Here is a 57671-nt window from a genome sequence, read left to right as displayed (position 1 = left end):
AAACTACCTCTAAATACCGAATACAGTAGACACAATATTGGACTAGATAATACTTCTTCGTATTTATACTGGTGGTGTTTTTAGCTTTTAAAAATAGATTATTGTATAGTTCTCTTTACTTATTAACAAACCAATATAATTTTTTTAAAAAAAATATATTAGCATATAAAGGCTAATTTTAGAGAAAAAATGTATCTAAAAGGTTATTGAATAGTAATATAGGTAGTTTTTAAATGATTTTATTAATAATTATAAAAACAAATACCTTATTTTTGCCGCCTATTAATAAAATAGAGTTATTCTAAATATTTATAGATCCCCCAAAAACATAAAAAAAATAAACACATGAAAAAACTTTTTTTTCAAGTATCTGAATTTGGGGAAATTCAATACTTATCAAAAAATAACGTAACTAAAACAACAACATTTTTTTTAATGCTATTGTTTTCACTCCTTCTTAATTTTCAATCCTTTTCTCAAACTATTTCTAGCACAGGTTCTAGCAGTGCAATTTGTGGGAATTGTACACCAACAGGATGGCAAGACACAGGTGGTACACCAGATATTTCTAATAGAAATAATGCTGGGGGACAAAGCACCGTTGGTGGTGGTGCTTCTTGGATTAATAGCCCTTTACCTTTACCTCCTACTGGAGATCTAACTTGGATTTCGATGAGAGATGTTGGTGATTTGAATACACAACTAGAAGAATCTGTTACTACAACTATGGGGAATCTTATAGATGGAAAATTATACAAGCTTTCTATTTACTTTATGTCTTCTAGGAGTAATTATAATGGTGAAGGAAACAACCCATATTCTCCTAAATATATTGATGCTTTCGATTATAGATTAAATAATACCGCAAGGCAAAAAATTCCTGTTATATCTTCTGCTCATGACAAATGGGTTCAAGGAGATTATATTTTTAGAGCTGCTCCAAATGCAAGCGGACAAATGACATTAACTTTTTATCCTTTAGATAATGTGGTTAACCCAACTGATGGAAATGGAAATAAAACTCTAGATAATGTAGAGTCAATACATTTTGCTGTAGAACTAAATGCTATAGAGGAAGTTGATACAGATAAAGATGGTGTACCAGATACTATTGATATAGATGATGATAATGATGGTATTTTAGATGTAGTAGAAAATACAACTGGAGGTATAGTATATAATCCTCTAGGAGATGAAGATGGAGATTTACTACCTAATTATTTAGATACTAGAGATGATGGATCTGGTGATGGAAGTACAACAAATTACAATGATATTAATGGAGATGGAATACCTAACGTATATGATTTTGATAACGATGGAATACCAAATCATTTAGACTTAGATGCAGATGGTGATGGTATTCCAGATATTATTGAAGGCCAACCAACTGCAACTTATATAACGCCAACAGGAAATGTTGGAGCAAATGGTTTAGATAGTGCTTTTGAAAATAATGATTCATCTAACGCAACTAGTTTCACTGTTGTAAATACAGAAAACACTGGTAATCCAGACTATTTAGATCTAGATTCTGATGGTGACGGAGTTTCAGACACAGAAGAAGCGAATATAACTCTTACAAATGAAGTTGGTAAGAATGGTTTAGACAATGCCTACGATAATGGAGATGATTATACAGACACGAATGGTAATTTTGATAATACACAAACAGATAACTTTCCAGACACAAAAGCTGGTGGTGATGTAAACTGGAGAGATGCTACAACTTCTATAGATACTGATGGAGATGGTGTTGCAGACTCAATAGATATAGATGATGATAATGATGGTATTATAGATACTGTTGAATGCCCAAGTATCCCTGGTAATAATGCGTCAGGAGTACAAAGTAGCAATAGTGTCGGTAATGCAAATAATGCCATTACTTCTGATAATAACAGAGCTAGATTAAATTCAATTAATGACATATTAATTATAGATTTAGGGCAAATTGTAGCTAAAAATGCAATTATAGAAATAGAATCTCGTGTTACAAGTAACATTAATCATTTTATGGGTGTAGATCAATCTACCACCACTTCTAATTTCACAAATGCAAAATCTTATTCTTGGACTTCAACTAACTCAGAAGAAAATAAACAATATAAATTAACAACAGCTGCTAGATATCTTAGAATAAAATTAGCTGTAGATGGTGGATTTGGCCAACTGGAAATAGACAATGTTAGTTATCAGATTTTTCAACCAATATGTGACAATGATGGAGACGGCATTCCTAATGTCATAGACTTAGATTCAGATAACGATGGAATTCCAGACAATATAGAAGCACAAGCAACGACTAATTATGTAGCTCCGGACACCGCTGGTAATACAGATTCAAATGGTGATGGTTTAAATGACGCTTATGATACAGACTGTACAGGAGGATTCTTCTCTTGTGGAGGAGTAACTGGTAAAAGTCTATCTACACCAAATAATCACGACGGGACTGATAATCCAGATTATTTAGACACAGACTCAGATAATGACGGTGCTTCAGATAGAATTGAAGCTGGCCTATCTTTAAGTGGAAATGTAGGGGTTAATGGTTTAGACTCCAATTATGACAATGGAGATAATTATACAGATGTAAATGGTAGTTTCGACAACACTCCTTACGGTGAGCTTCCTAATACAAGTACATCAGATTCTCCTAATAATGTAGATTTTAGAGATACAACCACCATCTTTGTTGATACGGATAATGATGGTATACCAGACACTTTGGATATAGATGATGATAATGATGGTATTTTAGATACCAACGAAGGATATTCTTGCAACTCTCTTATAAACGTAGCTCCTGCAAATTTGTCTTATAAAAGTCAAACTGGGGTAATTGAATACTCTAGAGCTATTGATGGGAGTAATAGTAATTATGCTTATTTTGATTCAACGACCGATGAACTTATTCTAGACTTATTAAATATAGCTCCAACAGGTACAATTATTAATCTGCGTGCTTATGGTAATTATGCCGATACTATGGTTTCAGAATCTAGTGCTGCTACATCTGGTTTTTCTTCCCCAGTTAGATTAGATTTCGGAACTATATATGGTTGGTATGTACGTCAGTATATTTTAACAAAAAATTCTAGATATATAAAAATACAAAAAAGTGTAAATTCTGTTTTGTATCTTGATAATGTTTATCATGATGGTTTTACACCGCCGCAGATATGTAATAATTTAGATACAGATAATGACGGAATACCAGATCATTTAGATTTAGATTCAGATAATGACGGTATTCCAGACAATATAGAAGCACAAAGTACAGCAGGATATATAAAACCGATTGGTACAGATTCCGATAACGATGGTTTAGATAATGCATATGATACTACACCAAATGGTGCTTCTTCTGGTGCAGGCTCTTTAGGGTTAACTCCAAAAAACACAGACGGAACTGATACTGCAGATTATATAGATTTAGATGCAGACAATGATGGCATTTTTGATGTAAATGAGTCTGGTAGCGAATTACCAAACAACGGAAATGGTGAGGTTACAGGAGCTGTTGGTATAAATGGATTAGTTAACGCTATTGATAATGGTGATAATTATACAGATGTAAATGGTAATTTTGATGATACCCAAACTGACAACTTTACAGATGCAGATGGTGATGTAAATTATGGTGGAGATGTAGATTATAGAGATACTACTTTCGATTTAGATACAGATAAAGATGGCGTTCCAGACGCTACAGATATCGATGATGATAACGATGGTATATTAGATACCGTAGAAAACTCAGGATGTAAAGGAAGTTTAAGTTATGAATTTTATGATTCAGTTCCTAAAGATTTTACAGTAGATAATATTCCAACAACAGGTGCTGACGGTATAGGAAATGTATCAAATTTCGAAGTGACATTTTTGCAAAATATTGTTACACCACTAGATGGTGAAACCTATAGCATTAGGTATTTTGGATATATAGATATCGTTGTAACTGATACATACACTTTTTACTTAAATTCAGACGATGGATCAAAACTATTCATCGATGGAAGTGAAGTGGTAGATTATGATGGGCTGCATGGCGCAGGTGGTTTTGTTTCTGGCACTCCTACGATGTTAAATTCTGGCTTACATGAAATTGTAGTTTTATTTTTTGAGAGAACAGGCGGCCATTCATTAGAGGTAGAATATTCGAGCCCTTCTATTGCACAACAAAGCCTTCCTTTTTCTATTCTATCTCCTAAAACGTGTGATACTGATAACGATGGTATTCCAAATCATCATGATTTAGACTCAGACAATGATGGTATTCCAGATAGTATAGAAGCACAAACCACTATAGAGTATATAGAACCTTCTGGAACAGATTCTGACATGGATGGTTTAGACAATGCCTATGACACTACTCCAAATGGAAATGTAAACGGTGTTGGCTCTATTGGAATAGTTCCTATAAATACAGATGCTACTGCAGTTGTAAATTCAGATACAACTCCAGATTATTTAGACTTAGATTCTGATGGTGATGGTTTATTTGATGTAATAGAATCTAATGGTGGTTTACCAAATGATGGTAATGGAAAATCTACAGGAAATTTTGGTGTTAATGGTTTAAATGACCTTGCAGAAACTGGTGATACAGATTTAGGATACACAGATATTAATGGTCAATATGATGCTACACAAGCAGATAATTTTCCAGATGTAGATGGTGACGTATTAACAATAGGTGATGTAGACTATAGAGATGTTTCAGACGATGGTGTTCCTATGATTACTCAAATTTATCAGTTTAATAATGAGAAATGGATAGAGATAACGAACATACACAGCACTAAGTCTATTGCTGCAAATCTTATTAACATTCAATTATACAAAAATAAAACAGGTATTCAAACCATTGCTCCAGATGTAACTTTTACGGTTACCTCAGCTTTGGCACCTGGTAAATCTGTATTAATTAAAAATTCTGCCAACGTTATTGTTAATTTAGAGAGTGTTGCAATCGTTTTAACAAATAACGCACTTACAGATATAGGAGGTGCTAATGACATTATTACATTATCTTCAAAAAATAATGCTTCCTCTTATAAATATAGATATGACCTTATTGAAGCTTTTACAGATAAAACTTCGTATGTTAGAATAGATGAAGCTTTAGTACCAAATAAAACCTACACAGCTAATGAGTGGGTAGTCTTTATAGATGATTTACTAAATCCATATGAAGTATTAGCTGATGGTGGCCCAGAAAGACATCCTCACGATCCTTTAATCTCTGAAATAATAAATTCTAACAGCGAAGCAAATACATTATTAGGCTTACACAAAATTAATATTACAACTAGAATAGGTAGTGTTTGGTCTAATGGTTTTCCAGATAGATCTAGATATACCGTTATAGCTGAAGATTACAATCATTCTGGGAGTAAGCTAAGCGCTAGAAAATTAGTGGTAGATAGTAATAGTAAATTTGCAATTACAGATCAATTATTAGTAGTTACAAACAATGTAACTCTAACTAATACCAATGACGAAATTCGTTTAGTAGGTACCTCTCAACTTATACAAACACATACAGAAACAGCAAAAGTAACTGGTAACGGTAAGCTATTGGTAGATCAAAACTCTACAGTACCTAGTTTCTATAGGTATAACTATATGAGTTCGCCTGTAAGTACAATTGGTACTAACACTTACTCAATACAAAGCGTTTTAAAGGACGGTACAATAGCATTAGATGCTACAACCAATATAGGAAGTATTGCTAAAGATATTGCATTCGTTCAAGGTTATAACGGGGCAACTACAGATCCTATTTCTATAGCAGAATATTGGATATATACCTATTCTCCTGCTAGCAATGGTATATCTAACTATCTTCATAAATATAAAGGTGGTGCTATAGCTAAAGGAGATGGTTACATTTTTAAAGGATCTGGAAGAACTCAAAACTATACGTTTTCAGGAACACCTAATGATGGTACTTTTAACACTATTGCTTCTATAGGGGCTAACGAATCTTATTTAATTGGAAACCCTTTCCCTTCTGCAATGAGCGTTAAGAAATTTATAGAAGACAATATAAACTCAACAAATGCAACCTTGTACTTCTGGCAACACGTTAGTGAAAAGCATGTTGATAGTGGTTCAAGTGGACATAATTATGCTGGGTATATTGGCGGTTATGCTACAAGAAATATAGCAATGGGAGTTACTGCTAACGACCCAACACTAAACACACCAGTAGACTATACTCTTGAATCTGAAGATGCTAACGAAATTAATGGGACTATAGTAGAAGATGGTGTATATAGAGTAGTTTCTATGAACAGTGCTAATAACTTTATCAAATATGATAAGATTTCTAGAGGTGTAGATTTTATAAGAGTAATTTATAAATCTGCATTTGATAAAAATATAAAAATTAAAGTCAATAACACAGAAAGAGGTGAATTTGTATTGCCTGCTACTGCTGGAGTATATGATGAAGCTATTTTCAAATTATGTATTGAAACAGGTAGTAATATTTCATTTATTTCTAATGATTTAAATGTTGTTTACATAGACAATGTAAGGTTTGAAGATCTAGATGGTCAAGTAGAATGTGCTCCAAGTATAGGTGGAAATGAACATGCATCATCTTATATTGCACCAGAACCATATATTGCTATAGGTCAAGGATTTTTTATAGTAGGTGATGAAACAGATGGTGGTCCAATTGTTTTTAATAATAGCCAAAGAGAATACCAAACAGAAGGTACTGGTTCTTCGGTGTTCTTAAAAAGTGGAAAATCTAAGTCTAAATCTAAGAAATCATCACAATTTGAACTTCCTATAATTAAACTAGGAATGAATTATACAGATAATACAGGAACTGCTTTACACCGTCAAATTGGTGCATCTTTCCATTCTTCTAATTCGTTTGGTTTTGATAAAGGCTATGATTCTGAAATGTATGATGTTAATGCTACAGACTTATACTGGGAATTTCCTAATAATCAAATTAAATATGTAATTACTGGTGTACAAGAAATATCTAGTGATTTAGAAGTACCCCTAGTAATTACTATGGCATATAATGGTTCTGTTACTCTTGGTATTGATGAGATTAAGTATATTAATCAAAATGTATTTATAAAAGATAAACTTACAGGTAAAACACAAAAAATAAATAAAGAAAGTGCTTCTTTTCAATTAAATATAGGAACATATTCAGATCGATTTTCTTTAGTTTTTTCTGCTGGTGCAACTTTATCTAATGAAAATATAGATGCAGAATTAAACAATAGTTTATCTCTTTTTATGGATAACAAGGCTAAAGAAATTGTTATTCAAAATGATCTTAACTTAAAAATTAATAAAGTTGAGCTATTTAACATTCTTGGTCAAAAAGTAAATGAATGGAATGGTATAGATTCAAAATTAGAGAATAGGTTAAAACTTAAAGACATACCAACTGCAGTTTATATTGTAAACATAAAAACAGCCAAAGGTGTAATTACTAAAAAAGTATTTTACGAAAAATAGATAGAATATTTAGATTTAAATAAAAAAAGGAAAGTCAAACTTAAATAAGTTTGACTTTCCTTTTTTTATTAGTGACCACGAAGGGATTCGAACCCCCAACCCTCAGAGCCGAAATCTGATATTCTATCCAGTTGAACTACGTAGCCATTTATAATTTATTTCATTAAATGTTTTCTAACAAAAGTAGAAATAACTTTACCATCTGCTTGTCCTGCTAACTCCTCTTGAACTGCAGCCATAACTTTACCCATGTCTTGCATTCCAGATGCATTCAAATTACCTATGTTGGCTATTACAACTTCTTCAATTTTTCCTTCACTTAAAGCTTCTGGTAAAAATTGTTCCAAAACAGCCAATTCTGCTAATTCTGGTGCTGCTAAATCTTCTCTATCTTGTTTTATAAAAATAGCTGCACTATCTTTTCTTTGTTTTACTTGTTTCTGAATAATTTTAACTTCTTGTTCTTCTGTTAATTCTTCTTGAACACCAGTTTCTGTTTTAGCTAATAAAAAAGCCGACTTAACAGCCCTTAAAGCTTGTAAAGCAATTGTATCTTTTGCTTTCATTGCTTCTTTCATTTTATCCATTACTTGTTTTTGCAAACTCATATTTTTTATTTTTAGTTGATTATTTTTTTGATTTTCTTAAATATAAAACATTCTTATTGTAATCTATAAATGCTTTTCCTTTTTGTAAAATATCTGCACCGATAATACCATCTACTTCCTTTGCTTTGTGCTGTGTTAAAGCAGTGTTTACATGCGATAAATCAAAAAGCACTAAATGTAATTTATTGGTTACCCAATTACCTATTTCTAGGTTATTATTCTCCGAGAGCTGAGTTTCCATATCTGTAGCCCCTGCTCCTGCTGCCTTTGTTTCACTCTCTTTAGCTATCAAATTAAAATGCGTTATTGCATTTAAGCCTACACAAGAATTAGAAGCACCAGTATCTAAAATAAAGCGTCCTTTAACTCCATTAATTTTTGCTTTTAACTCTAAATGATTGGTCGCTATTTTTTTAAGCGAAATCTTAACGTATTTCTTCTTCTTTAAAATTTTTTCTAAACGTTTCATCTAAACTTATTAGTTTTCAAAAATACAATTTATAAAATTCAGAAAATACTACCGCCTTAAAATTTCTTGCACTTTTTGTTCATCGGTTTATTTTAATAAAATTATAGCATTTATAAATAAAGTAATTTTAGTTAAAATTACAGAAAACCACGAATTAATAAAATTGATTTTATAATATATAAATCGTTTATAAAATTAAAGATTAAAGACAAGAATATAAGCTAGTTGCTAAACATTAAAAACTAAACTCCGAATAACTGTTAAATTTACCTACCTTTATAACAGTTGATTCTCTATCAAGCTCCCTTTTCCTTTCATTTCTATTATTCATAATTATAAAAGAAGCATGTAACGAATCGCTTGTCAACTAAAATAACTTGTTTCGAATCAAAAAGAAACTATAAGCATACGTTTTAATCATAAAATTAAATATTCTCTAGCAAAAAGCAATAGAGATAATAATTAAATAGAATACATAAGGCGAGCTATGATCAAATCTAAATCTAACAATTTAATTGACGAATTAAAAGCACGTAATAGTAAGCTTACAAAACAGAATAAAAAGCTAAAATTAGCCCTAGACAAAAAACAAAGTGCCGAAACACGTTCTCATCAAATTTTTGAATCATCTAAAGAAGGAATTTTAATTCTTGATGCAATTACCGGCCAGATTACAGATGCAAACCCTTTTTTAATTGAATTGATTGGATTTAATTACGACGAGCTGGTAGGAAAAGAGCTTTGGGAAATTGGTGTTTTCAAAAACATTGCAGCTTCTAAAGAAACTTTTATAGAGTTACAAAACAAAGAATATATTCGATTTGAAGATATGCCTCTAGAAACAAAGGCAGGAAACTCAATCGATGTAGAATTTGTAAGTAATGTATACGTGGTAGATAAAAACAAAATAATTTTATGCCATATTCGAGATATTTCCGATCGAAAAATAGCAGAAAAAGCATTGCAAGAAAGTGGTCAATTATATTATGCTATGTTCGAAAAAAACCAGACTCCTCAGCTACTAATAGACCCAATAAACGGTAGTATTATTGATATTAATTCTGCTGCAATGGGTTTTTATGGTTATTCTCTGGAAGAATTTAAATTGATGAACCTATCAGACATCAGTACTTTTCCTTCAGAAAAGATATTCGAAGAAATGAAAAAATTTACGCTCACAGGACCTTCTTATTTCGAATTTATTCATAAAAAAGCCTCTGGAGAGACTTGTGATATTGAAATATACACTAGTCCGTTGTCTATTAACGGACAAGCTTTATTAATTTCAACTATTAACGATATATCAAAACGTAAATTAGAGGAAGAAAAGTTAGTTCTATTAAATAACCAATTAAATGAAGTAAACCTATTAAAATCACAGTTTATATCTACCGTTTCTCATGAATTTAGAACTCCTTTAGCAGGAATTCTTTCTAGTGTTCAATTATTACAAATATACAATGACACCTGGAACAAGAAAAAAAAGGAAAAACTATTTAAACAAATATTCGACGCTGTACAACAAACAAAATCATTATTAGATGATGTTTCTCTTATAGATGAAGAACAAACTAGTAAATCTTTTTTTAGGCCAACAAACATTCAGCTACTTCCACTTATAAATGAAATTATTGAAGAAAACATAAGTGTATCTGAAACCAAACAAAAAGTAATTCTCACATCTAAAGTAGCTATAGAAAGCTATTATATGGATGCAATTATGATTCGCCATATTTTAAATAACATTATCTCTAATGCCTTAAAGTATAGTACTAAAAACATTACCATTAGTTTAAACAAAACAAAGAACCAAGAGATAAAATTTACAATTAAAGATCAAGGAATTGGAATACCTACTGACGAAATAAAATATTTACTAGAACCTTATTACCGTGCATCTAATAAAGGAGCTGCACAAGGAACTGGGTTTGGTTTGTCTGTTGTAAAAAGATTTGTAGACCTTCATAAAGGTCAACTTTTAATTGAATCTATTGTAGGAGAAGGTACTGTAGTAATTATTATACTACCTTATTTACAGTAATAAAGTACTTAGTTTAACCTAACAGTTAGAACATCAAATAGCCTTATCAATTTCTATTAAGAACAAAACACGTGCTATTCTAATCTTTTTAAAATGAAAAAAATTTTAATTATAGAAGACGACACTGTCTTACGAGAAAATACTGCTGAATTTATTAAAGGCCAGAACTTTGAAGTTTTTATTGCCGAAGATGGTCTTGTGGGGGTTCAACAAACATTAAAACATCTACCAGATCTTATTCTTTGCGACATATCTATGCCCAATATGAATGGGTATGATTTTTATAAAACAATTAAACAAATTAAGGCTACCTCTACCATTCCCTTAGTATTTTTTTCAGCAAGAACAGAAAATGAAGATATTAGAGCAGGAATGCAATTAGGGGCTGATGATTATATTACAAAACCTTTTAGTCTCTATGAATTATTAAAAGTTATAAATACACGTCTGGCTAAATATGATACTCTTAAACAAATTAATAACGAGAAATTTCAGGCGCTTATAGATCACCCAACATTAGGAATTTATATTTATCATAAAGAAAAATTACTATTTTACAACACTCCATTGGCAAATATTTTCGGATATAATTACAATGACTTTTCTTCTATAAAAATTGAAGATCTTCTAGATGAAAAATACTGTGATAAAGCGAAAATTTTAAATGATTTTAGGCAATGTTTTAGAGGTGCAAAAAGTTCTATATCTATAAAATTTGAAGCAATCCATAAAACTTCAAAAACTGTTTTTATTGAATTATTTGGATCTGTAATTACTTACAAAGGTCACAGAAGTATTGCTGGTAATATTATTAAATTAGAAACAAAAAACCCCAACCCATTTATATCTAAAAATACATTAGATGCTCAAAAAAAACTAAGCAATCGAGAGCTTGAAGTATTAGAATTAATTTGTAAAGGAAAATCTACTTTAGAAACTTCTAAAATCCTTTTTCTAGGACAGCGAACTATTGAAACTTACAGAGCAAATCTTTTAGATAAAACAGACAGCAAAAACATTGCTGAACTTATGATGTATGCTATTCGTAATGGATTAATAGTAATATAGTAACGAATTAGCACGAAACTATATTTACCTAACTATCAATATCTTGCCTACTATATTTACTTATTTAGTATTTAATTTGTCTTTAAAAAACAAGACAAATTAAAACTTATGTTCTCTTCTTCCTTCTAAAAAAAATTAATACCGTAGTCCAAAGCTAATCATTATATATAAAAATAACTCCGTATTTTTACTGACTATCTTTTATATTTCTTTAGAAATAAGGGTATATCTACTGACTTTTTTAGCTTTTTTAAAACAGAACTTTGCTAAATAATACTTTCCCTAATAACTAAGTCAATACAACATAATTTCTCATTAATTATAACCTGTTGGTTACATATTTTTTGTTATGATGTTTATTTAATCTAATAGAATAAAAATCGACTCTGTTTCTTTCAATAAAAAATAAAATACAGATAGTTCTAATTTTTTGAAATGAAGAAAATTCTTATCATAGAAGACGACACTGTCTTAAGAGAAAATACAGCTGAATTTGTTAAAGGACAAAACTTTGAAGTTTTCATTGCTGAAGATGGTCTTGTGGGCGTACAACAAACTTTAAAACATTTACCAGACCTTATTCTTTGCGACATATCGATGCCTAATATGAATGGATATGATTTTTATAAAACAATTAAACAAATTAAAGCCACCTCTGTCATTCCTTTAGTTTTTTTTTCTGCGAAAACAGAAAGTGAAGATATTAGAGCAGGAATGCAATTAGGAGCAGATGATTATATTACAAAGCCCTTCAATCTTTTTGAGTTACTAAAAGTCATTAATACCCGCCTTGCTAAATATGAGGCTCTTGAGCAAATTAACAATGAAAAATTTCAAGCTCTAATAGATCATCCAACCTTAGGTATCTATATTTATCAGAATAACAAATTTTTGTTTTACAATAATTCATTAGCAAAAATTTTCGGGTATGAGTACGATGACTTTTCCTCAATAAATCTTGAAAAACTTCTCGATAATAAACATTGTAATAAGACAGAAATTTTAAATGATTTTGACCGTTGTTTAAAAGCCTCAAAAGGTTCAATTTCTTTAAAATTTGAAGCCATTCATAAAACTTCAAACACTGTTTTTATTGAATTATTTGGATCTATAATTACATATAAAGGGCATACAAGTATTGCTGGTAACGTTGTTAAACTAAACACAAAAACTGCTAGTCCTTTTAAATTTAAAAAGACAGAAGAGACTGCATCAAAACTAAGTAATCGTGAACTTCAAGTATTAGAGTTAATTTGCAAAGGAAAATCTACTTTAGAAACTTCTAAAATCCTTTTTCTAGGGCAACGCACTATTGAAACTTACAGAGCAAATCTTTTAGAAAAAACAAACAGTAAGAACATTGCTGAACTTATAATGCATTCTATTCGTAATGGATTGATAGTAATAGAATAATAACGAGAGATTGCGTACTAATTATTTAATAAAAATATTAAATAAAACTGAACTCAAGTAAATTATTTTGGATACTACTCTACTGTATACTTATTAAGTGTTATTTAAGAAAACAACATATATCCGTATTTTTACTGATTATTTTATTTGAAAAAAGAGTATATCTACTGACAGATTCTTCTTATATAAAACAGAACTTTGCAATTCACTACTTTCCACAATAACTAGATCTGTACAGCATAATTTTAAATTAAATACAACCCGTTGGTTGCAATTCTCTTTTGTTATGATGTTTGTTAAATTAAATTTAATCATTTATTTATTATGAAAAAACATTTACAACTCTGTATTCTTACCATTATACTTGTCCTTTTCTCAACTATAAGTAATAGCCAAACACTTGAATTAGGAATACTATCTTCTTTTGAAGGTTACAGTGGTGACGGAGGAATTACAAATGGAGCTGGAGCTACCTGGACAGGAGATGTTGGTTCAAATCTAGGAATAATAAGCGGAGATTATACTGGTAATACATACAATGCAGATGCAATAACAGAACAAGCCAGATTCGATTTAATGAGAATGTATATTCATCTTAACGATCTTTTTGTCGATTTCCCAGGCACACATGCTCCTGCTTTTGGCGGTGAAACTATTACACCTGGAGTTTATTACACAGGTGCTGCTGGTTCTGTAGGAGGTAATCTTATTCTTGATGGAGAGGGAGATCCAGATGCTTTTTTTATTATTAAATTTTTAGGTGCATTTACAGTTGGCGCAGGCGCAGAGGTTACTTTAATTAACGGAACAAAGTCTTGCAATGTTTTTTTTATGGCTGATGGGGCTATTTCTGTTGCAGCAAATGCAAATATAAAAGGAACTTTATTCTCTAAAGTAGGAGCCGTTGGTCTTGGTGCAGGCGCTACTCTTGAGGGTAGAATGCTTACCATGTCTGGAGCAATAACGACTGGAGTTGGAGCAAGTGTTTCTCCTCCTACCTGTAAAAGCACTATTCCTGTGTTTTGTGAATCGGGCTGTACCACTGCTCCTTCTCTAGATATTCTAGGTGTTGTTTCAGAATTTGCTCTTTATACTAGTTTGGGCGCTGTAGGAAATACGGGGATATCAGGAATTAATGGTAAAATTGGTACAGACTCAGGAAGCATAACTGGTTATACAACTGGAATTCATATTGGAACTGAACATATTTCAAATACTCTTACAGCGCAAGCTAAAATAGATTTAGACAATGCTTATTTGGCGCTTATGGCTTTACCTGTTACAGGAGTTCATGCTGCAGCAGCTTTTGGAGCAGGAGAAACACTTTTTCCTGGAGTTTATCAGATAGCAGGAGCAGGATCTTTGGGAGGAACCATTACTCTTGATGCGGCTGGAGATTCCGATGCAATATTTGTTATGAGGTTTGCTGGTGCACTTAGTATAGCCGCACAATCAAAAATTATTTTAGCGAACGGAGCGAAGCGTTGCAATATTTTTTGGCTTGGAGGAGCCGGAGTTACCACTGGTGCAGTTAATATAGGTGCTGGATCTATTTTAAAAGGAAATTTTATTTCTCATGGAGGAGCCTGTAATTCAGGTGCAGGTGTCTTTTTAGCAGGTAGACAACTTTCTACAGCAGGTGCCGTGAACACCAATACAGGTATACTTTATACAAATCCAGAATGTGTTGCCTCTACTTCTTTGTCAACCGACACAGACGGAGATAGTATTCCTGATACTTCAGACATAGATGATGACAATGATGGTATTTTAGATGCTATTGAAGGTGTTAACGATAACGATGGAGATACTATTCCGAATCATTTAGACCTAGATTCAGATAACGACGGTATTCCAGACAATATTGAAGCACAATCTACAAGAGATTATATTCATCCTTCAGGAAATGATGATGATATGGATGGTTTAGATAATGCGTATGATTTCACTCCAAATGGTCTTACAGACGGCACAGGTTCTTTGGGTCTATCTCCTAAAAATACAGATCCTAGTTCTGATATATTTCCAGATTATTTAGATTTAGATTCTGATGGAGATGGTATTTTTGATATTGTAGAATCTGGCTCAGGTATTACTGATATTTTTGGTGGTTCTAATGGAAGAACAGATAACACTGTAGGAACAAATGGTTTAGATAATAGTGTAGAAAATTCGGATGATTATACTGATGTTAATGGTTCTTTTGATAATTCTCAAACAGATAACTTTAGCGATGAAGACGGTGATGTTTTAACAATTGGTGATGTAGATTATAGAGACACTACAAGTGATGGAACTCCAATGATTACCCAAATATATCAGTTTAATAATGAAAGATGGATAGAAATAACGAATATAAATGATACTAAAACTATTGCAGCAAATCTAATTAGTATACAACTATATAAAAACAAAATAGGTGATCAAACTGGCGCTTTATCAGATGCAACCTATACAGTTACAACAGCTTTAGCTCCTGGGAAATCTGTTTTATTAAAAAATTCTTTAAGTAAAATTACTAATTTTAATAATGCTGTTCCTTCAAATATTATCACTAACAATGCACTTACTGATATTGCAGGCGTTAATGATATTATTACATTATCACCAAAGAATGACGAGACCTCTTACAAAAATAGATATGACGTTATTGAAGCATTTGCAGATAAAACATCTTATGTAAGAATGGATGAAATATTAATACCTAATAAGACCTTTACAGCAAAAGAATGGATTCTATTTATTAATCCTGCATTAAACGCTTACAGACTTTTAGGTGCTGGCGGTCCAGAAAGACATCCTCATGCTCCTTTAACTTCTGAAGTTATAAATTCTAATTCAACTTCAAATACATTATTAGGTTTACACAACATAAATACTACTGTAAGAATAGGCAACACTTGGTCTAATGGTTTTCCTGATAGGTCTAGACATACAATTATAAACGAAAATTATAATCATTCTGGTAGTAAACTAAGTGCTAGTAAACTTGTAGTAAACAACAACAGTATACTTGCAATTACAAATAATTTATTAGTAGTTACTAATGAAATAATGCTAACAAATACCGATGATCAAATTCGTTTATTAGGTACTTCTCAATTGATTCAAACACATACAGAAACTGCACAAGTATCTGGTAATGGAAAACTTTTGATAGATCAGAATTCTACAGTACCTAGTTTATATCGATTTAATTATATGAGTTCTCCTGTAAATATTACAGGTACTAACACCTATACGCTAGAAAGTGTTTTAAAAGATGGTACAGCTGCTTTAGATGCAACAAGTAATATTGGCACTATTGCTAAAGATATTACATTTTTAGGTGGTTTTGATGGTGCTACAACAGCCCCTATTTCTTTAGCTGATTATTGGGTATACACATATTCACCAAGTAATACTGGAGGATCTAATTGGGAACAAAAACAGAAAAGTGGCACAATAAACAAAGGAGATGGATTTATATTTAAAGGTCCAGGTAGACCTCAAAATTACACATTTGTTGGTACACCTAATGACGGGAAATTCAATACAACTACAGCTGTAGTTGCAAATGAATCTTATTTAATTGGTAATCCTTTCCCTTCTGCAATGAGTGTTAAAAAATTTATAGAAGATAATATAAACACTACAAATGCAACTTTATATTTTTGGCAACATGTAAGTGAAGAAGATACAACTGGTGCCTCTAGTGGTCATAATTTTGCAGGATATATTGGCGGATATGCTACAAGAAATATAGCAATGGGAGTTACAGCCAATGATCCAACTCTAAACACACCTGTAGATTTCACTCTTCAATCTGAAGATGCTACTGAAATGAATGGAACAATAATTCAAGATGGAGCAGATACTGTCGTTTCTATGAGCAGTCCAGATAACTTTATCAGATTTACTAATATCGCTAGAGGTGTAGATACATTAAGAATAAGATATAAATCTTCTTTAAATAAAAGCATAAAAATTAAAATAGATAATAATGATATAGGTACGTATACATTACCTGCTACTTCTGGTAATTACTACCAAAGTGATATTACTATTTGTGTAAAAATTGGTAGTAATATTACATTTACTTCCAATGATGTGAACGTAATTTATATAGATTATGTAAGATTTAAAGATAATGACGGTCAAATAGCATGTACCCCTAGTACAGGGGGAAGTGAACATGCAGCATCTTATATTGCCCCAGAGCCATATATAGCAATAGGACAAGGATTCTTTATTCAGGGGGATGAAACTAATGGTGGACCTATTATTTTTAACAACAGTCAAAGAGAATATAAGACAGAAGAAAACGGATCTGTATTCTTAAAAAGTAAAAAATCAAGTTTTAAAAATGCTCCACAATTTAAATTACCTATTTTAAAACTTGGAATGAATTTTACAAATAATGAAGGAACTTCCTTACATCGTCAAATAGGTGCTTCTTTTTATCAAGGAAATTCTTATGCCTTTAATAAAGGATATGATTCTCAAATGTATGATTTAAATACGACAGACATCTACTGGAAATTTCCTAATGACGAACTACCTTACGTTATTACTGGTGTACAAGAAATAACAAACAACTTAGAAGTACCTTTAGAAATTGTTATGGGGTACAATGGTAACATTTCTATAATGATAGATGAAATAAAATATATTAGTCAAGACATATTTATTAAAGACAAACTAACAGGTCTAACTCAAAAAATAAATACGACTTCTGCAAGCTACCAATTAAAAGAAGGTATTTATAAAGATCGATTTGTGTTATCATTTCTTGAAAATAAAGTTTTATCAAATGATGAGTTTAACTCATTAGAAAGTGTGATAAAAATTTATGCAAATAACAACAGTATTGTAATTTCAAAAAATGGAGAATTAAATATTAAAAATATTGAGTTCTACAACATTCTTGGTAAAAAAATAAGTCTTTGGAGTATTAAAGAACAAAAAAATACTTATCAATTAAAAATAAAAACACACATTTCTTCTGGTGTTTATATCGTAAAACTTAATACTAATAGAGGAAAAATTATTAAGAAATTAATATTTGAATAATTAAAAAATAATACTCTAAAATTAGAGAATACATTCATCATTGCTTACATAAATAATTTTCATCAAATAGTTCCACCATCACCCCAAAACTTCCAATAGATAATGGAATAATCATGTTACTAGTTATAGCTGTTATTTTATGGAGTTGTAAAGATGAGAATTAAAACTTACAATCGTAAAAACTGAAACTAGAGATACAATTGAAAAAAATAGAGGATTGCTGAAGTTATTTATATCCTACCTAGATGATACTTCTAATAAGAGTTTATCTATAATAACAATTCCTTTTAAATAAGAGTTAGAAAACACTAGCGTTCTAAAATTTCTTGTAACTTTAGTTCATACAATTTATTTTCTCTTATGTTATGATGTGTTCCTCCATCAATTTGAATGAAAATATTTTCTTTTAAGGTGTTTAGTTCTAAAAGAGTTTTTGCATCTTTAAAAGAGGTTATTTGGTCTTTGTTACCATGAAAAATAGTAATTGGTGAAGTTACTTTTACAATATCTAAATCTGTTCTAAATTTGTATTTCAACAAGAAAATTGGAGCAAATTTCGAATAATACTGAACCGCTTTTTTAAAGTTAAAAAAAGGTGCCTCTAAAATTAACTCTTTGGGGTTATTTATGGAAGCTATTCTTGTAGCAAAAGTACTGCCAAGTGAAAAACCGTAAACAACAATTGTATCTTCTTTATAACTTTTTTTTATGTGATTATACATTAGTAAAGCATCATTATACATTTTAGCTTCATTAAAATTTCCTGTACTTTTTCCATAGTTCCTGTAATCAAAAACAAATACCTCATAATTATAATCTAAAAAATAAGAAACACGATTTCCCCATTTTTGTAAATTACCGCTATTTCCATGGCAAAATAAAATAATTCCTTTTGGTTTTTTTAATTTAAAATGAAGTGCATTAATTATACTGTTGCCATCTATTTTTATAAAAATTTCTTCAAAACTATTTAAAAAATTGTATAAATAGTTGCCATGTATTCTTTCTCCATTCTTAAAAATAAATCTTTCTTGAAAAAAATAAATAATAAGAAACACTAAAACAATAATACTCATTAAAATAAGAGGAAATAAAGTTAAATGCATTGTTATCAATTAGTTTTGACAAAACTACTATTTTTTGATAAATAAAAAATCCGATTCAAAAATTGAATCGGATTCGTACATACTTAATATAATATTGAGGTCTATCCTCCAAAGTCATCAAAACGGATATTGTCATCTGAAAGACCAAAATCTTCTCCCATTTTCTGAACAGCATTGTTCATTAATGGTGGTCCACAGAAATACAATTCTAAATCTTCTGGTGATTCGTGGTGATTTAAGTAGTTTTCTATTACACAATTGTGAATAAACCCTACAAAACCATCTCCAGCTTCATCACTAATATCTTTCTTTACTTTCCAGTTATCAACATCTAAAGGATCTGATAATGCAATAAAGAATTTAAAGTTAGGAAAATCTCTTTCTAAGGCTCTAAAGTGTTCTATATAAAACAATTCTGCTTTAGAACGTCCACCATACCAATATGTTACTTTTCTACCGGTTTTTAAGGTTCTAAATAAGTGGTATAAGTGAGAACGCATTGGTGCCATACCTGCTCCACCACCTACGTATAACATTTCTGCTTCAGATTCATTAATAAAAAATTCTCCATAAGGACCCGAAATCACACATTTATCACCTTTCTTTAAGTTGAAAATATATGAAGATGCTACTCCAGGATTTACATCCATCCATCCACCTTTTGCTCTATCAAAAGGAGGCGTAGCAATACGTACATTTAACATAATTTCTCTTCCTTCTGCAGGATAAGAAGCCATAGAATACGCTCTTTCTACAGTTTCATTATTTTTCATAACCAATGGTCTCAGTTTAAACTTCTCCCATTCGGCTTTAAATTTATCTGGTGTTTCATGCTCTTCTGGATGTGCTGTAATATCCATATCTGCAAACTTTACTTCACAAGGAGGAATTTCAATTTGAATATATCCACCTGCTTTATATCCCATATCTTCTGGAATTTCAACAACAAACTCTTTAATGAATGATGCTACGTTGTAATTTCTTACAACAACTGCATCCCATTTCTTAATTCCGAAAACTTCTTCTGGAATAGAAATATTCATGTCTTGTTTTACTTTTACTTGACATGCTAAACGTGCACCTTCTTTTAATTCTTTTCTAGAAAAATGAGGAATTTCTGTAGGCAATGCTTCTCCACCACCAGAATTTACGTGACATTCACATTGAATACAAGTTCCACCACCACCACATGCAGATGGTAAGAAAATCTTATTACCACCTAAAGTGGTTAATAAAGAATCTCCTGATGCTACTTCTATTTCTCTTTCACCATTGATCATAATCTTTACAGGACCAGATGGTGATAGTTTTTGTTTTACAAATAATAATAATGCGACTAATACCAGCGTTAATATTAAAAAAGCTGCTACTGTTGCAATAATGGTTCCTGTTGTACCTGCTGCTAATATCATGCTACTATTGGTTTATATTTGTGTTTTCAGCTACAATCTCTTTAGCTTCTTCTTTTTCATTTTTTTCTACTTCTACATTGTTCTCAACTGCGCTCGAACTAATAGAAGAAGCTGGTTTCTCTTCTTTCTTCTCATCTCCACCAGTTAGCATACCACCAAAGCTCATAAAACCAATTGCCATTAACCCAGTAATGATAAACGTAATTCCTAAACCTCTTAATGCAGGTGGAACACTTGAATATCTAATTTTTTCACGAATAGCTGCAATTGCTAAAATCGCTAAAAACCATCCAATACCAGAGCCAACTCCGTAAGTTAAAGCCAATCCTAAAGAAGGAATTTCTCTTGATTGCATAAATAAACTTCCACCTAAAATAGCACAGTTTACTGCAATTAACGGTAAGAAAATACCTAATGAGTTGTATAATGAAGGAGAGAATTTCTCTACAATTATTTCTACCAATTGTACCATAGTTGCAATAGTTGCAATAAACATGATAAATGATAAGAAACTTAAATCGTACTGTGCATATTCTGGACCTAACCAAACCAATGCGCCTTCTTGCAATATATATTGATCTAACAACCAGTTTAAAGGCACTGTTACAGCCAATACAAAGATTACTGCAGCTCCTAAACCAACAGCTGTAGCTACTTTTTTAGATACAGCAAGGTAAGAACACATTCCTAAGAAGGTTGCAAATACCATGTTATCTATAAATATCGATTTGAAAAATAATTCTATATGTTCCATATTCTATATTATTTAAACGTTAAACGTTTAGTTTTCTTCTATTAATGATGTATTTCTACTACGTTGAATCCAGATAATAATTCCTACAACAATTAATGCCATTGGCGATAATAGCATAAAACCGTTATTTTCATAACCGAAAGCATACAATCCTGTTTTTTCTATTGGATCTCCTAAAACTTTAAATCCTAATAACGTACCAGAACCTAATAATTCTCTAAAGAAACCTACAATTATTAAGATTACACCATAACCAACTGCATTTCCAATTCCATCTAAGAAAGATCTCCATGGTTTGTTTGCCAAAGCAAAAGCTTCAAAACGCCCCATAATAATACAGTTTGTAATAATTAACCCAACAAAAACCGATAGTGTTTTACTTAGTTCATAAGCGAATGCTTTTAATACTAAATCTACAATGATAACTAAAGTTGCAACTACAATTAGTTGAACAATAATTCTAATTTTTGATGGTATAATGTTTCTCATTAAAGAGATAACTACGTTTCCTAAACCTAATACAAACATTACAGAAATTGCCATTACAATAGAAGCTTTTAATTCTGCTGTAATTGCTAAAGCGGAACAAATACCTAATACTTGAATAGTAATTGGGTTGTTATCTGCTAATGGGTCTGTAAGTAATACTGCGTCTTTTTTTGATAAAAGTCCCATAAATTATTTTTTTAAGTTTTTGAAGTAAGGCACATACAGTGCTAAATCTTTCTTTATCATGGCAGAAACTCCATCACCAGTAATTGTTGCACCAGCAATTGCATCTACTTCATAATCTGTTTTGTCTTCGTTCTTTGGGTCGTTATTTCCTTTGGCAACGGTAATTCCTTTAAAAGCTCCTGACTCAGTCATTAAGTGTTCGCCAATAAAATCGTCCATAAAATAACGCTGTTTAATGTTTGCACCTAAACCAGGTGTTTCTCCTTTATGGTCGAAATAGGCTCCTTGTACAACCATATTTTCATCCATAGAAACATATCCCCAAATTGCATCCCATAAACCTTTCCCTCTAATTGGAGCAACATAATATGTTTTACCATCTTTCTCTCCAACAAATAAAGGCAACTTTCTAACTTTACCTACTTTTGCATTTGCTTGTTGTTTTTTAACATCAATTAAATAAGCATCTTCACTTTCGGTAACTTTATCTCCTTCTAAAACTAACTGTTTTTTGATGTACTTCTTAAACTCATCTCCTGCAACTTTTGTTGACACAAAGTTTGCGCTAGATTCGTCATTTTCATTTACACCCATCGCATACAAAATATTTTGTTGCTTCTCTATTCTCTGATTTTCTTTGATTGTAGGCTTTAAAGACGAAGCTAAAAAGGCTAACAAAGAACCAACAATTAACACCATAATTACGGCGAAAACCATTGTATATCCATTACTATCTGTTCTCTTACTCATAATTAGGCAGTTTTAACTTTAGTACGTTTTAATCTTCTTTTTACGTTTCCTTGAACCACATAATGGTCTATTGTTGGTGCGAATACATTCATCAATAAAATTGCTAAAAATACGCCCTCTGGATATGCCGGATTAAATACACGTATCATAATTGAAATAAAACCAATTAAGAAACCATAAATCCATTTTCCCTTATTTGTTTGTGATGCTGTTACAGGATCTGTTGCCATAAACACAGCACCAAAAGCCAAACCACCAATCATTAAATGTTCCCACCAAACCGTGTTCATTAAGCCATAGAATTTACTAGATTCTGTAATAATATCTGCTGCTACAATTTGATTGAATATCAATCCCATAACTGCTGCTCCTATAAAAGTAGAAAGAATAACTCTCCAACTTCCAATTTTCGTAAAAATTAAGAATGCTGCACCTAAAAGAATTAGTAGTGTTGATGTTTCTCCGATAGAACCTGGAATAAATCCCATAAACTTGTCCCATGTAGAATAAATTACTTCTTGGTTTTGGGCATAACTTCCTAAGATTGTTTCTCCTGAAATTGCATCTGCATTTGAACCTGCAACAATTTCATTAGCTCTTTCAGCAGCTCCATAAACCCAAACTTTATCTCCAGACATCCACGTTGGATATGCGAAAAATAAGAAGGCTCTAATTGTTAAAGCAGGATTTAAGATGTTCATTCCTGTCCCACCAAATACTTCTTTACCAATTACAACTCCAAAAACAACTGCAACTGCTAACATCCATAAAGGCGTGTCAATAGGTACAATTAATGGAACCAACATTCCTGTTACTAAGTACCCTTCTTCTACTTCGTGCCCTTTTATAACTGCGAAAATAAATTCAACTAAAAGACCAACTCCGTAAGAAACAATTACTAATGGTAATACTTTAATAATACCAATCCAAAGATTGTCCAACGTAAAAAAGTTCGCTAAAACGTCTGTTCTTAAAGAACCGTCTATCGCTGCATAATGTTGGTAACCTGCATTAAACATTCCGAAAAGCAAACAAGGTACTAAAGCCATTATTACAATATTCATTGTACGCTTTAAATCGTCTGCTGCTTTTATATGAGTTCCTCCGTGAGTAACTTCATTTGGTAGATATAGAAAGGTATGGATTGCGTTAAACGCTGGTGCCATTTTGGTTCCTTTATATTTCTCCTTTAAATTATGTAAGTTTTGTTTTAAGCTCATAACCTTATCCTAATTCTTCTCTCATTAAATCTAAACCTTCACGAATTATCTTCTGGTGAGGTTGTTTAGATACACAAATAAATTCTGTTAGTGCAAAATCTTCTGGTGCTACTTCGTAACCACCTAAAGCTTCCATTTCATCTAAATCTTTATACATAAATGCTTTTAGTAATTGCATCGGATAAATATCTAAAGGAAATACCTCTTCATAAGAACCTGTTACTACAAAAGCTCTATGCTCACCATTTGTATTGGTGTTTAGATCGTATTTTTTCTTTGGTGTTAACCAAGAAAAAGTAAATGCTCTAGAAGTAGATATTTTATTAAAAATTGGTTTATTCCAACCAAAAAATTCATAATCATCTCCTTCTGGAATCGCTGTTATTTGATTGTCATAATAACCTAAGAACTCATCTGCTTTTACTTCCTTTCCAGAAAGTACGTTTCCGCTAATAATTCTTGTGTTATCTTCTTTCAAGTTATTTGCAGTTACAGTTGCTATTGAAGCTCCTGATATTGCAGTTACATAGTGTGGCTTGCTAAACTGAGAACCTGTTAAAGCAACAGTTCTAGTTAAATTTAGTTTACCTGTTAAAAACAACTCTCCAATAACCACTAAATCTTGTGGTGTAATTACCCAAACAACTTCACCTTTATTAATAGGATCTATTTGTGCAATTTGAGTGCTTACGTTTCCTGATGGATGTGGTCCTGAAACTTTATGCAGTTCTACACCAGATAACTTTGCCAACGGAGAAGTAGAATTTGCACCAACTGAAACATGTACTTTGCCTTCAGTTAATTTAGAAACAGCAGTAATTGCTGCTTGTAACTCTGTTTCTTTTCCCACTAAAGTATAGTCTAAATCAGCTGCTAAAGGTGCACTTGCATATGCAGACACAAAAATAGCTTTTGGTGCTTGATTAGGATTTGCAACAACATCATAAGGACGTTGTTTTACAAATGGCCAGCAACCTGCTTCAAATAAATGATTCTTAACTTCTTCTGCAGACATTGCGCCTGCATCTTTAGTACCAAAATCTTTATAAGTTTGTGTAGCATCTGCAGTAATTTTAACTGCTAAAACTTTTCTTCTTGCGCCACGTATTACCTCTACTACTTTACCAGAAACCGGACTAGGAAATAAAATACGAGCGTCACTTTTTGAATGAAAAAGTGCTTCTCCTGCTTTTACTTCTGTACCTTCTTTGGCAATAAGTTTGGGTATTATTCCGTGAAAATCTTCTGGCTTTACTGCATAAACACTACTTTGAGAACTCTTGGTAGTATTTTTTTCTGCAACGCCAACAAGCTTAATATCTAAGCCTTTTTTAATACGAATGTCTTTTGACATAGTAAATTGGAATGTTTAGTTATCTAAAAAAATCATGCAAATTTAAAGATTTTGTAAGTGAGGACTGATATCATTCGGGGTTAATCTTAGTGAATTATTCTTATTTATATCTATTCTAAATAATTATATTTTAAAAACGTTGTAGTAATTTTTTAAAAACAAAAAACATCAAGCATAAAAAACTGTTTTAATCTAAAATTTTATGAGAATTAATTCGAATTTCATAAAAAAAGGAACAGTAATTGCTATTCTATTTAACGTACAAAATTTAGTACTTTTGAATTATAATTACCACAAAATATGCATAAAAAAATAACTTGGCTTTTATTGATTTTATTTACTTCTATAAATGCACAAAATATTGGAACAATTCAACTTAGTCCACTTCAAGAAAATAGTTTTTCTGCAATTGTACCTTTAGGCACTGTTTTAGAATTATCTTTTGATGATTTAGATGCAGATAGCAAAGATTATAAATACAAAATTGAGCACAAAACGCACGATTGGAAACCTAGCAGATTACTTTCGAGTCAGTATATAAATGGGTTCGACCAAAACACCATAATCAATGTCACAAATTCATTTAATACGTTGCAAAATTACACACATTATTCAGTTAAAATCCCGAACATAAATACCGTAATTACTAAGAGTGGAAACTATCTTTTATCGGTTCTAAATAACTATGATGAAGTGGTTTTTACAAGAAGATTTGTATTATACGAAAATGAGACTACCGTACCTGTTACGGTTGTTCGAAGCAGAAATACGAGGACACTAAACACACAACAAACGGTTCAATTCTCTATAAACCATGCAGGAACTAGAATAAACAACCCAAGCCAAGAAATAAATGTTGCCATTCTAAAAAACAATAATTGGAACGAGACTATTACCAATTTGCAACCTACTTTTTTCAAACCAAATCAGCTTTTATATACCTACACAAACAAGACAAACTTTTGGGGCGGAAATGAGTATTTAAATTTTGATACTAAAACCATCCGAAATAGGAGTTTAAATATTGTAAAAATAACGAAAGAAGATGTTTACAACCTTTATTTGTATCCTTTTACCTATAATCCGTTTAAAGAATACACATACAATCCTGATATAAACGGGCAATTTGCCATTAGAACTTTAGAAGGAAATGACAATAACACAGAGGCAGACTATGCCTTAATGCATTTTTCTATGGAAGTAGACGAAATGTTCAAAGAAAAAGAGGTTTACGTTTATGGCGCGTTCAATGCTTTTTCTATTTCTGATAAAAATAGAATGTATTACAACCCAAAAAACCAAACATACACCACAAATATCTTACTAAAACAAGGCTTTTATAACTATACGTTTGCTACCATTGGTAAAGATAATTTTGTAAATACCAATGAGATTAATGGTACATTCTTTGAAACTGAAAATGAGTACACAGTTATTATCTACTTTAAACCTTCTGGCAGTTTGTATGACCGCGTAATTGGTGTTGGTAAAGGATATTTTAATCAGAATAGATAAACAGATAAAATACTACACTTTTAATAAAAAAAAATAAGCCAATTATAAGAAACCAGATTACACACATATTTTATGCAGTTATTAGAAAAGAGGATTACTTTTAAAGTTTTAATAGGATACATTATTCTTGGTCTTTTAGCTGCCACCTCTGGTTATTTGGTACTCTCTGAAGTAAAAACATTTACGCAGTTACAAAAACAAGATATTTCAGATAGAAATATAATTGTTAAAACAGGAACTTTAATAGCCAATATCTATAAAAATGAAAGTTTAGCTAGAGCTGCACTTCAACTCAATTCTAAAACAAAATTTGAGGAATATCTAAATGAAAACAAACAATTAGTATCAAAAATAGATTCCCTAAGTCTTATTGTGGCTAATGATTCGCAGGAATTTATTTTAGATAGTATTAAATTAATTATAGATAAAAAACTAAGGAATATTATCGATTTAAAAAACTTAAATCGCAACTATGATTCTGATCAATCTATAAATAAAGCCATTAATAAGTTAAGCGCCATTGATTCTCTTTTGGGCAAGGGTACAACTAATGATTTAGTCGAGAATCCTTTTTTTTTATACAATGAAACGCAATCAAAATTCGAGAATTTCACCAGTGCACTTCGCAAATATATCCCGAACGATTCTACAAATAATATTGAGCAAAAACAAATAGACTCTCTAGTATCTATTTCTAGGAGTATGCTAAAAGAAGCTCAAAATAAAACAAATAAACATCGCATATACCTAAAAAGAAAACAAAACGAACTTATTGAAAACGATTTAACTATTTCTAGAAAATTACAAGAACTTTTAGAAAACCTAGAAAAGGATATTATTCTCTACACCAGTAATATGAACAAACATAGAGAAGCAACCCTTAACCATAGTAGAAATATTATTCTGTTTGCAGCGGGAATTAGCTTTATTATCATTATTATTTTTTCAATTATTATTTTAGGTGATTTTTGGAAAAGCCAGCGATACCGTAAGCAATTAGAGAAAGCCAATGCAACCACAAAATCAATTTTAGAAAGTAGAGAACAGTTAATTTCTATGGTAAGTCATGATTTAAGAACACCACTAAGTACTATTTCTGGTTTTAGTGAACTACTTCAAAAATCTACACAAAACACAAAAGATAAAAACTACATCGACCATATTCGCAGCGCATCAAACTATATGGGGAAATTAGTAGATGATCTTTTAGAGTTTTCTAAACTAGAAAACGGACATGTAGCTATTGAGTCAGTTCCATTTAATTTAGAAAATTATATAGATGAAATCACTCAAAATGCTAAAACCATCATTCAAGAAAAACCAATACGTTTTGTAATTAAACAAGATAGCGCTATCAATAATCAAATTATTAGCGACCCGTTTAGGATAAAACAAATTTTATCTAATTTAATTGTAAACGCCTGTAAATTCACCAACAAAGGAACAATAACCATTAAAAGTTTTTTGAAGCAACAAGGAAGTAAAAGCAGCTTAGAAATTTTAGTGAGCGATACAGGAATTGGCATTAGTGAAAATAAAAAAGCAACTATTTTCAAAGCTTTTAACCAAGCTGATAACGATAACGAAAATAACCTAAAAGGATTTGGTTTGGGCTTAACCATTTCTAAACAACTAGCAGAATTACTAGGCGGTACTTTAACTTTAGAAAGCAAATTAAACATCGGAAGTACTTTCACCTTAAAGATACCTGTAAAATTATCGGAGAAACCACTTATAAAAATTAACGAGCCTAAAGACGAAATAACCCGCTTTAATTTAACTGCCGTTATTATTGAAGATGACGCCTCTATTCAACAACTTTTAAAAGTTTTTTTAAACCAATTTAATATTAAAACCTACACTTTTGATAATGCTCAAAAAGCCATTGAAGCAATTGATAAAATAGCCTATGATTTTGTTTTAACTGATATTCAACTTCCAAAAATGAATGGGATTCATTTTATGGAAATCCTTAAAAACAGTGAATTTTATCAAAATCAACCTATAATTGCGATGACTGGGCGTGCAAATATTTCTACAAAAGAGTATCTAAAAATTGGTTTTTCTGAAGTATTAATAAAACCATTTGATTCTAACAAACTTCAAAACATTTTACAGCAATTTTTTAATGCTCGTCTTTTAGAAACCAAAGCACACACCATTAATAATGATAAAATAACAGCAGGTTTTAGTATTGAAACTTTTAGCTCTTTTTTGAATAATGATATTACTGCAATAAGAAGTACATTACAGCTTTTTTTGGAAGAGACACAAAAGGATTATTTATTATTGAAAAAGGCAAAGCAAAACAATGACCTTCATCTATTGAATGAGGTTAGCCATAAAATGCTAAGTATGTTTAAGCAATTAGAAGTTAAAGCTATTATTCCTTATTTAGAAGTGTTTGAAACCACTAATTTTATGGATAATAAAGTTTTTATGGATTTTGAAGGACACTTAAAGACATTTATAAAAGCATTGAAAAACTACCTTAACTAAGCGCGTATTCTTTCATTTTATTGTAAAGTGTTTTCCGAGTAATATTTAACAATTTTGCAGCTTGGGTTTTATTATTACCAACCTCTTCTAGCGCACTTATAATAAGTGTTTTTTCGTTTTCTTTTGTAGAGAATTTGTTTGATGAAATAGTATTTTCTTTAACTTTTGTTAATTCGCTAGGCAAAACATCAACATCAATAATTTCTAATTTTGTTAATAAAGTAGCTCTTTTTATAACATTAGATAGTTCGCGTAAATTACCTGGCCATTGGTAGTTTTGAAAAATAGTTAATACATTTTTAGAAAAACCAATCACCGATTTGCTTAACTGTTCGTTTGCCTTATTTAGAAAGAAATCTGCATATAAGATTAAATCATCCTTTCTATCTTTTAAACTAGGTACTTTAATAGAAAACTCATTTAAGCGATGGTATAAATCTTCTCTAAAATCACCTTTTTCAACAGCTGCAAGTAAATCTTCATTTGTTGCTGTAATCAATCGAATATCAACATTAATTTCTTTACTACTACCAACGGGTTTAATTTTTCTTTCTTGCAAAGCGCGTAATAATTGTACTTGGTTTTCATACGTTAGATTACCAACCTCATCTAAAAAAAGTGTGCCTCCATTTGCTGATTCAAAATGCCCTATTTTATCCTCATTTGCGCCTGTAAAAGAACCCTTTTTATGTCCAAAAAACTCACTAGAAGCTATTTCTCTAGGAATTGCACCACAGTCAACAGCGATAAATGGTTTATTGTGTCTTGGGCTTTTTAAGTGAATTGATTTTGCTACTACTTCTTTACCAGTACCACTTTCACCAGTTATAAGCACAGACATATTAATCGGTGCTACTAAACAAATATATTCGTCGAGAACTTTAGACGAACTACTAATTCCTTGCACAAAACCTGTTATTGGCTTGCTACTTTCTTCTACTTTTTCTTTTTCTTCATGAATTACTAAATTACTTGTCTTTACTTCTAAAGCATTGCTAATCACTTCTAAAACTTCACTTGGGTTAAAAGGTTTCGAAATATAATCGAAAGCACCTTGTTTCATTGCTTGCACAGCAGTAGAAACCTCTGCATAACTCGTCATTAAAACCACTGGAGTATTGTACTTGCTCTGCTTTATTTCCTTTAACAACGTAATTCCATCACCATCTGGAAGGCGTAAATCTGTAAAAACTAAATCGTAATTTTGCTTTTCTAATTGTTGCAAAGCATTTTTTATATTATAACTCACGTCTACAACATACTTGTGCCTAATAAGAAATTGCTTCAACATTTCTGAAAACGCAACATCATCTTCAACTAATAAAATCCCTTTCATAAAGCTTATACATTTCTTACAAAAATATTAAGATAAATTGATTGTTATAAAAAAAAAGACATTTTAATTAAAAAATGCCTTTCTTTTTGAAAATTGAGTTTAAAAATTCTTATAGCTAAGAATTACTTTTCTGTATTCACTTCCTCTTCTTTTAACCATTTCCCCTCTTTATCTGCATAGACAATACTTTTAGTCTTGTCTACAGTAAGTTCTATTTTATATTGCTCACTACCATTTACATAAACTTTAGCAATAGTTGCTTTTGCATAATCCTTTAGAATTGCTTCAGAAACTGCTTTTGGCAATTCCTTTACAGTAATTTCTTTAAAATTATCATTCATTACTACGGTAATGATTTCGTCAGAATTACTATTATTATTACTAATGTTTGCAGCTGAAATTGATGCTCCACTTGTTAATGCTGCTACTGCTACTGTTAAAATTAATTTTCTCATAATTTAAGTTTTATATTAATAATTAATTACAATTAGGTGTTTGAAAATTCTTACAACTAAAAATTATTTTTCTGTAATAATATCTTCTTCTTTTAACCATTTCCCTTCTTTATCTGCATAAACAACAGTTTTTGTTGCATCAACAGTAAGCTCTATTTTGTATTGCGCACTACCATTTACATAGGCTTTAGCAACGGTAGCGGTTTTAAAATCTTTTAAAATTGCTTCAGAAACTGCTTTTGGTAATTCCTTTACAGCAATTTCTTTAAAACTATCATTCACTACTACGGTAATGATTTCGTCAGAATTACTATTATTATTACTGATGTTTGCAGCTGAAATTGATGCTCCGCTTGTTAATGCTGCTACTACTACTGTTAAAATTAATTTTCTCATAATTTAAGTTTTAATATTAATAATTATTTACGATTAGGTATATAGAAATAAATATGCCGCAAAGAAATACTTCTTCAAAAACTACACTAAACTTCTTATTATCAAGCATTTAAGATGTATTTGCATTTATTTAAAGAAGTATAAATCGTGTAAAAGATGTGTAATTCATAGTCTGATTGAGTAAACTTTACCCAATAAAACGGAATGTGTTCTGCAACAAAAGACTTTAATAAATCTTAAAAAAGACACTCCAAGAGAAATAATAACTAATGCCACGTAAGTATTATCTAACAAGCAATAATTTTTTATATTTTGAATAAGGAAAAACGTCCTCTTATACTAAAGATAATTTTAAATATAAATGAGGTGAAAAATCATTTGTGGTTTATCATCAAAAAAACTACATTTACGTAAGTATGATTCAACAAATTACAAAAGGCATAAAAATCTCTGTAGAAACAAACTATAATGGTACAAGTTATAGAAATAACAAATTGTACTATGTTTTTTCATACACCATCTCTATAGAAAATGAAAGTTTAGAAACGGTAAAACTAACAGATAGATTCTGGACTATTTACGACTCTTTAAACGGAACAGAAATTGTAAGCGGAGAAGGCGTTGTTGGGCAAACACCAACCTTATTACCTAGTGATAATTACACCTATAGTTCTGGTTGTTTTTTAGAATCTAATTTAGGCGCAATGAAAGGTTTTTATACAATGATAAATTTAGAAACCTACGAACAATTTAAAGTGTACATACCAACTTTTCAACTAACCACACCTGTCTTATTAAATTAAGTAAATCTAAAAAGAAACTCGCTAAAATTAAAGATCCAGAATGTTTAAATTGTGGACATCCGTTTAGCGGACACGAAAAGTTTTGCCCAGATTGTGGACAAGAAAACAAAGGAAATAAAATTACTTTTGGTAATTTTATTCATGAGGTTTTTAATGGATTGTTCAGTTTTGACACAAAATTTTGGCGTACTTTAATTCCGCTTTTAATAAACCCAGGAAAAGTTACCAAAGATTATAGAGAAGGCAAAAGAAGTAGATATTCGAATCCTTTTCGTTTTTATATAACCGCTTCAATTCTATTTTTCTTAGTTTTAGGCTTCTCTAAAAACTATAATAAATACCAAAATCTTACAAAAGAAAACATTCAAAAAGAACTAAGCTATAAAGACGCGCTTGATAACAGTGAAATTAAGCCAGACTCTATAAAAAAGCTAGTTGAAAAAGAGTTCGATAAATCTTTTTACTTTGGTTTATCGGATAAAAAGAAAAAAGAAATTTTAGACACTATTGAAGAAGAAGCGAAAGATTCTACAAAAAGGAAAGAAATTACTGAAAATAAACTTTCTTTTGAGGGTACAAGATTAGGTCTCTTTTTAAAACACCAAAAAGAACACCCAAAAGCAGCTACAAACGATGCTTTAGATTCTTTAAACTACCCTAAAAACCTAAAAAATAGATTTTTATATGAAAGATCTAAAACAATGAGTCAGGTTTTTAATGATACAAATAGCGCAGATAAGTTTTTAAGTGAAGCTTTATCCTATGGTTCTGTTTCATTATTTATTTTTCTACCATTATTCACACTATTTTTAAAACTATTTTATATCAGAAGAAAATATACGTACGTAGATCATTTAATCTTTGTTTTTCATACCCAAACGGTATTTTTTATGTTGTTAACTATATTTACAATAGTCGAACTTTTTGTTAATACAGAAGACCTTTGGATTTTTCTAATACTCTTTTTAGTCTATTTGTTTTTAGCAATGAAAAAATTCTATCAACAAGGAATCTTTAAAACATTTATAAAATTTCTAATGCTAAACTTTGTTTATTTAATAATGGGAATTTTAGGTATCTTATTAGTGGCTATCATTTCTTTTGCACTCTATTAATCTAAAAAATCTCTATATAACATTGTAACCGTTTTACTTTCTTTTTTTACTGAAGTAACACTACAGTTTCCACAAATTCTCTTTTCATTTTTGGTGCAATTCCTTTAGTTCCTAAGTTTTCATTTTGATGAAATTCTAATATTTCTTCCTGAGAAAACTCCTTGTGTACTGAAAGCCAATTTGAAAACCACGCTTCTCTTAGTCCTTTCATTTCTTCTGTATATAAAGTAGAAGAAGACCAAATTTTAGGTTCTTGAGGCAACTCTTTAAAATACTTTATTACACCATCCCAAACCAACTCATAGGTTTTTAGATTTGTAAACCAATCAATTAAAACGAATGTAAAAGGCTCAATTGCTTCAAAATTAAAAGCATTTATAAAAGACACTGCATCCTCTTCTGAAAGATTTTTTTTACAACAATACCTCTACTCATTTTATAAGGAAGTTTTCTTTTGTGAGCTACAAAACCGCCATTTAACAGACAGACCAATCGTTTTTTATCACTTAAGCCAATCCAAATACCTCTTGCTATTTCATCTTTCGGGTAGGTTAACTCAACACCATTTTCTAAATACTCTTTTGGCGGAATTGTTTTTCTTAAAGGAGTTTCATCTCTATTAGAAGTTAAAATAAAGTTATTATTACCTAAAAGAAGGTACGTTACCGTGCACATAATATCCTTTTTAATTAATTCCGATATTTTTTATATTAAAACATGATTATTATGTTTATCATAATAAAAGACATAAAAATCGGCTAAATTTATTGAAACAAAAATTGTAACTTTGAAGCTCAAAATTAGTCGATTAAATTTAAAAAAACACACAAAATGGCAAGAGGATTTTTTAATGTTCCAAAAGCAGTTAACGAACCAGTAAAAGGGTATGCTCCAGGTTCTCCTGAAAGAGAAGAATTATTAGCTACTTATAAAGAAATGTTCAACAGCAACATTGATGTGCCAATGCATATTAATGGTGAAGAAGTTAGAACAGGAAATACTAAAAATATTACACCTCCTCATGATCATAAGCATGTTGTTGGGCAATATCATACAGCAGATAAATCGCATGTAGACACTGCAATTTCTACAGCCTTAGCTGCAAGAGAGGCTTGGTCTAGCGTAAGTTGGATGGAACGTGCTTCTATTTTCTTAAAGGCTGCTGAATTATTAGCAGGACCTTACAGAGCAAGAATGAATGCTGCAACAATGATTGCACAATCTAAAAACGTATACCAAGCAGAAATTGATGCTGCTTGCGAAATGATCGATTTCTTTAAATTTAACGTAGAATACATGACGGATATCTTCAAAGATCAGCCGACATCTTCAGCAGGCGTTTGGAACAGGGTTGAGTACAGACCTTTAGAAGGTTTTGTATATGCAATTTCTCCTTTTAACTTTACTTCTATTGCAGCAAATTTACCTGCAGCAGCAGCTTTAATGGGTAATGTTGTTGTTTGGAAACCTTCAGATCATCAAGCATATTCTGCACAAGTAATTGTAGACCTATTTAAAGAAGCTGGTTTGCCAGATGGTGTTATAAATGTAGTTTACGGAGATCCTGTAATGATTTCTGATACTGTTTTAGCGTCTCCAGATTTCTCTGGATTACACTTTACAGGTTCTACACATGTTTTTAAAGAATTGTGGAAACAAATAGGAAACAACATTCACACATATAAAACATACCCAAGAATTGTTGGAGAAACTGGTGGAAAAGATTTTATCTGGGTTCATAACTCATCAAACCCTTTACAAGTTGCTACAGCAATGACAAGAGGTGCTTTTGAATACCAAGGTCAGAAATGTTCTGCTGCTTCACGTTCTTACATTCCTGCTTCACTTTGGCCAGAAGTTAAGAAACATTTAATTGCACAAGCAAGTGAGTTAAAAATGGGGTCTCCAGAAGATACTTCAAACTTTGTAAATGCAGTGATTCACGAAGGTTCTTTTGATAAGATAGCAAGCTATATCGATGCTGCTAAAAAAGATTCAGATGCAGAAATTATTATTGGTGGAAATCATGATAAATCTGTAGGATACTTTATAGAGCCTACTGTTATTGTAAGTACTTCGCCTAAATATGCAACGATGACTACTGAGTTATTCGGACCAGTAATGACGGTTTACGTATATGAAGATGCAGATTGGGAAGCATGTTTAAAATTAGTTGATGAAACTACAGAATATGGATTAACAGGAGCTATCTTTTCTAAAGATAGATACATTGTCGAAAAGGCTTCTAAAGCATTAGAAAATGCTGCAGGAAACTTTTATATTAACGACAAACCTTCTGGAGCAGTTGTTGGACAGCAACCATTTGGAGGAGCTAGAGCTTCTGGTACAAATGACAAAGCTGGTTCTGCACAAAACTTGCTACGTTGGACTTCTGTTAGATTGATAAAAGAGACTTTTGTTACACCTACAGATTATAAATATCCTTTCTTAGGATAAACAAAAACAAAAAATTTAAAAGCCTCATCTATATATAGACGAGGCTTTTTTATTTGCCATATTTTAGTAAAAAAAACATAAGTTAAAATGGTTTTCTCTATATGGATGCTATTATTATTACTAGCGTATTTACATGAATTCCGGGAAGTTATTTATACATTTTATTTTTTGGGAATTAGTCAAAAATAAACCACATTCTGTTACAAATGTGGTCTTTTTCTAAATTGTATATTTTATTTTTATTTGATTATTAATTTCCGAGTAGTTTGCTTGTTACCATTTGTTACTTTTATTAAGTACAAACCTGAAGAAACTGCCTCAAAAAATATTTTCTCAGAGAAATTTGCAGCCGAATTATAATAGTTTTTCTCAGTAATTAATTTTCCCCGAACATCATATAATTGCACAGATACTTTGTCTGTATTTACAAGTTTTAAGTTTAAAGTAAATGCTCCTTTTGTAGGATTCGGAAATAAATTAAATCCTTTAAAATCAAGCTCTTTAATAGATGCTGTATTGTCAACTATTGTTACTGAATAATCTTCTGTCTCTCCCCATTCTGTTAAATGGTCTGCATCACAGGCCCCATCGCCAAAACCATCTGTAGGATCTTCATACTCTATTAAAACTCGCATTCTCGTTTTTCCAAATTTTGCATCCGAAGGCACTTTTATATTAAAAGTTGCAGTATCGATATCTTCTATTTTCGTCCCCAAATCATATCTTTCTGTGTTTTTATCAAAAATATAATCTTGATTCCAATCTATAAAAACATAGCAATGATCTTGATATCCGCCAGTATCAAAAGTTACGCTAATCTCTCGTGTTTGATCTCTTAAAACATTTGTATTTATAGTTGTAAAATCCTGATAGCCATCACTAACGTCATTGTCAGAGGTGTTATTTATAGAGTTAAAAGTAACATTTGTAATGTGTTCTGAACCGCCAGCTTCGTCTGTAAAAGTAGAAGTACAGTATTTTGGAGTTTCCGTTGTAAAATTAAAGGAGTTAGAAAGAGAACCTTCGTTACAATTGTTTTTTGCTTTAACCCTCCAATAATAGAGTGTATTTACATCTAAATTAGTAACTTTATATGTATTTGTAGCTGGGGAGCCAGTAGAAACAATATTAGTAAAAGCGTTGTCATTGGCTATTTCTACAATGTAAGAACTTGCATTCGTATCTTCTTGCCAAGTTAACACCTCTGTTAAAGAAATATTTGTTGCTCCATTTGAAGGAGCTGTTAAGGTTACAATCCCTAAGTTTGATGCTGTTATTACTAATTTCAAATCAATATTCTGATTTACACTTGTACTATTTCCTTGAACATTTATATTATAATCTTGCGCTATTATTCCGTCTAAATTAGAAATTGTTAGCACAACATTACCATCGTTATTAATAGTTGTTGGACTAAAATCTACTAAAGAACCAGCTGGTTGCCCAGTTGCCACAAAAGAAACCGCTTCTGTAAAATCGTTGATAAAATCTAAATTTAAAATAAAACTTGCACTTTGATTTTCAGAATTACAAGCAGACAAGTCTCCACTCGTGTTTTTTAGTAAAAAAGAAGGTGTTGTAGATTGAATTTCAAAATTCACTGTATTTACATTGTAAAAAATATTATCTGCAGCTACTACCATTATTCTCGCTTGAGTAGTTACATTATTTGGCACAGTTATCGTTTCTGTTCCGTCATTTTCTGTATTCGAGATTAGTATTATTGGAAAAGTCAATCCTCCGTCTTCAGACAACTTAATCGTTACATTTTGGCAATTTATAGGTGCTATATCTGTCGTTCCTTTGTTCCAAGTAATGGTTTGCGAACTTCCTGCATCCCAAGTTGTCGTGTTACTCTGCGAAGTAACTGTAAAAGCAACTGCATCTTCTACAGTTACCACCATATTATCTCTAGATGTAGCACCACCAGTTGTGTTATTATCTCTAACCAATAAAGAAAAGTTCAACTCTCGAGCAACACTTGGCAGTACTTCCCATGCAGAAGAGTTGTTTCCAGAAATTACTGTTGTAAGCTCTGGCATGTATCTATTAGAAGAAATATTTGAAGACAAAGATCTAAACATTGGTCCGCCTGTACTTGTTGCTACAGGTGGCATTGTTGCAACTTCATTATCTGTTTGCTCCCAATTATAAGTTAAAGAAGAAACTCCGTCTGCATCTGTAGCAGTTCCTTTTAAAAGAAAAGGAGTAGATTTTGGGATGCTATAATCTAAACCTGCATTTGCAACAGGGGTACTATTACCATTACTTGTTAGAACAGCACAACTTCCTGATGAAGCAATAATTACCTGCATCTGAGAAATACTTACAGCATGAAAATAAGCATTACTTTTACCCTGAACATTCGGACTACAAATACCTGCATATCCCATAATTGTAGAACCACTTCCTGGCTCTATTGAAGTTGTGTTTGATCTATTACAATTATTATTCTGAGTATGTGTTGCACCAAATTGATGCCCCATTTCATGTGCTACAAAATCAATATCATAAGGATCTCCAATAGGAGAACTTCTTCCTGTAACTCCTCTTGCCTTCTGTCCTGAAACACAAACAACACCTAAACCTGCTAAACCATCTCCACCAATACTAAAAATATGGCCAATGTCATAATTTCCTGTTCCTATTTTTGCATCTACAATAGACTGCACTTCATCAATCATTGCATTCGTATCGCCATCAGTAATATTATCGGTATCTTTATCTAAAAAAATTATTTTATCATTATCGGATACAATCACCATTTTAACCGATAAGTCTTTCTCAAAGAGACCATTAACCCTTGTCATAGAAGTATTCATCGCAGATAAAATTGCTGTTTTTTTATCTGAATCACTAGCTGTAGAAGAAACTCCTTGATTATTTAAATGAAACTGTGCATATTCTCCACTACAGGCTAAGGCAAGTCTAAAAGTTCTAAGATTCCCATCATTAAAAGCTCTTGCATTAGTGCTTGTAAACACTGGTTTTTTTGCTGACTCTTCAACTTTACATTTAAAAATAGCATCCTCTTCTTTTAAATCTGATGTTTTATAAACAATATACTCTTGGTTGTCTTTAGAATAAGGATCTATATAAACTGTTTTCTCTTTCTGTGAAAAAATTACTGCATGAAAACCATCTGACCCCATGCTAATTTTCGCAAAAGATGTGGGTGTATCAATTCCTACAGCAGTATAAGATTTTATAGATGGAAACTTATCTGACAATGCTTTTTCAAAATTTGAAGATTCTCTCATTTCAAAAGCCTCTAACGTACCATCAGAATTTGGCAGTAATATTGTTTTACTAAAAGACCTAGAACGCTTGTTTATAGCCTTTTCAATATTATTAAGATCTAACTTGTACAATAAATGCTTGGTAGGAAAATTTTTAAAGCTTCTAATTTCTTTTTTCTGAAGAGAAGAACTTTCTTTATCGAGCTTTTCCCATAATTCTTGACCATTACTTTTTAAAGAAAAAAGAAGTAGAACAGCTAATATAGAAAGTTGAAATTGCTTTATTTTCATAATAAAATTTTAATCATATAAGGATTCCAAATATAAGGAAATATTTATCTTTGTAGTCGATAATATGAATAGAAACATACTACTTAAAGACTTAAAAGTTAAAGACTACAAGGAAACTTGGGATTATCAATCTGAATTACTACAAGAAATTGTAGATGTAAAGATTAATAACCGAAGAAAGAACCTTGAACAAGAAACGGAAAATCACTTTTTATTTGTGGAACACCCTCATGTGTACACCTTAGGTAAAAGTGGCGATTTAAGTAATTTATTACTGAACGAGAAACAGCTTGAAGAAAAAGGAGCTACTTTTTATAAAATAAATCGTGGTGGAGATATTACTTATCATGGTCCTGGACAAATTGTTGGATACCCTATTTTAGATTTAGAAAATTTCTTTACAGACATTCATAAATACCTTCGTTTACTAGAGGAAGCTATTATTTTAACCATTGCAGAATATGGTTTAAAAGGAGAAAGAAGTGCTGGTGAAACTGGTGTTTGGCTAGATGTTGGCACCCCTTTTGCTCGTAAAATTTGTGCTTTAGGAATTCGTTCTTCTCGTTGGGTAACCATGCATGGCTTTGCTTTAAATGTAAATACCAATTTAGGTTATTTCGATAATATTATTCCTTGTGGAATTCGAGGAAAGGCAGTTGCTTCTATGGAAGCTGAGTTAGGAAAAAAATTAGATGTAGAGGAAATAAAATTGAAAATTTTAACGCATTTTAAAACCTTGTTTGAGGTAGATGAATTTCTTATAAAATAATTCTTTAATACTTTTTTATAAAAGGAAGAGCCTACAATATTTTTAAAATATTGTAGGCTCTTCCTTTTAAGATCTTATTTAAAAACTATTTTTCTTCGTTAAAATAAACTTTATAAAATTTCATTTTCTTCTCTTCATCATAGCCTCTTTCTAAATATTCTGAAGCGGCTTCTGGTGCATCTACATCTAGTTTTATATTAATATTTGTATCTAGTTTAATTTCTGTCTTTAGCTTGTTTTTTTCTTTCTTTAAGACAACGCCAGAAACATCAAAATTATTTCTGATTAATACATCATTTAAGTTTTCGAAATGTTTTTTATAATCGTCAAACTGTTCTTTATGTTTTTCATCTGTAAAAACCTCGTCTTTAAAAGTAGCATAATCTACGGCTTCATTTTCCTTAAAATAGTCTACTGTATTTGCAAGAAAATTTCCCTGTTGCTGCATTCCTAATTCTGGTTTAATTACTTCTTCAGAAAACTCCTTACACATTTCTAAATAACTCTGTGTATGCGAATTATAATCGTCTGCAAGTTTTACATCTAAGAAATTCTTAACCCAATATTGTGCATCATAATTATTATTATCTACAGATAACACAACAGTACCTTCTTCATCTGATGTATTTAATATGATACAACCTTTGTCTATTCTTTTTGTTGAAATTCCTTTTTGAACAACCACATCAAAACTTTCATTGTCGTCTAAATAGGTTTGAAAAAAATCTACTTTATTTTCAATTTTAAAGATACCAATTGCTTCTGTTAATACATCTTTATATTCTATTCCTTCTATAAAAACAACAATTGCATCTCCTGTTTTTATTTGTGCAGAGTTCGATTGTTCAAATAAATGATTTACAATACTTTTAGAGTATTCTACAAAGGAAGTTTCTTCTTTAAAAATTTCTGAAGCGAAATTATTTAATGCGTTTAAACGAACATCTTCATGCTTTGTAAAACGGTAACTTTGTGTTAAACTACCAAATGGTTTTAAAAGAAAATTCTTCATTAAATCGTAACTCTCTTGATCGAAACGAATTAAGTCATCTGAAAAAACATTCTGACCACTATTAAACTTATTGGCTACTTTATGAAGGATACATTTGGTAATTTCTGCGCGTGTTTTCTTAATCATCTTATAGAATTGAGAGCGTAAAAATAGTTGAAGTTTTTTAATAATTAAGAAATAAATTAATGAGTTTCTAAAATTATTTTTCTGAGAGTTTGCAAATTTATCTAGCCCTGATAGGGCGGTTTGTTTGAGCTCTTTTTTATTCCTTTTTCAGGATAAAAAAAGCGAGTAGCGAAAGCAGGAAATAGCTTCTAAAAAAAATTATATTTTCAACTTAATTTGTTCTGGTAACAACCTAAATGTTTTTCTGTGAAACACTGTTGCACCAAACTCTCTAATTGCATTTCTATGCTCTTTGGTTGGATAGCCTTTATTCTTGGCCCAGTTATATATCGGAAATTCTTTATGAATCTTCTTCATATAATCATCTCTATATGTTTTTGCCAACACAGACGCTGCAGCAATACTTAGATATTTTGCATCTCCTTTTACAATGGTTTCATGCGGAATTTCTTTATAATCTCTAAATTTATTACCATCTACAATAATAAATTCTGGTTTAATTTTTAAAGCGTCTATAGAACGATGCATTCCTGTTATTGAAGCTTGTAAAACATTTATTTCATCTACTTCTTGCTGCCAAACAAAAGAAACACCGAAAGCCAAGGCATTTTCTTCTATAAATGGCCTTACTTCTTCTCTCTTTTTCTCTGAAAGCTGTTTAGAATCGTTTAAAAAAGAATGTGAAAAACCTTCTGGTAGAATTACTGCTGCAGCTACAACTGGCCCACACAAACAACCTCTACCCGCTTCATCTGTACCTGCTTCTAAAGAAAAACCACTATAATTAAGTTCTAACATACTGCAAAGAAAAGGAAATTTCTGTTAGATTTCCTGCATGTTATCAACTTGAAAAAAAATATTTAAAACTCAATTTATAATTAACATTTTTCAAGATAATTATTAACTATAACTTTCGTTAAATTATTTTACATTTGTTCACGAAGAAATTCTATATGAAAAGTAATACAATACTCTCTTTATTAATTGTCCTTTTTATAGGAAATAGCTTGTTTTCTCAACGAACACTTAACCGTGGTAACTTTGGCAATGACACTACTATTCTAAGTGATTCTACAAATACTACAGGAGAAATTAACGTAACCTTATCTGGTAAAACCAAGTATACAGATTATAAGGTTTTTTCTCACAAAAGAGACACAACCTATATAGATACCACCCTTACCTTACAAAAAGAGTACAAATTTAATTATTTAAGAAAAGATTTATTTGAGTTTTTAGAGTTTCATAACCAAGGACAAACATTAAATAATTTAGGGTATAGTTTTAACAATATTTATAGATTACCAGACTTTGGTTTTTCTGCAAAACAGGCAAGTTATTTAGACATAGAAGACATAAAATATTACGAAGTACCAACACCAACTACAGAGATATTATACAGAACAGGTTTGCAACAAGGGCAAGTTTTAGATGCTCTATTCTCTTTAAACTTCTCTAAACGGTTAAATGTTTCTCTTTCTTATAAAGGGCTACGTTCTTTAGGCGCTTACAGACAAGCATTGGTTAGTAATGGTAATTTTAGAGGTTCTTTTCATTATAGAACTAAAGAAAATCAATATGAAATTAGAGGGCATTTAACAACACAGGATTTCCGACATCAAGAAAATGGGGGATTAACTGCTGAATCTTTAGTTAATTTCACCGAAGACGACCCGAACTTTACAACAAGAGCACGTTTAGATGTTAATTTAGCAAATTCTGAAAGTCAATTTGATGGAAACAGAGTGTATTTAGAACATAGTTATAAGCTAATATCTAGTAAAGACTCCATTAATAATAAAGATTTTAGCAATCTAAAAATTGGTCATGTTTTTACAAATGAAAACAAAATATACGAATTTATTCAGAAAGCTTTAACTCCAGATTTTTTTGGAAACGCAAGCTCTTCGAACCCAAAAAACAGAAAAGCAATTAGTAAGATTACCAACAATGAGTTAAATATAGAATTTAACTCTAAATATGTCTTAGGAAAATTTAAAGCAAAAACGAATTTAACTAGTTATTCTTATGGTTATGATACTATTTTAAACAGTAATAGTAGTATTAGTAAGTTAAGAATAGAAGGAAATGCAATTTCTTTTGGTGCAGATTGGAATGCCAAAATTAAAAACTTTCAATTAAATGCAGATGCTAGTATAACGCCAGGAAATGGAAGACTTTCTGGTAATTATTTAAAAGGGGAAGCAGTATTTGAAAAAGACAGTATTTTTAGTGTAAAAGGAACCTTATTAATTAGTTCTAAATCACCAAACTTCAATACTTTATTACATCAAAGTGAATATGATGGTTACAATTGGCAAAACGATTTTAGCAATGTAAATACAAGAGATTTAGGTTTCGATTTTACTTCTAAATGGTTAAATGCTTCTTTAAACTTTACCAATTTAGACAATTATACTTATTTTAATGAAGATAGCAAACCACAACAATTTGCAAATCAAATTACGTATTTAAAAATAAAAGCTAATAGAGAATTTAGACTTGGTAAATTTGGGTTAGATAATACATTAATGTATCAAAATGTAACTAGCGGAAGCTCTGTTTTTAGAGTACCCGAATTTGTAACAAGAAACACTCTTTACTACACAGATTATTGGTTTAAAGGAAAACCGATGTTGGTAAATATTGGTGTTACTTTTAAATATTTCACAAAATACAATGCAAATGCTTACGATCCTCTTTTAGCTGAATTTAGAATTCAGAATAATGAGCAAATAGGTTTCCCTTCATTTGATCTTTTCTTTAATGCACAAGTGCGAAGAACACGTCTATACTTTAAGGTAGACAATGCTACCTCTAGTTTTTCTGATAAAAATTATTTTTCTGCACCAAATTATCCTTATAGAGATTTAACCATTCGTTTTGGCTTGGTTTGGAATTGGTTTATTTAGCCACAAAATGGTAGATAAACAAAATTTTATTAATTTACTTATAAATGAAAAATCAACTTAAAAATAATTGGAAAATTTTTCTACTAGCAAGCTTAACTTTAGGTTTGGCTCCTTTTAGTCCGCCACATATTTGGGGTAAAATTCAATGGATTTTAGGTGGAAATGCTTTTTCAGTAGAAAACGGAATGCAGCTTAAAGATTGGTTAGACGTTTTACTACACGGAACACCTTGGGTTTTATTATTAATTTCTGGAATATTAAACCTTTCTATAAAAAAATAGCTTTACATATTTTCTGGAAATTCTAATTCCATTTCTGGCAATAACCTTCCAGGAATAGAACTCTCTGTTTCTGCAATTACTTTAAAACCATGTTTTGCATAAAATCTTTTTGCATTTGGGTCTGATAAGACATTTAAAACTACTGAAGAACAACCAATACAATGTTCTATTACATGGTCTAATAATTGCTTGCCAATTCGTTGCTTTATAACCTTTGGCGAAACAAATAAGAATTCAATAATACTTCTTCTAGCGTTAGTGGTATTTAGAATACAAAAACCTACAATTTTAGTATCTATAAGATATTTGTAGACATGCCAATCTTCGAACATTTTCGAAGTAACCATTAAGTCTTCTCGCCAACCTTCTATTTGATCTTCAGAATAACCCCAATATGCTTTTGATTCTAGTACTATTTGAGTAAGAATTTTTGCATCGGAAATAGTTGCTTCAACAAGCATTTTTTTTGTTTTATAAGTTTATTAAACAACTTTTAATTTAAAAATACATAGGTCTCTAAAAAACAAAAAAACACTGTTTTCTACAGACCTATATCTTAAACTATTTAATAGAAAACCTAAGAAAATATTAGGTTTTGAAGGAAAATTACTTTTTTACTAATTGCTTTATTTTAATATTGAAGGCAGCGAATAACAACGTCATAAAAGGACTTAACCAGTTAAAAACCGCATAAAAAGCATAATCAAAAACAGATACACCTAATACTCCAGAATGATAAGCACCACAAGTATTCCAAGGAATTAAAACAGATGTTACAGTACCAGAATCTTCTAAAGTTCTACTTAAATTTTCTGGCGCTAAACCTCTATCTCTGTAAGCTTTTGCATACATTTTACCAGGAACAACAATAGCTAAATATTGATCTGAAGCTGTAAAATTTAATCCAATACATGTAAATACAGTACTTGCAAACAAGCCAAAAATAGAATCGAATAAGTTTAACATAAAACTACTAATTCTTGCCAAAGCACCTATTGCATCCATAATTCCACCAAAAACCATTGCACATAATATCAACCAAATTGTACCTAACATTTTAGACATTCCACCAGCTGTAAATAAATCTGCCAATGCAGCGTTTTCTGTTGCTACAGATGTTTTTACCGTAATTGCTTGTAAAATTCCTTTATAAGCAGACTTAAAATCTAACTTTTCTACTCCTGCAACTTGAGCAACTACTTCTGGTTGAAAAATTATTGCAAAAATTCCTGCTAAAATAGTACCTGCTAATAGTGCTGCTAATGGTGGCGCTTTCTTTACAATTAAAGCGATAACAATAATTGGCACTAAAAACAACCAAGGCGAAATATTAAATGCTTTATTTATGTCTACTAATAATGCATTGGTGTCTGCTTCACCCGTAGAATTTTGTGTAAAACCTAAAACAATAAAAACAATAAGTGTAATAAAAATAGTTGGTACCGTTGTATAAGCCATATATTTTATATGCGTAAACAAATCTGTACCTGCCATTGCTGGTGCTAAATTGGTAGTGTCTGACATTGGCGACATTTTATCTCCAAAGTATGCACCAGACAAAACTGCACCTGCAGTCATTCCTAAAGAAATTCCTAGCGCCTCTCCAATACCAATTAATGCAATACCAACGGTTGCAGAAGTAGTCCAAGAACTACCTGTAGCAATAGATATTACTGCACAAATAATTAAACATGCTGCTAAAAAAATTGTTGGGTTTAAAACTTGTAAACCATAATAAATCATTGCAGGAATTATTCCACTAATTAACCAAGTTCCAGCTAAGGCTCCTACCATTAATAAAATTAAAATTGCACCTACAGTAGATTTTATATTTTCTGCAACCTCTTCTATCATGCGTTTGTAAGAAACTTTATTTCTAAAACCAACAAGTGCTGCAACAGCGCCACCTAACAATAATATAAATTGATTACTTCCACCTAAAGCATCATCTCCAAAAACAGAAACATTGTATGCTAACATTGCTACTAAAGCAAAAACAGGAAATAATGCTTCCCAAATATTTAACTCTTTATTTTCTATTATTTTTTGATCTTCAAGTTTTATTTCTGTTAAGTTTTTGTCGTCTTGCATTCTTTAATTTTTTGGTCTTGTAATGTTACGATTTTAGAAGAAGTTATGCAAATAGATTTACTTGTCCTACTTTTGCTTCATGGTTTCTTTAACTCAGATTGTTTTAGCTGCTGCTTACGGCGAATTTGTACTTGGTAAAAAGATAGGAAACAAAACTTTATTGTTTGGCGAAATTGGTGGTACAATACCAGATTTAGATGTTTTTATTGTTAAGCTCTTATACAATAATGAAATTTAAGCGATGGCTTTTCATCGCGGTTTTATGCACTCTATCTTATTTGCAATACTTGGAGCTTTTCTCTTTGGATGGATTACTTACCAAATATACAATTCAGGAAAAAGAGCAAATGCTAAAAATTTAAGAGACTAGATTACTCTTTTTTCTGGGCAATTTTCACACATCCGCTTTTAGATTGTTTTACGCCTTATAGCACACAGTTATTTGCCCCTTTTTCGAACTATAGAGTTGCTTTTAATACTATTTCTGTGGTAGACCCTTTGTACACCTTACCTTTTTTAACCTGTATGATTGTTATTTTATTTTTTATAAGAACAAACTCTAAGAGATTAAAATGGACAAAAGCAGAAATTTACATTAGTTCTTTTTACATACTTTTTACACTTGGAAATAAAATTTATATGGATTCCATTTTTGAGAAACCTTTTAAAAAAGCAGGCATTGCTATCGATCGTTTTTCTGCTCAACCAAGTACTCTAAATACTGTTTTATGGTATGCCGTTTCAGAAACAAAAGAAAAACACCATCTTACTTTTTATTCTTTATTGGATGAAAGTGCTACTACCAAAAAGGTTATTAGCATAGATAAAAATCTATGATATGAATGATGTGAATTTAAAAACACTGGCTTGGTTTAGTAATAATTATTATAGAATTTCTAAAAAGGATAAAATAGGCACTTATAAATACACAGACTTACGATACCCAATGTTAAATCCTGATGATATAAATACTTTTGTTTTTAATTTTACTGTTTTCTTTGAAGATAATGAATGGGATATTTTATCTTTTAATGGAAACCCACCAAGTAAGGAAGGTTTTGAGTTATTTTTAGAGCGCTTGAAAGGTATTTAATTTCATGCTGAAAAGGTATTTTTCTACTTTATAAATTTTGATATGTAAAAAAACCTCACAGGTTTTTGAAACCTGTGAGGTCTGATAACTTCTTTTGAATATTTTAAATAACTACCTTTTCTAAATTGCAATATGCGTTAAGGATTGAGTGGTCTGTTTGAGCTCTTTTTATTTTTGTTTAAAAATAAAAAAGCGAGTAACGAAAGCCTGACCCTTGTGGTAACGCTAAAATAAAACAGCCATTAATATCTTTAATTTCCGAGACATTTAAATGCTATTTAAACATATCTAAAACTATTGGTTTTAAACCGCTAAAAAAGAATTCTACAGCAATAACCATTACAATTAGGCCCATTAAACGCATCATTACATTTATACCTGTTTGTCCTAATATTTTTATAATTTTTGTAGAACTATAAAGTATTAAATAGGTGCATAAAATAACTGCAAAAGCGGCAAAAATTAAGATTCCTTTTTTCTCTAATGAATCTGCATCTTCCATCATAACAATGGCATTTGTTAATGCACCAGGACCACAAATCATAGGAATTGCTAGTGGTGTTACAGAAATATCATCTACGTAGGTTTTAATTTCAGATTCTTTTAACTTTACTTTTCCTAGTCTTGCTTGTAGCATATCCATGCCCATTAAAAAGAAAATTACACCACCAACAACTCTAAAACTGTTTACAGAAATGCCAAAAAAATTAAATAAAACCTGACCAGAAAAGGCGAAAATTATAATGGTTATAAAACTTACAATAGAAGCTTTTTGAGCCGTTTTTGTTCTATGACTTTTATCTAAATCTGCCGTCATTGTCATAAAAATAGGCATGGTACCAAATGGATTTATCAACGTAAAAAAAGACGTAAATGATAAAATTCCGAATGCGATTACTTCGTTCATTGCTACCACTATTCTAAAACTCCAATTTCTTTCATACATGCTTTCATCATCTCATAGGTTCTTGCGATATCATTATCTAAACCAATAGAAAAACGGATTAAGCCGTCTGAAAGCCCCATTTCTTTTTGTTCTTCTTCTGGTATTTCAGAGGAAGTTGAACTTCCTGGTGCAGAGAATAAGGTCTTATAAAAACCTAAACTTACCGCTAAATATCCTAAGTTTTTGTGTTGCATTAATTCCATTAAAGCATTCGCTTTTTCGATAGAACCCACATCTACAGTTAACATTCCGCCAAAACCATATTCTACGTTCATCATTGTTTTAAAAAGCTTGTGAGAAGGATGCGATACTAAACCAGGATACACTGTTTTTAAGCCATCTGCCTCAAACTTCTCTGCTAAAAAGGCTGCATTTAAACTATGTTGTTTCATTCGAATATGTAATGTTCTCATGTTTTTTAAGATAGAAGATGCTCTTAAAGAATCCATTGTAGCGCCCAATAACATACTTGCGCCACTGTTCACATTACGTAAATCATTAATAAATTCTTGTGTTCCGCAAACTACACCTCCAACTGTGTCTGAAGAGCCATTTATAAATTTTGTTAAACTATGAATTACAACATCTGCTCCTAATTTTGCTGGTGAAATTGATAATGGAGAAAATGTATTATCTACCACTAATTTTAGATTATATTTTTTCGCTAAAGCGGATAAACCAACAATATCTGCCACTTCTAAAAGTGGATTACTAACAGATTCGCAATACAAAACTTTAGTTTTTGCTGTAATTGCAGCTTCTATAATATCTAATTTTGTAATGTCTACAAAGGTTGTTTCGATACCTAGCCTTGGTGTAAAATTTTTTAAGAAAGCATAAGTTCCTCCATAAATTGTTCTGCTAGAAACAATATGTTCACCGGCACTAACTAACTGTAATAAAACTGGAGTAATTGCCCCCATTCCAGATGCTGAAACATTTGCGGTCTCTGTACCTTCCATGGCTGCTAAAGCTTCGCCTAAGTACAAATTTGATGGCGTAGAATGGCGTGAATATAAATAACAACCGTCTGCATTTCCTTCAAAAGTATCGAACATGGTTTTTGCCGATATAAAGGTATAGGTTGATGAATCTGATATTGACGGATTTACGCCTCCGAATTCGCCAAAATATTGTAAGTCTTGAATTTTATCTGCTGGATTGAATTTCATAATTGTAATTTTTAGTACAATACAAAAGGACAACTAAATAGAAATATAATCAACACAACACATAAAATATAGATTATTTTTCTAAATTTGATTCAATTATTAATTTAAAAAACTACAAAACGTTCTTTAAGTTTCATTTTTTAGAAAATTTATATGTTAGATAGCACAGATAAGAAGCTTATTAATTTATTGCAACAAGACAGTAAACAAACAACAAAACAACTGTCTCTTCAGTTAAATTTATCTGTAACAGCTATTTATGAGCGCATCAAAAAATTAGAGAATCAGAAAGTGATTGAAAAGTACGTGGCAATCATCAATAAAAATAAAATTGAAAAATCATTTTTAGTTTTCTGTCATATAAAATTGATTCAACATTCTAAAGAATATGTAACTACCTTTGAACGTGAGGTTTTAAAACTAGAAGAAGTTTCTGAATGTTTTCATGTAAGTGGAGATTATGATTATATTTTAAAAATTTACGTAAAAGACATGGAAACATATAGAAATTTTATGGTAACAAAATTAACTGCTATAAAATATATTGGTAGTACACATAGTACTTTTGCTATTGAACAAGTAAAGAATACAACCGCGATAAATTTATAAATTATGCAAACTGTTCGTTATAAATGTTTTGAACTTTTTATTATCTTTATCTTAATACCTGTAAGTTTTGCTTTTAATTATGCCCCCATTTTAAAAATGATGATTGGTGTTTTAGGTTTTACTTATATTATTTATGTGCTTTTTAAAGTCGAAAATATTAAACTTCGAATTGAGAAAAATATTAATTGGAAAGCATTTTGGAAATTAACAATTATTAAATTCTTAATTATAGCGATAGTTACCGCCACTTTTGTTTGGTTTACAGACGTAAAAAACCTCTTTGTTGTAGTTCTTAACAAACCAAAATTATGGATTTTAATTCTACTTTTTTACTCGCTGTTTTCTGTGTATCCGCAAGAACTTCTCTATAGAACGTTCTTTTTTAAGCGTTACAAGAATGTATTTAAAAATGAGAGCTTCTTTATTTTTATCAATGCAGCTTTGTTTTCTTTAGCTCATTTATTTTTTAAAAATACGTTGGTGTTAATTCTTACTTTTATTGGCGGAATTTTATTCGCAATTACCTATAAAAAAACAAAATCTACACTTTTAGTTTCTATTGAACATAGTATTTATGGTTGCTGGTTATTTACAGTAGGTATGGGAAGTATGTTAGGTTTTCCTTCTTAAATAAAGAAAAAATAAAAGCCCAAAACTATTGTTTTGGGCTTTTAAAAAAAATATTTTGTTATGATAAAATTATGCCTTCGTATTTACTGTAAAAGACATTTCAATTAAATCGTCAATAAACTTATCTTTTAAATTGTCAAAGAATTTTTTAGAACCATATTTTACATTAAAATCTGCTCTATCGATACTAAATGTTTCACTTTTAAAAGTAGTAATAGCTCCTTCTTTGGTTAACATTGCAGGAATTGTAATACTTTTTGTAACATCTTTTATTGTTAAGTTACCTGTTACGGCTAATTTACCTTCCGTCTCTTCTACACTTGTAATTACAAATTTAGATGTAGCATAAGCTGCAACATCAAAAAAGTCTGGCGCAGACAAATGACCAACTAATTTACCGTTTCCTTCTTTATCTGCAGGAATGTCTAATACTTTTATAGTTGACATATTTACTGCAAAAGAACCTCCTGTTAATTTCCCTTCATTTAAGTTTAAAGAACCTTCTTTTAACATAATTGTTCCATTATGTGCGCCTGTTGGCTTTGTCCCTTTCCAAGTAATTACAGAACTTGCAACATCTACATTATTTAAATCTGCAACAGTTTCTATTTTAACAGCTTCTTTTGCTTCTACTTTTTCTTTCTTTTCACTTTTACATGCAGTTAAAACTGATGCTACTAATACTAGTGATAAAATTACTTTTTTCATATTACTTAAAATTAATTAGTTTAGAATTATTTTCCATTGCAAAGATACAATGCTTTTATTTCCCTTGGAAAGTATTTTTTACTTTTTTATAATAAAATTAACAACATGCGCCGCTGCTTGCAAACCAAACGCCGCTGGCATATAGCTTATTGTACCATAATATGATTTTTTAAAATTTGTCCCGTCAGTAATTTTAACACTTTTAGCAATCTGAACTTCTTCTGAATACACTGCCTTTATACCTTTATCTACTTTTCTTTCTTTTAAACGTTTTCTTAAAACTCTTGCCATCGTGCAATTCTTTGTTTTAGAAATGTCTTTTACCCTAATTTTGGTTGCATCTAACTTTCCTCCTGCGCCCATAGAAGAAATAATTTTGACTTTCTTTCTTCGGGCAGCAACTATTAAATTAACTTTTGGAGTAATTGTATCTATACAATCTAGCACGTAATCAAATTCTTTAGAAACAATTTCATAAGCTCTTTCTGGAGATAAAAACTCTTCTAAAACAGTAAGTTTAATATCTTTGTTTATATCTTTTAAACGCGCTGCTAAAACCTTTGCTTTCGATTTACCAATAGTAGAATCTAACGCAGGCAATTGTCTGTTTTTATTTGTTTCGTCAAAAACATCTCCGTCTACAATTGTCATTCTGTTTACGCCTGCTCGTGCTATAAATTCTGCAGCATAAGAACCAACACCACCTAAACCAACAATTAAAATATTGGCTTTTTGTAATTTTTCTAAACCTTCTTTTTGTACTAATAATTCAGTTCTTTCTAACCAACTCATTTTATAAATATATATTTTAAATTTTATGTGCCGTCAAATGCAGTCGAAATCTAATTAATTATTTAAAATTAAAAGAAACCTCTCGACTGCACTCGAGGAAACAAACTCACAAAATTTTGTTTTATTTTTTGCTGAAGATCTTCAACCATTATCTCTTTTAATGCTGCTATTTTTTGATACACTTCTTTAATATCAACATCTGTATTGTCTGTTTCTAATAATATGGATGAAATACTAATTTTAGAAACTACTTCTTGTAATTTTTTATTATGGATGATTGCCGTTCCAAAAGACAACATAATTCCGTTTTTAAGTAAACTTTCGGCAACTTGTAAATTCTTATGAAAACCGTGCAAAATCCAAATTTGATGTGGTTTTAGCTCTTTTTTAAGTTCAATAATTTCTTGAAATGCTTTTACACAATGAATAAGCAAAGGTTTTTTATAATGTTCGGAAAGCTGAATCTGTTTTCTAAAAACTATTTTTTGAAGTTCGAAATCTGTTGCTGTAATTTTATCTAAACCACATTCTCCTAAAGCAAAACAGTTTTCGTCTTTTAGTTTTTCTTCAATAATTAAAAGCTCTTTTGCTATCTTTTCTGGTTGAATAAACCAAGGATGTATTCCTATAGAGAATGGTTTAGAGAAATTGATATCGTTTGGATATTTATTTTCAATCGAAAAAACATTTTCCGAGAACGATTCTTTGTGCGTATGAACATCAAAAAAAAACATAGATGTTACTCTTTATTCTTTGAGTCTATAATAATAGTAACAGGTCCGTCATTTAAAAGTTCTACTTTCATATCTGCACCAAATTCACCTGTTTGCACTTTTTTGCAAATTGCTGTTTCTAACGTTTGCACAAAGTTTTCATACAACGGAATTGCAATTACTGGTTTTGCTGCTTTTATGTAACTTGGCCTGTTTCCTTTTTTGGTAGCTGCTTGCAACGTAAACTGACTCACAACAATTACTTCGCCATTCACATCTAAAAGTGAGTTATTCATCACTTCATTTTCATCATTAAAAATACGAAGATTTGCTATTTTACGAACCAAGAAATTAATATCTTCTTGAGTATCATCATCTACAATTCCTAACAAAACTAGCAATCCGTTTTTAATGTCTGCAACTTTATTATTGCTAATTGTTACGCTTGCTCTAGAAACCCTTTGAATTACAATTTTCATAACTTATTCATTATCTTCTTCGTCCCAAACATCGGTTCTAAAATGTTCTTTTTCTTCATCTCCGCTTAAAATTTGAAGGTAACTTTTATAACGAGACCAAGAAATTCTATCCTCTTCTAAAGCTTCTTTTACAGCACAATGTGGTTCTTTTGTATGAATACAATTATTGAATTTGCAATCTTGTTTCAAAGCAAAAAACTCTGGAAAATAATCTCCTAATTCATATTTATCGATATCTACAACACCAAAACCTTTAATACCTGGTGTGTCTATAATTCTAGCATCGAAACCTAAATCGAACATTTCTGCAAATGTTGTAGTATGTTTTCCTTGGTTATGCTGGTCTGAAATTTCTTTCGTTTTTAAGTCTAACGTTGGCTCTATTGCATTTACTAAAGTAGATTTACCAACACCAGAATGACCAACAAACATAGAGGTTTTACCAGTCATTAATTTTTTAACTTCCTCTAGGTTAATGCTTTTTGTTGCAGAAACCTCAATACATCTGTAACCAATTGCTTCATAAATGTCTTTTAAGTATAGAATTTCTGCACGTTCTTCTAATTCATAAGAATCTATCTTATTAAAAACCAAAATGGTTTCTATTCGATAGGCTCTTGCAGAAACTAAAAAACGATCTATAAATGTGGCAAATGTTGGCGGATTGTTAATGGTAATTAGTAAAAAAACCTGATCTATATTAGACGCAATAATATGTGTTTGCTTAGAGAGGTTTACAGATTTACGTACAATAAAATTATCTCTGTCTAAAATGGTTTTAATAACACCTGTTTCTTCATCATTCTTTTTCTCTAAATCGAACACCACTTTATCACCAACCGCAATTGGGTTGGTGCTTTTAATATCTTTTAATCTAAATTTTCCTTTGATTCTACATTTGTAAAATTCTCCGTTATCAGATTTTACATGATACCAACTTCCTGTAGATTTATATACGGTTCCTTTCATTGGTACAAAGATGCAGAATTTTAAATAAAAATGATAATGTGAGTTCGAGTGATTTTCTATTTTATGAGAAAATTGTATCGAGAACATTAAATTTTAACCAAAACTTCTCGATATAAAATTTCTGAAAAATAAATTTTACTAGAATTTACGGTATGTATATAGAAAGACCTCACAGGTTTTAAAAAGCTATGATGCCTGAAATTTCTAAAAGCAACTTTAATAAACTTCCTTTTTAGGTTTGCACTTGCGTTAAGGATTGAGCAATTGTTTGAGCTCTTTTTTGTTTTTTCTACAAAAAAAGCGAGTGCGAAAGCCTGACCACGCTTTTTTGCGTGGTAACGCCCAAAAAAAATACCTTCAAATTTTGAAAACTTGAAGGTATTTTAAATAAAACTTTATGGTTAAGAACTTAACCTTTAATAATTTTTTCTTGGTGATTGATTGATTCTTGGTGAATTGCCTTAAACATTTTTAACACAAATTCTTCACTTAAACCTTTGCTTTCTCCTTCTAAAATCATGTTTCCAAGAATTTCGTTCCAACGTCTAGATTGTAAAACGGCAACGTTTTTCTCTTTCTTTAAAGCACCAATTTTATCGGCAACTTTCATTCTTTTACCCATCATATCTATCAACTGACCGTCGACAACATTAATTTGAGCTCTTAAATTATCTAAAGAATCTCTGTAAGTAGAATCAGTTTCAGTTTCTTTTCTAATTTTTAAGTCTTCCATTATTTGCTTTAATTTTGTTGGTGTAACTTGCTGTGCAGCATCAGACCAAGCGTTGTCTGGATCGAAATGAGTTTCTATCATTAAACCATCAAAATTTAAATCTAAAGCAGTTTGAGAAACATCAAAAATCATTTCTCTGTTACCCGTAATGTGAGAAGGATCGCAGATTAACGGTAAATCTGGAAATTTATTTTTGAATTCGATAGCTATTTGCCATTCTGGAACGTTTCTGTATTTTGATTTTTCATAGGTAGAAAAGCCTCTATGAATTGCTCCTAAATTTTTTATATCTGCGGTGTATAATCTTTCGATTCCGCCTAACCATAATGCTAAATCAGGATTGATTGGGTTTTTTACCAATACAATTTTATCTGTACCATGCAATGCATCTGCTAATTCTTGCATAATAAAAGGAGATACTGCTGTACGTGCACCAATCCATAATAAATCTACATCATATTCTAAAGCTAACTTTACATGTGCTGCGTTTGCAACTTCTGTACAGGTTTTCATACCTGTTTCTTCTTTAACTTTCTTTAGCCATCTTAAACCAAGTTCACCAACACCTTCAAACATTCCTGGTCTTGTTCTTGGTTTCCATATTCCTGCTCTAAAATAATTTACATCAGAATCTTTTAATTCGTGTGCAATTTTTAAAACCTGTTCTTCGGTTTCTGCACTACAAGGCCCTGCTATTACTAGAGGATGATCTAAATTCATATCATCCAACCATGTTCTTAATTCTTTTGTATTCTTCATTTTTCTACTTGTTTTGGCTTTTAATCTATGCCGTTTAAAATTTGTTTTATATAATTTGTATTCTCCATTTCGTTAAAAATTTCAGAGAAATTGTCTTGTTCCATCAACTCTTTAAAATGTTGTAAATTGTTAATGTATTCTTCTAACGTTTCTATAACGTTTTCTTTGTTTTGTTTAAAAATGGGTGTCCACATTGCTGGCGAACTTTTTGCCAAACGAACTGTGGATGCAAATCCGGAACCTGCCATATCGAAAATATCGCGTTCATTTTTTTCTTTGTTGATGACCGTTTTACCCAACATAAATGCACTAATGTGAGACAAGTGCGAAACATACGCAATATGCTTGTCATGCGAAATCGGATCCATGTACCGAATACGCATTCCAATGTCTGTAAAAAGCTTTAAAGCTTTCTCTTGAAGTTTAAAAGTGGTTTTTTCTACTTCACAAATAATATTTGTTTTTCCAATGTATAAGCCAGAAATAGCCGCTTTTGGACCAGAATTTTCTGTTCCTGCAATTGGGTGAGCTGCTAAAAAATTTCTCCTTTTTGGATGATGTTCAACTGCTTTACAAATTGCTTCTTTTGTGGATCCAGCATCTACTACCAAACCATTATCTGAGATTTTATCTAAAATAATTGGCAATAATTTTACCGTTGCATCTACAGGAATTGAAACAATTACCAAGTCTGCATTTTCTATATCGTCTAACGTTGCTTTTTCATCAATAACGCCTAATTCTTTCGCTTCATTTAAATGACTATCATTGGCATCAATTCCGTAAATAATAGCCTTTGGGTGGTGTTTTTTAATGTCGATAGCAAAACTACCGCCAATTAAACCAATACCAACCATGTATATATTTTTCATAATTATAATCTTGATATTGCTTCTTTAATTACGTCTGTTGTTACACACAATGAAAAACGAATGTATCCTTCTCCTTGAGAACCAAAAATAGTTCCTGGTGTTATAAAAATATCATTATCATACAACACTGCATCTGTAACTTCTTCAGATTTTTTTCCTTCAGGAATTTTTGCCCACACAAATAAACCTGTAGAATTACGACTATACGTAGCGTCTAACTTATCTGCCAATTGCCAAATTAAATTTCTACGTTCTTCGTAAATTTTATTTTGTGCTAAAAACCAATCGTCTGATAATTGTAAGGCTTCTATGGCTCCTTTCTGAATTCCGTAAAACATACCAGAATCCATATTAGATTTTACCTTTAATATTTCGTTAATGTATGATGCTTTTCCTAAAACCATACCAACACGCCAACCTGCCATATTAAAGGTTTTACTTAATGAGTTTAATTCTAAAGCAATGTCTTTTGCG

General features: G+C 30.9%; 48 protein-coding genes and 1 tRNA gene (1 of these 49 cut by a window edge). 19 read left to right on the top strand and 30 right to left on the bottom strand.

What is annotated here, in order from left to right; translation table 11 throughout:
* Positions 1-345: 345 nt before the first annotated feature.
* Entirely contained in the window at positions 346-7503 is a 7158-nt protein-coding gene (locus CW731_RS12835; RefSeq protein ID WP_100947101.1) for a PA14 domain-containing protein, read from the top strand.
* A gap of 72 nt (positions 7504-7575) precedes the next feature.
* On the opposite strand, the gene CW731_RS12830 is transcribed toward CW731_RS12835, so the two are convergent.
* The 3 genes from CW731_RS12830 to CW731_RS12820 all read right to left on the bottom strand — a co-directional run bounded on the left by CW731_RS12830 (position 7576) and on the right by CW731_RS12820 (position 8580).
* Positions 7576-7649, bottom strand: a tRNA-Arg gene (locus tag CW731_RS12830).
* Positions 7650-7658: 9 nt separating this feature from the next.
* Complete coding sequence (locus tag CW731_RS12825; RefSeq protein ID WP_198519818.1) at positions 7659-8111, bottom strand: GatB/YqeY domain-containing protein; 453 nt, start codon at positions 8109-8111, stop codon at positions 7659-7661.
* A gap of 19 nt (positions 8112-8130) precedes the next feature.
* Positions 8131-8580 carry a retropepsin-like aspartic protease gene (locus CW731_RS12820; protein ID WP_100947099.1) on the bottom strand — a complete coding sequence of 150 codons (450 nt, stop codon included), beginning with the start codon at positions 8578-8580 and terminating at the stop codon, positions 8131-8133.
* 487 nt (positions 8581-9067) lie between these two features.
* On the opposite strand from CW731_RS12820, the gene CW731_RS12815 reads away from it, so the two are divergent.
* The 4 genes from CW731_RS12815 to CW731_RS12800 all read left to right on the top strand — a co-directional run bounded on the left by CW731_RS12815 (position 9068) and on the right by CW731_RS12800 (position 18154).
* Complete coding sequence (locus CW731_RS12815) at positions 9068-10621, top strand: PAS domain-containing sensor histidine kinase (protein WP_100947098.1); 1554 nt, start codon at positions 9068-9070, stop codon at positions 10619-10621.
* A 93-nt stretch (positions 10622-10714) separates the two neighbouring features.
* A complete protein-coding gene (locus CW731_RS12810; RefSeq protein ID WP_100947097.1) occupies positions 10715-11689 on the top strand; it encodes a response regulator in 975 nt (324 codons plus the stop codon).
* Between the two features lie 435 nt (positions 11690-12124).
* A complete protein-coding gene (locus tag CW731_RS12805) occupies positions 12125-13102 on the top strand; it encodes a response regulator (RefSeq protein ID WP_100947096.1) in 978 nt (325 codons plus the stop codon).
* 324 nt (positions 13103-13426) lie between these two features.
* On the top strand, positions 13427-18154 hold the full coding sequence (locus CW731_RS12800; RefSeq protein ID WP_100947095.1) for an ice-binding family protein: 4728 nt from the start codon (positions 13427-13429) through the stop codon (positions 18152-18154).
* Between the two features lie 308 nt (positions 18155-18462).
* On the opposite strand, the gene CW731_RS12795 is transcribed toward CW731_RS12800, so the two are convergent.
* From CW731_RS12795 to CW731_RS12765, 7 genes are all read right to left on the bottom strand, one after another.
* Positions 18463-19260: an alpha/beta hydrolase gene (locus CW731_RS12795; protein ID WP_232734673.1), complete on the bottom strand. Its 798-nt coding sequence runs from the start codon at positions 19258-19260 to the stop codon at positions 18463-18465.
* A 101-nt stretch (positions 19261-19361) separates the two neighbouring features.
* A complete protein-coding gene (gene nqrF / locus CW731_RS12790; protein WP_100947094.1) occupies positions 19362-20672 on the bottom strand; it encodes an NADH:ubiquinone reductase (Na(+)-transporting) subunit F in 1311 nt (436 codons plus the stop codon).
* A gap of 4 nt (positions 20673-20676) precedes the next feature.
* Positions 20677-21426: an NADH:ubiquinone reductase (Na(+)-transporting) subunit E gene (gene nqrE / locus CW731_RS12785; RefSeq protein WP_100947093.1), complete on the bottom strand. Its 750-nt coding sequence runs from the start codon at positions 21424-21426 to the stop codon at positions 20677-20679.
* Between the two features lie 27 nt (positions 21427-21453).
* Entirely contained in the window at positions 21454-22101 is a 648-nt protein-coding gene (locus CW731_RS12780) for an NADH:ubiquinone reductase (Na(+)-transporting) subunit D (protein ID WP_100947092.1), read from the bottom strand.
* 3 nt (positions 22102-22104) lie between these two features.
* Positions 22105-22851 carry a Na(+)-translocating NADH-quinone reductase subunit C gene (locus CW731_RS12775; protein WP_100947091.1) on the bottom strand — a complete coding sequence of 249 codons (747 nt, stop codon included), beginning with the start codon at positions 22849-22851 and terminating at the stop codon, positions 22105-22107.
* 2 nt (positions 22852-22853) lie between these two features.
* Positions 22854-24071 carry an NADH:ubiquinone reductase (Na(+)-transporting) subunit B gene (locus CW731_RS12770; RefSeq protein WP_100947090.1) on the bottom strand — a complete coding sequence of 406 codons (1218 nt, stop codon included), beginning with the start codon at positions 24069-24071 and terminating at the stop codon, positions 22854-22856.
* A 4-nt stretch (positions 24072-24075) separates the two neighbouring features.
* The gene (locus tag CW731_RS12765; protein ID WP_100947089.1) at positions 24076-25425 is read right to left on the bottom strand and encodes a Na(+)-translocating NADH-quinone reductase subunit A; all 1350 of its coding nucleotides are present in this window, start codon (positions 25423-25425) and stop codon (positions 24076-24078) included.
* 300 nt (positions 25426-25725) lie between these two features.
* On the opposite strand from CW731_RS12765, the gene CW731_RS12760 reads away from it, so the two are divergent.
* Together CW731_RS12760 and CW731_RS12755 are read left to right on the top strand one after the other, a co-directional pair.
* Positions 25726-26940, top strand: coding sequence for a DUF5103 domain-containing protein (locus CW731_RS12760; protein ID WP_100947088.1), 1215 nt, complete (start codon positions 25726-25728; stop codon positions 26938-26940).
* Between the two features lie 72 nt (positions 26941-27012).
* Positions 27013-29439, top strand: a complete 2427-nt coding sequence (locus CW731_RS12755) for an ATP-binding protein (RefSeq protein ID WP_100947087.1) — start codon at positions 27013-27015, stop codon at positions 29437-29439.
* On the opposite strand, the gene CW731_RS12750 is transcribed toward CW731_RS12755, so the two are convergent.
* From CW731_RS12750 to CW731_RS12740, 3 genes are all read right to left on the bottom strand, one after another.
* Entirely contained in the window at positions 29432-30775 is a 1344-nt protein-coding gene (locus CW731_RS12750) for a sigma-54 dependent transcriptional regulator (RefSeq protein WP_100947086.1), read from the bottom strand. The two genes, CW731_RS12755 and CW731_RS12750, sit on opposite strands and share 8 nt — an antisense overlap.
* Positions 30776-30897: 122 nt before the next feature.
* A complete protein-coding gene (locus CW731_RS12745) occupies positions 30898-31230 on the bottom strand; it encodes a hypothetical protein (protein ID WP_100947085.1) in 333 nt (110 codons plus the stop codon).
* Positions 31231-31293: 63 nt separating this feature from the next.
* Entirely contained in the window at positions 31294-31626 is a 333-nt protein-coding gene (locus CW731_RS12740) for a hypothetical protein (RefSeq protein ID WP_100947084.1), read from the bottom strand.
* Between the two features lie 416 nt (positions 31627-32042).
* Here CW731_RS12740 and apaG point away from each other — a divergent pair, with 416 nt between their 5' ends.
* Positions 32043-32429, top strand: a complete 387-nt coding sequence (apaG, locus tag CW731_RS12735; RefSeq protein ID WP_100947083.1) for a Co2+/Mg2+ efflux protein ApaG — start codon at positions 32043-32045, stop codon at positions 32427-32429.
* 158 nt (positions 32430-32587) lie between these two features.
* Positions 32588-33544 (top strand): DUF3667 domain-containing protein, encoded by a 957-nt coding sequence (locus CW731_RS12730; RefSeq protein WP_157812230.1) that lies wholly within the window; start codon positions 32588-32590, stop codon positions 33542-33544.
* Positions 33545-33590: 46 nt separating this feature from the next.
* Here CW731_RS12730 and CW731_RS12725 read toward each other — a convergent pair whose 3' ends face one another.
* Both CW731_RS12725 and CW731_RS12720 read right to left on the bottom strand, forming a co-directional pair.
* The gene (locus tag CW731_RS12725) at positions 33591-33932 is read right to left on the bottom strand and encodes a hypothetical protein (RefSeq protein WP_100947081.1); all 342 of its coding nucleotides are present in this window, start codon (positions 33930-33932) and stop codon (positions 33591-33593) included.
* Complete coding sequence (locus CW731_RS12720) at positions 33920-34219, bottom strand: NRDE family protein (protein ID WP_100947080.1); 300 nt, start codon at positions 34217-34219, stop codon at positions 33920-33922. Before CW731_RS12720 ends, CW731_RS12725 begins: the two co-directional genes overlap by 13 nt.
* Positions 34220-34375: 156 nt before the next feature.
* On the opposite strand from CW731_RS12720, the gene pruA reads away from it, so the two are divergent.
* Positions 34376-36001, top strand: coding sequence for an L-glutamate gamma-semialdehyde dehydrogenase (pruA, locus tag CW731_RS12715; RefSeq protein WP_100947079.1), 1626 nt, complete (start codon positions 34376-34378; stop codon positions 35999-36001).
* Positions 36002-36240: 239 nt separating this feature from the next.
* On the opposite strand, the gene CW731_RS12710 is transcribed toward pruA, so the two are convergent.
* Positions 36241-39531, bottom strand: a complete 3291-nt coding sequence (locus CW731_RS12710) for a reprolysin-like metallopeptidase (protein WP_100947078.1) — start codon at positions 39529-39531, stop codon at positions 36241-36243.
* A gap of 64 nt (positions 39532-39595) precedes the next feature.
* Between CW731_RS12710 and lipB the strand changes: the two genes are divergently transcribed.
* Entirely contained in the window at positions 39596-40300 is a 705-nt protein-coding gene (lipB, locus tag CW731_RS12705) for a lipoyl(octanoyl) transferase LipB (protein ID WP_100947077.1), read from the top strand.
* Positions 40301-40385: 85 nt separating this feature from the next.
* On the opposite strand, the gene CW731_RS12700 is transcribed toward lipB, so the two are convergent.
* Together CW731_RS12700 and CW731_RS12695 are read right to left on the bottom strand one after the other, a co-directional pair.
* The gene (locus CW731_RS12700) at positions 40386-41438 is read right to left on the bottom strand and encodes a nucleoid-associated protein (RefSeq protein ID WP_100947076.1); all 1053 of its coding nucleotides are present in this window, start codon (positions 41436-41438) and stop codon (positions 40386-40388) included.
* Positions 41439-41636: 198 nt separating this feature from the next.
* Entirely contained in the window at positions 41637-42236 is a 600-nt protein-coding gene (locus CW731_RS12695; RefSeq protein WP_100947075.1) for a ribonuclease HII, read from the bottom strand.
* Between the two features lie 155 nt (positions 42237-42391).
* On the opposite strand from CW731_RS12695, the gene CW731_RS12690 reads away from it, so the two are divergent.
* Both CW731_RS12690 and CW731_RS12685 read left to right on the top strand, forming a co-directional pair.
* Positions 42392-44350 (top strand): putative porin, encoded by a 1959-nt coding sequence (locus CW731_RS12690; RefSeq protein WP_100947074.1) that lies wholly within the window; start codon positions 42392-42394, stop codon positions 44348-44350.
* 44 nt (positions 44351-44394) lie between these two features.
* A complete protein-coding gene (locus CW731_RS12685) occupies positions 44395-44631 on the top strand; it encodes a hypothetical protein (protein WP_100947073.1) in 237 nt (78 codons plus the stop codon).
* A gap of 2 nt (positions 44632-44633) precedes the next feature.
* Here CW731_RS12685 and CW731_RS12680 read toward each other — a convergent pair whose 3' ends face one another.
* Both CW731_RS12680 and nhaC read right to left on the bottom strand, forming a co-directional pair.
* Positions 44634-45092, bottom strand: a complete 459-nt coding sequence (locus tag CW731_RS12680; protein ID WP_100947072.1) for a GNAT family N-acetyltransferase — start codon at positions 45090-45092, stop codon at positions 44634-44636.
* A gap of 145 nt (positions 45093-45237) precedes the next feature.
* Positions 45238-46722, bottom strand: coding sequence for a Na+/H+ antiporter NhaC (gene nhaC, locus CW731_RS12675; RefSeq protein ID WP_100947071.1), 1485 nt, complete (start codon positions 46720-46722; stop codon positions 45238-45240).
* A gap of 79 nt (positions 46723-46801) precedes the next feature.
* On the opposite strand from nhaC, the gene CW731_RS15615 reads away from it, so the two are divergent.
* From CW731_RS15615 to CW731_RS12665, 4 genes are read left to right on the top strand one after another with little or no spacing between them, the layout of a single operon-like run.
* Positions 46802-46960 carry a hypothetical protein gene (locus CW731_RS15615; RefSeq protein WP_157812229.1) on the top strand — a complete coding sequence of 53 codons (159 nt, stop codon included), beginning with the start codon at positions 46802-46804 and terminating at the stop codon, positions 46958-46960.
* 3 nt (positions 46961-46963) lie between these two features.
* The gene (locus CW731_RS15840; protein WP_232734672.1) at positions 46964-47092 is read left to right on the top strand and encodes a metal-dependent hydrolase; all 129 of its coding nucleotides are present in this window, start codon (positions 46964-46966) and stop codon (positions 47090-47092) included.
* Positions 47093-47112: 20 nt separating this feature from the next.
* Complete coding sequence (locus CW731_RS12670; RefSeq protein ID WP_100947070.1) at positions 47113-47559, top strand: metal-dependent hydrolase; 447 nt, start codon at positions 47113-47115, stop codon at positions 47557-47559.
* A 1-nt stretch (position 47560) separates the two neighbouring features.
* A complete protein-coding gene (locus CW731_RS12665; RefSeq protein ID WP_100947069.1) occupies positions 47561-47815 on the top strand; it encodes a hypothetical protein in 255 nt (84 codons plus the stop codon).
* 274 nt (positions 47816-48089) lie between these two features.
* Here CW731_RS12665 and CW731_RS12660 read toward each other — a convergent pair whose 3' ends face one another.
* Both CW731_RS12660 and CW731_RS12655 read right to left on the bottom strand, forming a co-directional pair.
* Entirely contained in the window at positions 48090-48722 is a 633-nt protein-coding gene (locus tag CW731_RS12660) for a MarC family protein (RefSeq protein ID WP_100947707.1), read from the bottom strand.
* Between the two features lie 8 nt (positions 48723-48730).
* Positions 48731-49933, bottom strand: a complete 1203-nt coding sequence (locus CW731_RS12655; RefSeq protein ID WP_100947068.1) for an aminotransferase class I/II-fold pyridoxal phosphate-dependent enzyme — start codon at positions 49931-49933, stop codon at positions 48731-48733.
* Positions 49934-50086: 153 nt separating this feature from the next.
* On the opposite strand from CW731_RS12655, the gene CW731_RS12650 reads away from it, so the two are divergent.
* Both CW731_RS12650 and CW731_RS12645 read left to right on the top strand, forming a co-directional pair.
* The gene (locus CW731_RS12650) at positions 50087-50542 is read left to right on the top strand and encodes an Lrp/AsnC family transcriptional regulator (RefSeq protein ID WP_100947067.1); all 456 of its coding nucleotides are present in this window, start codon (positions 50087-50089) and stop codon (positions 50540-50542) included.
* A gap of 3 nt (positions 50543-50545) precedes the next feature.
* Positions 50546-51172, top strand: coding sequence for a CPBP family intramembrane glutamic endopeptidase (locus CW731_RS12645; RefSeq protein ID WP_100947066.1), 627 nt, complete (start codon positions 50546-50548; stop codon positions 51170-51172).
* 69 nt (positions 51173-51241) lie between these two features.
* Here the strand turns inward: CW731_RS12645 and CW731_RS12640 are convergent, their stop codons facing one another.
* The 8 genes from CW731_RS12640 to CW731_RS12605 all read right to left on the bottom strand — a co-directional run.
* A complete protein-coding gene (locus tag CW731_RS12640) occupies positions 51242-51880 on the bottom strand; it encodes a YceI family protein (protein ID WP_100947065.1) in 639 nt (212 codons plus the stop codon).
* 78 nt (positions 51881-51958) lie between these two features.
* Positions 51959-52672 (bottom strand): ThiF family adenylyltransferase, encoded by a 714-nt coding sequence (locus CW731_RS12635; protein WP_100947064.1) that lies wholly within the window; start codon positions 52670-52672, stop codon positions 51959-51961.
* Positions 52673-52740: 68 nt separating this feature from the next.
* The gene (locus tag CW731_RS12630; protein ID WP_100947063.1) at positions 52741-53406 is read right to left on the bottom strand and encodes a TatD family hydrolase; all 666 of its coding nucleotides are present in this window, start codon (positions 53404-53406) and stop codon (positions 52741-52743) included.
* Between the two features lie 5 nt (positions 53407-53411).
* A complete protein-coding gene (gene dtd / locus CW731_RS12625; RefSeq protein ID WP_100947062.1) occupies positions 53412-53864 on the bottom strand; it encodes a D-aminoacyl-tRNA deacylase in 453 nt (150 codons plus the stop codon).
* A 3-nt stretch (positions 53865-53867) separates the two neighbouring features.
* Complete coding sequence (gene rsgA, locus CW731_RS12620) at positions 53868-54833, bottom strand: ribosome small subunit-dependent GTPase A (protein ID WP_100947061.1); 966 nt, start codon at positions 54831-54833, stop codon at positions 53868-53870.
* Between the two features lie 409 nt (positions 54834-55242).
* The gene (locus tag CW731_RS12615) at positions 55243-56325 is read right to left on the bottom strand and encodes a bifunctional 3-deoxy-7-phosphoheptulonate synthase/chorismate mutase type II (RefSeq protein WP_100947060.1); all 1083 of its coding nucleotides are present in this window, start codon (positions 56323-56325) and stop codon (positions 55243-55245) included.
* A gap of 20 nt (positions 56326-56345) precedes the next feature.
* On the bottom strand, positions 56346-57197 hold the full coding sequence (locus CW731_RS12610) for a prephenate dehydrogenase (RefSeq protein ID WP_100947059.1): 852 nt from the start codon (positions 57195-57197) through the stop codon (positions 56346-56348).
* Between the two features lie 2 nt (positions 57198-57199).
* Positions 57200-57671, bottom strand: partial view of a pyridoxal phosphate-dependent aminotransferase gene (locus CW731_RS12605; protein ID WP_100947058.1) — the final stretch only. The gene runs 671 nt beyond the window's last position; only the last 472 of its 1143 coding nucleotides appear in the window; its start codon lies off the right edge, out of view — the gene reads right to left on this strand; it ends in the stop codon at positions 57200-57202.

Source organism: Polaribacter sp. ALD11 (genome assembly GCF_002831685.1).
Classification (GTDB): Bacteria; Bacteroidota; Bacteroidia; order Flavobacteriales; family Flavobacteriaceae; genus Polaribacter.
Note: the sequence above shows the minus strand (reverse complement) of the source record. Positions and strands in the feature narration are given on the sequence as shown.

Coding starts and splice junctions, on each gene's coding strand:
- CW731_RS12635 (WP_100947064.1), bottom strand. CDS start 52,672: ATGAGTTGGTTAGAAAGAACTGAATTATTAGTACAAAAAGAAGGTTTA.
- CW731_RS12765 (WP_100947089.1), bottom strand. CDS start 25,425: ATGTCAAAAGACATTCGTATTAAAAAAGGCTTAGATATTAAGCTTGTT.
- apaG (WP_100947083.1), top strand. CDS start 32,043: ATGATTCAACAAATTACAAAAGGCATAAAAATCTCTGTAGAAACAAAC.
- CW731_RS12795 (WP_232734673.1), bottom strand. CDS start 19,260: ATGCATTTAACTTTATTTCCTCTTATTTTAATGAGTATTATTGTTTTA.
- CW731_RS12610 (WP_100947059.1), bottom strand. CDS start 57,197: ATGAAAAATATATACATGGTTGGTATTGGTTTAATTGGCGGTAGTTTT.
- CW731_RS12710 (WP_100947078.1), bottom strand. CDS start 39,531: ATGAAAATAAAGCAATTTCAACTTTCTATATTAGCTGTTCTACTTCTT.
- CW731_RS12780 (WP_100947092.1), bottom strand. CDS start 22,101: ATGGGACTTTTATCAAAAAAAGACGCAGTATTACTTACAGACCCATTA.
- CW731_RS12835 (WP_100947101.1), top strand. CDS start 346: ATGAAAAAACTTTTTTTTCAAGTATCTGAATTTGGGGAAATTCAATAC.
- CW731_RS12645 (WP_100947066.1), top strand. CDS start 50,546: ATGCAAACTGTTCGTTATAAATGTTTTGAACTTTTTATTATCTTTATC.
- CW731_RS12740 (WP_100947084.1), bottom strand. CDS start 31,626: ATGAGAAAATTAATTTTAACAGTAGTAGTAGCAGCATTAACAAGCGGA.
- lipB (WP_100947077.1), top strand. CDS start 39,596: ATGAATAGAAACATACTACTTAAAGACTTAAAAGTTAAAGACTACAAG.
- CW731_RS12760 (WP_100947088.1), top strand. CDS start 25,726: ATGCATAAAAAAATAACTTGGCTTTTATTGATTTTATTTACTTCTATA.
- CW731_RS12615 (WP_100947060.1), bottom strand. CDS start 56,325: ATGAAGAATACAAAAGAATTAAGAACATGGTTGGATGATATGAATTTA.
- CW731_RS12695 (WP_100947075.1), bottom strand. CDS start 42,236: ATGTTAGAACTTAATTATAGTGGTTTTTCTTTAGAAGCAGGTACAGAT.
- CW731_RS12650 (WP_100947067.1), top strand. CDS start 50,087: ATGTTAGATAGCACAGATAAGAAGCTTATTAATTTATTGCAACAAGAC.
- CW731_RS12800 (WP_100947095.1), top strand. CDS start 13,427: ATGAAAAAACATTTACAACTCTGTATTCTTACCATTATACTTGTCCTT.
- CW731_RS12680 (WP_100947072.1), bottom strand. CDS start 45,092: ATGCTTGTTGAAGCAACTATTTCCGATGCAAAAATTCTTACTCAAATA.
- nqrF (WP_100947094.1), bottom strand. CDS start 20,672: ATGATATTAGCAGCAGGTACAACAGGAACCATTATTGCAACAGTAGCA.
- CW731_RS12665 (WP_100947069.1), top strand. CDS start 47,561: ATGAATGATGTGAATTTAAAAACACTGGCTTGGTTTAGTAATAATTAT.
- CW731_RS15615 (WP_157812229.1), top strand. CDS start 46,802: ATGGTTTCTTTAACTCAGATTGTTTTAGCTGCTGCTTACGGCGAATTT.
- CW731_RS12660 (WP_100947707.1), bottom strand. CDS start 48,722: ATGAACGAAGTAATCGCATTCGGAATTTTATCATTTACGTCTTTTTTT.
- CW731_RS12720 (WP_100947080.1), bottom strand. CDS start 34,219: ATGTGCACGGTAACGTACCTTCTTTTAGGTAATAATAACTTTATTTTA.
- CW731_RS12630 (WP_100947063.1), bottom strand. CDS start 53,406: ATGTTTTTTTTTGATGTTCATACGCACAAAGAATCGTTCTCGGAAAAT.
- dtd (WP_100947062.1), bottom strand. CDS start 53,864: ATGAAAATTGTAATTCAAAGGGTTTCTAGAGCAAGCGTAACAATTAGC.
- CW731_RS12805 (WP_100947096.1), top strand. CDS start 12,125: ATGAAGAAAATTCTTATCATAGAAGACGACACTGTCTTAAGAGAAAAT.
- rsgA (WP_100947061.1), bottom strand. CDS start 54,833: ATGAAAGGAACCGTATATAAATCTACAGGAAGTTGGTATCATGTAAAA.
- CW731_RS12655 (WP_100947068.1), bottom strand. CDS start 49,933: ATGAAATTCAATCCAGCAGATAAAATTCAAGACTTACAATATTTTGGC.
- nhaC (WP_100947071.1), bottom strand. CDS start 46,722: ATGCAAGACGACAAAAACTTAACAGAAATAAAACTTGAAGATCAAAAA.
- CW731_RS12745 (WP_100947085.1), bottom strand. CDS start 31,230: ATGAGAAAATTAATTTTAACAGTAGCAGTAGCAGCATTAACAAGTGGA.
- CW731_RS12815 (WP_100947098.1), top strand. CDS start 9,068: ATGATCAAATCTAAATCTAACAATTTAATTGACGAATTAAAAGCACGT.
- CW731_RS12825 (WP_198519818.1), bottom strand. CDS start 8,111: ATGAGTTTGCAAAAACAAGTAATGGATAAAATGAAAGAAGCAATGAAA.
- CW731_RS12820 (WP_100947099.1), bottom strand. CDS start 8,580: ATGAAACGTTTAGAAAAAATTTTAAAGAAGAAGAAATACGTTAAGATT.
- CW731_RS12750 (WP_100947086.1), bottom strand. CDS start 30,775: ATGAAAGGGATTTTATTAGTTGAAGATGATGTTGCGTTTTCAGAAATG.
- CW731_RS12700 (WP_100947076.1), bottom strand. CDS start 41,438: ATGATTAAGAAAACACGCGCAGAAATTACCAAATGTATCCTTCATAAA.
- CW731_RS12685 (WP_100947073.1), top strand. CDS start 44,395: ATGAAAAATCAACTTAAAAATAATTGGAAAATTTTTCTACTAGCAAGC.
- CW731_RS12640 (WP_100947065.1), bottom strand. CDS start 51,880: ATGAAAAAAGTAATTTTATCACTAGTATTAGTAGCATCAGTTTTAACT.
- nqrE (WP_100947093.1), bottom strand. CDS start 21,426: ATGGAACATATAGAATTATTTTTCAAATCGATATTTATAGATAACATG.
- CW731_RS12810 (WP_100947097.1), top strand. CDS start 10,715: ATGAAAAAAATTTTAATTATAGAAGACGACACTGTCTTACGAGAAAAT.
- CW731_RS15840 (WP_232734672.1), top strand. CDS start 46,964: ATGGCTTTTCATCGCGGTTTTATGCACTCTATCTTATTTGCAATACTT.
- CW731_RS12690 (WP_100947074.1), top strand. CDS start 42,392: ATGAAAAGTAATACAATACTCTCTTTATTAATTGTCCTTTTTATAGGA.
- CW731_RS12770 (WP_100947090.1), bottom strand. CDS start 24,071: ATGAGCTTAAAACAAAACTTACATAATTTAAAGGAGAAATATAAAGGA.
- pruA (WP_100947079.1), top strand. CDS start 34,376: ATGGCAAGAGGATTTTTTAATGTTCCAAAAGCAGTTAACGAACCAGTA.
- CW731_RS12755 (WP_100947087.1), top strand. CDS start 27,013: ATGCAGTTATTAGAAAAGAGGATTACTTTTAAAGTTTTAATAGGATAC.
- CW731_RS12775 (WP_100947091.1), bottom strand. CDS start 22,851: ATGAGTAAGAGAACAGATAGTAATGGATATACAATGGTTTTCGCCGTA.